General features: G+C 44.2%; 54 protein-coding genes and 1 riboswitch (2 of these 55 only partly in view). Of the genes, 6 read left to right on the top strand and 48 right to left on the bottom strand.

Annotated elements, in window-relative coordinates; translation table 11 throughout:
• The 5 genes from ACOSV2_RS14410 to htpX all read right to left on the bottom strand — a co-directional run.
• Positions 1–136: the beginning of an isochorismatase family protein gene (locus tag ACOSV2_RS14410; protein ID WP_428975702.1), read on the bottom strand. Its footprint begins 437 nt before the window's first position; the window shows 136 of its 573 coding nt (coding positions 1–136); its start codon is at positions 134–136; its stop codon lies off the left edge, out of view.
• A gap of 128 nt (positions 137–264) precedes the next feature.
• Positions 265–1,725, bottom strand: a complete 1,461-nt coding sequence (locus tag ACOSV2_RS14405) for a protein adenylyltransferase SelO (protein WP_428975701.1) — start codon at positions 1,723–1,725, stop codon at positions 265–267.
• Positions 1,726–1,927: 202 nt separating this feature from the next.
• Positions 1,928–3,292, bottom strand: a complete 1,365-nt coding sequence (rlmD, locus tag ACOSV2_RS14400; RefSeq protein WP_428975897.1) for a 23S rRNA (uracil(1939)-C(5))-methyltransferase RlmD — start codon at positions 3,290–3,292, stop codon at positions 1,928–1,930.
• Between the two features lie 195 nt (positions 3,293–3,487).
• Positions 3,488–4,654 carry an N-acetylmuramoyl-L-alanine amidase family protein gene (locus ACOSV2_RS14395; RefSeq protein ID WP_428975700.1) on the bottom strand — a complete coding sequence of 389 codons (1,167 nt, stop codon included), beginning with the start codon at positions 4,652–4,654 and terminating at the stop codon, positions 3,488–3,490.
• A 260-nt stretch (positions 4,655–4,914) separates the two neighbouring features.
• Positions 4,915–5,796: a protease HtpX gene (htpX, locus tag ACOSV2_RS14390; RefSeq protein WP_113970355.1), complete on the bottom strand. Its 882-nt coding sequence runs from the start codon at positions 5,794–5,796 to the stop codon at positions 4,915–4,917.
• Between the two features lie 155 nt (positions 5,797–5,951).
• Between htpX and ACOSV2_RS14385 the strand changes: the two genes are divergently transcribed.
• Positions 5,952–6,662 carry a DUF1836 domain-containing protein gene (locus ACOSV2_RS14385; RefSeq protein ID WP_428975699.1) on the top strand — a complete coding sequence of 237 codons (711 nt, stop codon included), beginning with the start codon at positions 5,952–5,954 and terminating at the stop codon, positions 6,660–6,662.
• 82 nt (positions 6,663–6,744) lie between these two features.
• Here ACOSV2_RS14385 and ACOSV2_RS14380 read toward each other — a convergent pair whose 3' ends face one another.
• The 7 genes from ACOSV2_RS14380 to ACOSV2_RS14350 form a co-directional block, all read right to left on the bottom strand.
• On the bottom strand, positions 6,745–7,005 hold the full coding sequence (locus tag ACOSV2_RS14380; RefSeq protein WP_428975698.1) for a hypothetical protein: 261 nt from the start codon (positions 7,003–7,005) through the stop codon (positions 6,745–6,747).
• Entirely contained in the window at positions 7,006–7,164 is a 159-nt protein-coding gene (locus ACOSV2_RS14375) for a hypothetical protein (protein WP_187443553.1), read from the bottom strand. It lies immediately after the preceding gene.
• A 219-nt stretch (positions 7,165–7,383) separates the two neighbouring features.
• Positions 7,384–11,109 (bottom strand): S8 family peptidase, encoded by a 3,726-nt coding sequence (locus ACOSV2_RS14370; protein ID WP_428975697.1) that lies wholly within the window; start codon positions 11,107–11,109, stop codon positions 7,384–7,386.
• Between the two features lie 757 nt (positions 11,110–11,866).
• Positions 11,867–13,153, bottom strand: a complete 1,287-nt coding sequence (lysA, locus tag ACOSV2_RS14365) for a diaminopimelate decarboxylase (RefSeq protein ID WP_428975696.1) — start codon at positions 13,151–13,153, stop codon at positions 11,867–11,869.
• Positions 13,154–13,265: 112 nt separating this feature from the next.
• A riboswitch (Lysine riboswitch) is annotated at positions 13,266–13,442 on the bottom strand.
• Between the two features lie 120 nt (positions 13,443–13,562).
• The gene (locus tag ACOSV2_RS14360; protein WP_428975695.1) at positions 13,563–14,963 is read right to left on the bottom strand and encodes a DUF4179 domain-containing protein; all 1,401 of its coding nucleotides are present in this window, start codon (positions 14,961–14,963) and stop codon (positions 13,563–13,565) included.
• The gene (locus ACOSV2_RS14355; protein ID WP_428975694.1) at positions 14,944–15,480 is read right to left on the bottom strand and encodes a sigma-70 family RNA polymerase sigma factor; all 537 of its coding nucleotides are present in this window, start codon (positions 15,478–15,480) and stop codon (positions 14,944–14,946) included. The genes ACOSV2_RS14360 and ACOSV2_RS14355 overlap by 20 nt, the downstream gene beginning before the upstream one ends.
• A 364-nt stretch (positions 15,481–15,844) precedes the next feature.
• A complete protein-coding gene (locus ACOSV2_RS14350; RefSeq protein ID WP_428975693.1) occupies positions 15,845–16,435 on the bottom strand; it encodes a helix-turn-helix domain-containing protein in 591 nt (196 codons plus the stop codon).
• A gap of 92 nt (positions 16,436–16,527) precedes the next feature.
• Here ACOSV2_RS14350 and ACOSV2_RS14345 point away from each other — a divergent pair, with 92 nt between their 5' ends.
• Positions 16,528–17,487 carry a DMT family transporter gene (locus ACOSV2_RS14345; protein WP_428975896.1) on the top strand — a complete coding sequence of 320 codons (960 nt, stop codon included), beginning with the start codon at positions 16,528–16,530 and terminating at the stop codon, positions 17,485–17,487.
• 38 nt (positions 17,488–17,525) lie between these two features.
• Here the strand turns inward: ACOSV2_RS14345 and ACOSV2_RS14340 are convergent, their stop codons facing one another.
• From ACOSV2_RS14340 to ACOSV2_RS14265, 16 genes are all read right to left on the bottom strand, one after another.
• Positions 17,526–18,176 carry a 2OG-Fe(II) oxygenase gene (locus ACOSV2_RS14340; RefSeq protein ID WP_428975895.1) on the bottom strand — a complete coding sequence of 217 codons (651 nt, stop codon included), beginning with the start codon at positions 18,174–18,176 and terminating at the stop codon, positions 17,526–17,528.
• A 343-nt stretch (positions 18,177–18,519) separates the two neighbouring features.
• A complete protein-coding gene (locus ACOSV2_RS14335; protein WP_428975692.1) occupies positions 18,520–19,659 on the bottom strand; it encodes a mannitol-1-phosphate 5-dehydrogenase in 1,140 nt (379 codons plus the stop codon).
• 5 nt (positions 19,660–19,664) lie between these two features.
• Positions 19,665–21,734, bottom strand: a complete 2,070-nt coding sequence (locus ACOSV2_RS14330) for a BglG family transcription antiterminator (RefSeq protein WP_428975691.1) — start codon at positions 21,732–21,734, stop codon at positions 19,665–19,667.
• An 85-nt stretch (positions 21,735–21,819) separates the two neighbouring features.
• Positions 21,820–23,727 (bottom strand): PTS mannitol transporter subunit IICBA, encoded by a 1,908-nt coding sequence (locus ACOSV2_RS14325; protein ID WP_428975690.1) that lies wholly within the window; start codon positions 23,725–23,727, stop codon positions 21,820–21,822.
• A 210-nt stretch (positions 23,728–23,937) separates the two neighbouring features.
• Positions 23,938–26,001: a DUF4179 domain-containing protein gene (locus ACOSV2_RS14320; RefSeq protein ID WP_428975689.1), complete on the bottom strand. Its 2,064-nt coding sequence runs from the start codon at positions 25,999–26,001 to the stop codon at positions 23,938–23,940.
• 291 nt (positions 26,002–26,292) lie between these two features.
• Entirely contained in the window at positions 26,293–26,754 is a 462-nt protein-coding gene (locus ACOSV2_RS14315; RefSeq protein ID WP_428975688.1) for a hypothetical protein, read from the bottom strand.
• Positions 26,751–27,551, bottom strand: coding sequence for a hypothetical protein (locus ACOSV2_RS14310; protein ID WP_428975687.1), 801 nt, complete (start codon positions 27,549–27,551; stop codon positions 26,751–26,753). Before ACOSV2_RS14310 ends, ACOSV2_RS14315 begins: the two co-directional genes overlap by 4 nt.
• 158 nt (positions 27,552–27,709) lie before the next feature.
• Positions 27,710–28,042: a hypothetical protein gene (locus tag ACOSV2_RS14305; RefSeq protein ID WP_113970345.1), complete on the bottom strand. Its 333-nt coding sequence runs from the start codon at positions 28,040–28,042 to the stop codon at positions 27,710–27,712.
• Between the two features lie 117 nt (positions 28,043–28,159).
• Positions 28,160–28,714: a hypothetical protein gene (locus ACOSV2_RS14300; RefSeq protein ID WP_428975686.1), complete on the bottom strand. Its 555-nt coding sequence runs from the start codon at positions 28,712–28,714 to the stop codon at positions 28,160–28,162.
• 160 nt (positions 28,715–28,874) lie between these two features.
• Positions 28,875–29,708 carry an STAS domain-containing protein gene (locus ACOSV2_RS14295; RefSeq protein WP_428975685.1) on the bottom strand — a complete coding sequence of 278 codons (834 nt, stop codon included), beginning with the start codon at positions 29,706–29,708 and terminating at the stop codon, positions 28,875–28,877.
• Between the two features lie 294 nt (positions 29,709–30,002).
• Complete coding sequence (locus ACOSV2_RS14290) at positions 30,003–30,449, bottom strand: hypothetical protein (RefSeq protein WP_428975684.1); 447 nt, start codon at positions 30,447–30,449, stop codon at positions 30,003–30,005.
• Between the two features lie 173 nt (positions 30,450–30,622).
• Positions 30,623–32,089: a sodium:solute symporter family protein gene (locus ACOSV2_RS14285; protein ID WP_428975683.1), complete on the bottom strand. Its 1,467-nt coding sequence runs from the start codon at positions 32,087–32,089 to the stop codon at positions 30,623–30,625.
• Positions 32,089–32,310, bottom strand: a complete 222-nt coding sequence (locus tag ACOSV2_RS14280) for a DUF3311 domain-containing protein (protein ID WP_428975682.1) — start codon at positions 32,308–32,310, stop codon at positions 32,089–32,091. The genes ACOSV2_RS14285 and ACOSV2_RS14280 overlap by 1 nt, the downstream gene beginning before the upstream one ends.
• Positions 32,307–33,917 (bottom strand): amidohydrolase, encoded by a 1,611-nt coding sequence (locus tag ACOSV2_RS14275; protein WP_428975681.1) that lies wholly within the window; start codon positions 33,915–33,917, stop codon positions 32,307–32,309. The genes ACOSV2_RS14280 and ACOSV2_RS14275 overlap by 4 nt, the downstream gene beginning before the upstream one ends.
• 53 nt (positions 33,918–33,970) lie before the next feature.
• Positions 33,971–35,260 (bottom strand): M20 family metallo-hydrolase, encoded by a 1,290-nt coding sequence (locus ACOSV2_RS14270; RefSeq protein WP_428975680.1) that lies wholly within the window; start codon positions 35,258–35,260, stop codon positions 33,971–33,973.
• Positions 35,261–35,804: 544 nt separating this feature from the next.
• Positions 35,805–36,653 (bottom strand): sulfite exporter TauE/SafE family protein, encoded by an 849-nt coding sequence (locus tag ACOSV2_RS14265; protein ID WP_428975679.1) that lies wholly within the window; start codon positions 36,651–36,653, stop codon positions 35,805–35,807.
• 103 nt (positions 36,654–36,756) lie between these two features.
• Between ACOSV2_RS14265 and ACOSV2_RS14260 the strand changes: the two genes are divergently transcribed.
• Entirely contained in the window at positions 36,757–37,596 is an 840-nt protein-coding gene (locus ACOSV2_RS14260; protein ID WP_428975678.1) for a LysR family transcriptional regulator, read from the top strand.
• 65 nt (positions 37,597–37,661) lie between these two features.
• Here ACOSV2_RS14260 and ACOSV2_RS14255 read toward each other — a convergent pair whose 3' ends face one another.
• From ACOSV2_RS14255 to ACOSV2_RS14170, 18 genes are all read right to left on the bottom strand, one after another.
• Positions 37,662–38,876 carry a dicarboxylate/amino acid:cation symporter gene (locus tag ACOSV2_RS14255; RefSeq protein ID WP_428975677.1) on the bottom strand — a complete coding sequence of 405 codons (1,215 nt, stop codon included), beginning with the start codon at positions 38,874–38,876 and terminating at the stop codon, positions 37,662–37,664.
• A gap of 354 nt (positions 38,877–39,230) precedes the next feature.
• Positions 39,231–41,156 carry a ribosomal protection-like ABC-F family protein gene (abc-f, locus tag ACOSV2_RS14250; protein WP_428975676.1) on the bottom strand — a complete coding sequence of 642 codons (1,926 nt, stop codon included), beginning with the start codon at positions 41,154–41,156 and terminating at the stop codon, positions 39,231–39,233.
• A 484-nt stretch (positions 41,157–41,640) separates the two neighbouring features.
• Positions 41,641–42,573, bottom strand: coding sequence for an NAD(P)H-binding protein (locus ACOSV2_RS14245; RefSeq protein ID WP_428975675.1), 933 nt, complete (start codon positions 42,571–42,573; stop codon positions 41,641–41,643).
• Positions 42,574–42,621: 48 nt separating this feature from the next.
• A complete protein-coding gene (locus tag ACOSV2_RS14240; protein WP_428975674.1) occupies positions 42,622–43,191 on the bottom strand; it encodes a TetR/AcrR family transcriptional regulator in 570 nt (189 codons plus the stop codon).
• Positions 43,192–43,319: 128 nt separating this feature from the next.
• Complete coding sequence (locus ACOSV2_RS14235; protein ID WP_428975673.1) at positions 43,320–44,099, bottom strand: SDR family oxidoreductase; 780 nt, start codon at positions 44,097–44,099, stop codon at positions 43,320–43,322.
• A 295-nt stretch (positions 44,100–44,394) separates the two neighbouring features.
• Positions 44,395–44,658, bottom strand: coding sequence for a hypothetical protein (locus tag ACOSV2_RS14230; protein WP_428975672.1), 264 nt, complete (start codon positions 44,656–44,658; stop codon positions 44,395–44,397).
• 125 nt (positions 44,659–44,783) lie between these two features.
• Entirely contained in the window at positions 44,784–44,969 is a 186-nt protein-coding gene (locus ACOSV2_RS14225; protein WP_428975671.1) for a hypothetical protein, read from the bottom strand.
• Between the two features lie 78 nt (positions 44,970–45,047).
• On the bottom strand, positions 45,048–45,488 hold the full coding sequence (locus ACOSV2_RS14220) for an NUDIX hydrolase (protein WP_428975670.1): 441 nt from the start codon (positions 45,486–45,488) through the stop codon (positions 45,048–45,050).
• Positions 45,489–45,664: 176 nt separating this feature from the next.
• Positions 45,665–46,255 (bottom strand): kinase, encoded by a 591-nt coding sequence (locus tag ACOSV2_RS14215; RefSeq protein WP_428975669.1) that lies wholly within the window; start codon positions 46,253–46,255, stop codon positions 45,665–45,667.
• Positions 46,256–46,575: 320 nt separating this feature from the next.
• A complete protein-coding gene (locus ACOSV2_RS14210) occupies positions 46,576–47,094 on the bottom strand; it encodes a hypothetical protein (RefSeq protein WP_428975668.1) in 519 nt (172 codons plus the stop codon).
• Positions 47,091–47,483, bottom strand: coding sequence for a nucleoside 2-deoxyribosyltransferase (locus ACOSV2_RS14205; RefSeq protein ID WP_428975667.1), 393 nt, complete (start codon positions 47,481–47,483; stop codon positions 47,091–47,093). The genes ACOSV2_RS14210 and ACOSV2_RS14205 overlap by 4 nt, the downstream gene beginning before the upstream one ends.
• A gap of 112 nt (positions 47,484–47,595) precedes the next feature.
• Positions 47,596–48,039: a cell wall hydrolase gene (locus tag ACOSV2_RS14200; protein ID WP_428975666.1), complete on the bottom strand. Its 444-nt coding sequence runs from the start codon at positions 48,037–48,039 to the stop codon at positions 47,596–47,598.
• A 110-nt stretch (positions 48,040–48,149) separates the two neighbouring features.
• Complete coding sequence (locus tag ACOSV2_RS14195) at positions 48,150–48,617, bottom strand: DinB family protein (RefSeq protein ID WP_428975894.1); 468 nt, start codon at positions 48,615–48,617, stop codon at positions 48,150–48,152.
• A 73-nt stretch (positions 48,618–48,690) separates the two neighbouring features.
• Entirely contained in the window at positions 48,691–48,927 is a 237-nt protein-coding gene (locus ACOSV2_RS14190; RefSeq protein WP_428975665.1) for a hypothetical protein, read from the bottom strand.
• Between the two features lie 12 nt (positions 48,928–48,939).
• On the bottom strand, positions 48,940–49,893 hold the full coding sequence (locus ACOSV2_RS14185) for a DUF2268 domain-containing protein (protein ID WP_428975664.1): 954 nt from the start codon (positions 49,891–49,893) through the stop codon (positions 48,940–48,942).
• A gap of 278 nt (positions 49,894–50,171) precedes the next feature.
• Positions 50,172–51,224 (bottom strand): site-2 protease family protein, encoded by a 1,053-nt coding sequence (locus ACOSV2_RS14180; protein ID WP_428975663.1) that lies wholly within the window; start codon positions 51,222–51,224, stop codon positions 50,172–50,174.
• Between the two features lie 64 nt (positions 51,225–51,288).
• A complete protein-coding gene (locus ACOSV2_RS14175) occupies positions 51,289–52,455 on the bottom strand; it encodes an ABC transporter permease (protein ID WP_428975662.1) in 1,167 nt (388 codons plus the stop codon).
• On the bottom strand, positions 52,436–53,188 hold the full coding sequence (locus ACOSV2_RS14170; protein WP_428975661.1) for an ATP-binding cassette domain-containing protein: 753 nt from the start codon (positions 53,186–53,188) through the stop codon (positions 52,436–52,438). Before ACOSV2_RS14170 ends, ACOSV2_RS14175 begins: the two co-directional genes overlap by 20 nt.
• A 166-nt stretch (positions 53,189–53,354) precedes the next feature.
• On the opposite strand from ACOSV2_RS14170, the gene ACOSV2_RS14165 reads away from it, so the two are divergent.
• Together ACOSV2_RS14165 and ACOSV2_RS14160 are read left to right on the top strand one after the other, a co-directional pair.
• Positions 53,355–54,053: a LytR/AlgR family response regulator transcription factor gene (locus ACOSV2_RS14165; protein ID WP_428975660.1), complete on the top strand. Its 699-nt coding sequence runs from the start codon at positions 53,355–53,357 to the stop codon at positions 54,051–54,053.
• 14 nt (positions 54,054–54,067) lie between these two features.
• On the top strand, positions 54,068–55,039 hold the full coding sequence (locus tag ACOSV2_RS14160) for a sensor histidine kinase (RefSeq protein WP_428975659.1): 972 nt from the start codon (positions 54,068–54,070) through the stop codon (positions 55,037–55,039).
• Between the two features lie 374 nt (positions 55,040–55,413).
• On the opposite strand, the gene ACOSV2_RS14155 is transcribed toward ACOSV2_RS14160, so the two are convergent.
• Positions 55,414–55,623: a hypothetical protein gene (locus ACOSV2_RS14155; protein ID WP_428975658.1), complete on the bottom strand. Its 210-nt coding sequence runs from the start codon at positions 55,621–55,623 to the stop codon at positions 55,414–55,416.
• A 142-nt stretch (positions 55,624–55,765) separates the two neighbouring features.
• Between ACOSV2_RS14155 and ACOSV2_RS14150 the strand changes: the two genes are divergently transcribed.
• On the top strand, positions 55,766–57,019 hold the full coding sequence (locus ACOSV2_RS14150) for an MFS transporter (RefSeq protein WP_428975657.1): 1,254 nt from the start codon (positions 55,766–55,768) through the stop codon (positions 57,017–57,019).
• Positions 57,020–57,055: 36 nt separating this feature from the next.
• On the opposite strand, the gene helD is transcribed toward ACOSV2_RS14150, so the two are convergent.
• A protein-coding gene (gene helD, locus ACOSV2_RS14145) for an RNA polymerase recycling motor HelD (RefSeq protein ID WP_428975656.1) crosses the window boundary here: on the bottom strand, positions 57,056–57,671 show its end. Its footprint extends 1,712 nt past the window's final position; only the last 616 of its 2,328 coding nucleotides appear in the window; its start codon lies off the right edge, out of view; the stop codon is at positions 57,056–57,058.

The following is a 57,671-nucleotide window of genomic DNA, read 5'->3' as shown; positions in this document are numbered from 1 at the left end:
CACCTGTTTCGGCTGCCTTCTGGATGACCCGATTGATGTTTTCAATCAGTCTCTCCTTTTGAAATACCGCTTGTTCCCCTTCATTTCCTTCGATTAATTCCTGCTGGGCATCAATCACGAGTAATGCTTGGTTCAATAGAAAAACTCCTTTATCTCCATTTTCTCCTCACCTATCTTTGAATAGTTTCGACTTATCATTGACAAAGTCCTCTTACACTCCAAAAAAGCAGGAAACCTTTTGGCTTCCTGCTTTGCGCTCATTCTTCATGTACCGCAATACGTTCGGTAAGGGCGATTGGATGGATCAGGTGGTGTCGCGTACTTGCACTGTTCTGTCAATAACTGATAAGGATTTTTAAGAACCTTAAGCAAACGCTCCATTACGCTGTAATCACCACTTTCCACTGCAGCTTCCAACGCTTCCTCCACACGGTGATTCCGGGGAATCACAGATGGACTACTTTTTCGCATTAACTGATGAGTTGCTTCTTTTGACTCTTCCTGCCTGTTAAGTCTCTCTACCCAGCGTTCTTTCCATTGAACAAATTCCGGGTTATTAAACAGATCGATTTGTTCTTCATTTGTTAATGCACGGAATGTATTGGTATAGTCGGCACGATTCTCTTTCATTAAACTTAAGAGATCTTTTGCAAGGGCTTCGTCCCCTTCTTCTTCGTTGAATATACCGAGTTTCCCTCTCATTCCGTCGAGCCAGTGAGCTTCATACAGCTTAGGAAATTCCATCACAGCATCCTGGGCAAGCTTCAACGACTCTTCCTGTTCATCATGAAGAATCGGCAACAGGCTTTCAGCAAACCGGGCAAGGTTCCAACCGGCAATTTGAGGCTGATTTCCATAGGCATAACGTCCTCCGGTATCAATGGAGCTGAATACCGTTGCCGGGTCATATGTATCCATAAAAGCACATGGACCATAATCAATGGTTTCTCCACTGATCGTCATATTATCCGTGTTCATCACGCCATGAATGAACCCGACCATTTGCCACTTGGCAATGAGAGCAGCCTGGCGCTTGATGACTTCTTCCAGCAGGTAAAGATAACGGTTCGGTGCATTCAAACCTTCCCGGTAGTGACGCTCCACAGCATAATCAGCCAGTGCGCGGAGATCTTCCACCGTTCCAAATTTAGAAGCAAACTGAAAAGTACCGACGCGAAGATGACTAGCCGCTACGCGGGTCAGGATCGCTCCCTGTTGTTCCGTTTCCCGGTAAATCGGCTCACCTGTAGTCACCACCGCCAAGCTTCGGGTAGTGGGAATCCCAAGTCCGTGCATGGCTTCACTGATGATGTGCTCCCTGAGCATCGGTCCAAGTCCCGCGCGACCGTCCCCTCCTCGGGAATACGGGGTTCTTCCTCCACCTTTGAGCTGAATATCAAAACGCTCACCTGATGGGGTGATCTGTTCACCGATCAGGACAGCACGACCGTCTCCCAGCATATTAAAATGGCCAAACTGATGCCCGGCATACGCTTGGGCAATCGGCTCAGCGCCCTCAGGTATGTCATTGCCGGAGAACAACGCTTCTCCTTTCTCTCCCTGCAATTCTTTGACACTGAGTCCGAGTGCTGCTGCGACAGATTCATTTAGAACGATCAGAGTCGGATCACTGACTGGATTCGGTTCCTGCTTTGTGAAAAATGCTTCGGGCAGGCGTGCATAACTATTTTCTATATTCCATCCTGTTTCGTTTCCCTTTGTCATGGTATCTCCTTCTTTTGGTTTTGGCTTATTTTCATTAAACAAAAAATCATAGAGAATTCTATGATTTACTTCGAGTCCAGTTCTATATATTATATTTTACACATGAAAGGGAATGTACACCACTATTACAAAAAAGTGCTTGATCCTTATAAGGATCAAGCACCATTTCCAGTGGGACAACGAACCTGTCCCTCCGTCACATTTATTTATTTAATGTCAAGGTCGCTACGCATTCAACATGCATCGTTTGAGGAAATAAGTCAACAGGTTGAACACCATCAAGGGTGTATCCGAATGGTTCCAGCTCCTTGATATCCGTCGCGAATGTATCGGGGTTACAGGATACATACACGATGCGTTCCGGCTTGGCACGTCCGATTCGTCTCATGACTTTTCCGCCTGCACCAGATCGAGGCGGATCAAGCATTAGTAGTTGTGGATGGCCAAAGCTCTCCAGCATTTGATCAATTCCTTTTCGAGCATCCTTAGCGAGGAATGTCGTGTTTGAGATGCCGTTATCTTCAGCATTGCGTTTCGCTGACTCGATCGAACTTTCGACGATTTCAATTCCGGCAAGTTCTCCGACTCTGCTTGCGAATGGCAGAGAAAATGTCCCTACTCCACAGAAAAGGTCGATCATTTTTTCTGTTTTCTTCGGTTGTCCCATTTCAATCGCTAAGTCAACGAGCTTTTGAGCTTGAGTCGGATTCGTCTGGAAGAAAGTATCAAACCAAAGACGGAAGCGATATCCATCCATTTCATCATAAATAAAGTCACGACCCGCTAAAAGATGAATCTCTTCTGCTTGCGTCCGATCCGCCCATGCCGTATTTTCAAGCCATAACAAGCTTTTGACTTGGGGGAATTTTTCACCTACGCGGGCAACTAAGTCGTCCACTGCCTCCTGATGATTTTCAGGCGCCTCCGTCGCAAACAGACCAAGCATCAGTTCACCCGTTACAAACGATTGACGGACCATTAAATGACGAAGTAACCCTTGGTGCTCGTCCTTGTTATACCCTTTTAATTCATGGTCCTTCACCCAATCGGCAACCTCCATCGTCGCTTCCACCATTTCTTCACTTGCGATCAAGCAGGTTTCAAGAGAAATGACCTTACGGAAATTCCCTTGCTCATGCAGTCCAAGGGCACCTTCAGGAGAAAAAGTAAACTCCATCTTATTGCGGTAACGCCAAGGATTATCCATCCCCATCGTATCCCGGACCAGGTCAGGATTAAAGCCTTGCCCTTCCAAGGCATGCTTCACATGATCCGTCTTCTGTTTTAACTGACCATCATAATCCCAATGCTGCCACACACATCCGCCACAGCGCTCAAAGTGCGGACAAGGTGCAGGGATTCTCTCAGAGTGGGCCTCGAGGATTTCATCCGGCATTGCCTTTCGTCTACGGCGATCAGGCTGATCCACCGTCACTTCCACCTTTTCCCCTGGCAGGGTCTGAGGGATCGTGAGTCTCAGCTTCTTGGGATTCCCAAGCTCATTCTCCCGCCAGACCACAGCCTGCCCTGAACCTTTTTGGTCCAAATCTTCTATTGTCACAACCATTGTTTCTGGTTTGATATTCGTCAATTTCTGGTCCTCCTTGAAAACTTCTGTCTAACTTTATACTTTATTAAAAAAAGTGGAGGAATGCAACAGGGATATAGGCTCCTCACCTCCCTGCAACACCAAAGGCAAATGAAGGTCCGTCCCCGAACGCGTTAACGCTCTAAAGGACGGACCTTATTATTGCGGACAGTGTTAATAGGCTTTGTAACGTCCGAATTCTCCGGTAATATAAGCTCTCCTGCCGTTGTAGATGACTTCCCAGTATCCCGAGCTGCTGTTGTTGCCTTTAAGGGATCCTGTGACGGGAATCGTCCTGCCCTTTGTTATGATTCCCAAGCCCTTTGATGTCAAAGGGTCAGGGCGATCCTGTATGATAGCAGCATTCTCCACCCCCACGATACTGATTTCCCCGATGGCGACCGGTCCCGATGAAGGCTGAGGTGATGATGATCCCCCGGAAGATTGACCGTTTCCTTCCACCTTCACAAATTTCAGGGCTGCTGTTACATAATACACATGTCCCCTTGAGTTTTTGACCTCATACATATAAGCACCTTCCACCTTAAGCTTCCGTATAATCTCCGGAAACCCATATCCGTACTTCAAAGTTCCGGCACGGTAGGTATCCCGGAAGGTCGGCTTACTGTAAAAATCCAGTCCTTCAGCACCTATATATTTGCTCTCCACCCGTTTTCCGATAACATCCTTGATTGTCCAAACTCCTTTGACATCCGGTTCAGGAGGGACCACAACGTTTCCTGCAGCCACGTAAGGAAGTCCGAAAAAATCACATATCCCGCGAGCCTGCTCCCTTGCCGATTCCCTTTGATATTCTTCATTGATCATGAGCAAGGCTTCTCTTTCATTATCCATAAACCCGTTTTCCACAAGCACCGCTGGCCCATTGAACTCCCTTGTCATATGAAGGTTCTGCTCAATGATCCCGCGATATACCTGCTTCGTACCCTGTTTCAAGTACTTCCCAATGCTTTCAGCGAGCCTTCTATCCTGGGCATCATTGAAAGAGATATGAAGGGAATGCCCTTCAGCATCTTTTCCCGGACCATCGAATTTTCCATCAAAAGCATTAAAGTGGTTGGAAACCAAGGCATTGGCTCTCTTAGAATTGGCTAGATCTGTACGTGACTTTAATGGTATATCTTCATCAGTCGGAGCGGTCAGTATAGTCCTGAACCCACATCTCTCCAATTCAACTTTCAAAAAAAATGTCACTTTCTCATTAAACTCATTTTCACCGATCTGTCTGCCAACCGACTGGATATAAGGTGTACGTTTTCCGGCTGTCCCGATCCCATGACCATCATCTAAAGCGATCAAAAAATCACTAGCTTTTACCATTTAATCTATCACCCCTTCTACTAGTTAAATATTCACAGCTTGTACAAATGGTCACGGCTGGATAAAAAAAGCTCCAATTCCTGACTGTAGAAGATAACTTGTGAATATTCATATGATCAAAGGGTAATTTTTTAGCAACCCATTTTTGTTTAGTCGATCCTTCCATATACAACAAAAAAGGTGCGCTGACTCCACTGATGGAATCAGGCACCTTTTTTCATTTACAACGAACGGGACATCTAAACTGTCCCCCGTTCCACTTACTTCGCTTCCAAACGACTGATCCGATCATCCAGATCAGGGTGAGTCGAGAAGATCGCTGACTTTCGTCTTCCATTGATTTTCAATGTAGAGATGGCTGTGTCATCTTCACCCTTCATACGACTCGAGTATGCTTTTAACATTTGCAGGGCATGAACCATCTTGTCCTTACCTGCAAGGTCCGCTCCACCACGGTCAGCGTGAAACTCACGGTGACGGGAGTATGCGAAGACGACTAAACTTCCCAATATTGAGAAAACGATTTGGAATACGATCACGGCAATGAAATGCACGATTGGTGCCATTTCTTCCCTTGCAAATCGTGACGCAATCCATGCGGCGATTCGTGCCAGGAAAACGACAAAGGTGTTGACCACACCTTGCAGTAAGGTCATCGTCACCATATCACCGTTCGCAACGTGGGCAACTTCATGGGCAATGACACCTTCAACCGCGTCATCATCCATCTCACGGAGTAATCCTGTCGAAACGGCAACCAATGAGCGTTTCTTAGAAGGACCTGTTGCAAAAGCATTCACTTCAGGAGAATGGTAGATTCCCACCTCGGGCATGTGCACTAAACCAGCCGCTCTTGATAAACGATGGACTTTCTCCACAACTGCCCGTTCCTCAGAAGACAAGGCTCCATTCGGATCCAACACTTGGACACCCATCATTCTCTTCGCCATCCAACGTGACATGGCCAATGAAATGAATGCTCCGGAAAAACCGATGATCGCACTGAATACTAATAATGCGCCGAAATCAATTCCGCCTGAGGCATTGATGTAGTTCCCTGCTCCGGTGACGGAAAAAATGATACTAATCGTCAATAATACTAAAACGTTCGTTAAAAGGAAATAAAATATACGTTTCCCCATCTTGTCTCCTCACTCTCATTTCAAGTTCATATGAACCTGTATCTGGAATTTATTATACGTCCTTTTCAGGAAAAATACAAGTAAAAGGTGAAATTGACGAGACCCCATCGAACCAGTAGTATAGAAGAAGATATTGTAAAAGAGACGGGGGAATCATGATGAAAACGTTTATACTGACACGTAAAAATATGGCGGACCTGCTGCTATCACTGAACAGCACAAACAGCAGGTCCCCGATCAAGGTGCTTCAGGATGCGTGGATGAATCTACATAAAGAAAACGACCTCCCTCCCATCATTCAAAAAATCCTCAAACCAGCAAAAGGAGAAACCGGTTTTTCTCTCAATGAAATCGTTTCCCTCGGAAATCACATCGAATTCACCAACTTCCCCCAGAGTACTGTCCAGAACTGGGTGAAGCGGGATGTGAAAGGGTTGATCGGTTCCCCGCAGCTGGGAAAAAAATATACCATCGAACAAGCGGCCATGCTATTCATCGTCGAAGACCTCAAAGCTACCTTGGATTTCGAATCCATCCGGAAGATCTTGACCCTGGTGTTCAACAACATAGAAGACCGTACGGATGACATCGTCAATCCCACAGATCTTTACCTTGCCTATGCGACGGTCTTTGACCAGATCCATCATCAAACCCTTCCTTCCATAAAGAAGGCGGATGGTTCAGTCAACGAGCATATCGATGGATTCATCAAGGAAGAATGCAAAACCATGTTATCGACCTTTGACGGGATCAAGGAAGAGAACCTCAACATTGTCCTGAATGTCCTGATCGTATCCGTACTGACAGTTCAGGCAGGGTTTTATCAGGCAGCTACGAAGAAATATGTGAAAGATGCATTATCTTAATATTATAGAGGGACGGACCTTCATTTTTGCAAATGAAGGTCCGTCCCTCTATTGAATCAGATAAAGAGAGTTCACTCTTCAGTCAGGATTTCTGCTCTGCTTTCTTCCAGTAAATAAAAAGCACATATAGCATTCCTAACAAAAGATATGTATTGAAAAAGGAAAACATTTGCTTAATGATCCATACTTCTATCCCATTCGTGATGATGAATAGGAATGTGGTAACACTGAAGTAGATGACCACGTAACTGATGACTCCTTTTACTCCTTGTCCAACCCTTTTCTGAATCCATGTTCCAATCCAAATGGGCAGGAAGAAAATGCTTTCCAATTCTCTGTTCATTTATTGCTCCTTCTTCTTGTACAGTATCATAACTCCGTAATCAAATATGGTCATTGAAAATTTAACATCTATTATTTCAATGGTCTGATCTTCCAAGAAGTTATTCACTTTTTTATTCAAACCTGATTCTGTCATGCTTCTAAAGGTAGTTATTTTCAAAGAGACACCTCCTGTTACGAATTACATCAAAATCTATCATTATACTATACGTTTATATGCTCAAAAAGTTTCAATGACTGTCCTGAGGGATCCTCTTTTCCAATGCATTTCCGCGCGTTCCTCTAAATCGATGTAGGCTGCTTTTACATTGACTATTCCTCTCCTATTGCGACATAAAAAAAGATGCCTCCACTATATCGAGGCATCTTTCCATCTTAATTATCTCAATCCATAAGCCTTAATAATTTCTTGCGTGATCTTGTTCCCTTCATCATCCCACGTACTCGCCTTCAATGAAACAGACGTCGCGTTCTTAGGATTCTGGATGGTGGCATTGAACGTATCGCCGTCCTGGTTCAGCTTCACTTTCTTCCAGGACTTCCCTTCATTGAAGGACACTTCTAAGGTCGCGCCTTTCACATTTCCATACCCGATCGCACCTTCCACCTTGCCGACTTCCAGTTCAAGGTTTGTTGGACGGTTCGCCAGTGCATCTCCATTCACATCTGTATCCACCTTATAGTCAAGGATCAGGAATGGAAGGTCTTCCATCCAGTTCTCAGTCGCTTCTGTCCAGAAGGTCCACTCTGTATGGGTCCTGGTGGAGGTGTTCCAGCGGTTTTCGTCCCGTTTGGCGTCTGTGACGAATCGGTATTGGGTACGTTCTTGTGGTAGAATATCCCAAACATTCAGTGCCTGACCTTTCCCTACTTTCAGTAACGTATCTCCTTTGTATAACTGAGAGGTCTGGTTTTCGAAAGATACATCCCATTCAGTCCCCCCTGTATTCCCTTTACCGGCGTCAGCCCATGCGGGGACATTGATTTGAAGGGAATTCCCCTGTCTTCTAGGAGGCCAGTAACCATCTCCGAGACTTGGACGGACTACAGGTGAGAACCAGTGTTCTGTCATTTTCTCCCCGCCATCATAGGACTTCAGCGGTTGTCGGATCTGCCATCCCTCGTCGAGTACATTTGCCTGATGATACCACCCTGTATCTTCTGTCGCCGATACATATTCGGTACGTGCGCTTGGCAACGATACTTTTTGCAGGAATCCTACTGCCCGCATTGTGTGCGGACGAAGGTCATAACGGAATTCCCCTCCATCCGTCTCAACAGGTGAATTGTAGTTTGTTTCGACTTTTGCCAGTTCCTTCCCTTTTGGTGCATAGGTCAGATCTTTCGGGATGGATCCTTCATGGACATCCATTAAATCATAGAGGTATGGAGAATCGACCGTTCCTTCCACCTTCAGCTTTACGTTTCCAGAGCGAACCGCTTTTACGAGCTTGTCCCCTTCGCTTTTACTGATTCCTGCAACGGCAACAGGATTATCCGTATAGTCAGGAGTCCCCGCATATACACTGAATTCTTTGTCTTCATTGTTCACAATAATCACAAGTTCCGCTCCTGCTTCGGCAGCATTCGTAGCTTGTTGGGACACACTCACTTCTGCATTTCGATCAACTACGACCGCTTTTCCTTTTGCCTTCAATCGTTCAAAGTCAGCTGTACTCCCTTTCCCTGCATACACAGCGGACAGATTATACTTTCCATCCAATAGGGTACTACCCGCAAATGGGATATCATCCAATTCTTTTCCTTTAAAATCAATTGACAACGTCGGTTTGGTCAAACGCCAGCGGGTCAGCTGCTCAAAATACCCACTCTTCACTTCTTTAGTCTGAACAGCATATAGCTTATCAATCCACACAGGCATCAGGTATAGACTTGTCATCGGCATTTCACCGATGGTTTGGTGGTATTCCAGACGCTTATAGTTCGCTTCCGCTTTCTTTGGAACGACCACTTTGATTTCCTTTGCTTTCCGTGCATCAAGTTCGACTGTTTTCGGTCCGTCAAGTTTCACTTCCGGATTACCGACCAGTGCTACACCTGCATGATCCGTCTCTGCATCCACATCCATGAGCGACATGGCAGAATATGTGCCAGGCGGCAATCGAAGCTCGAGCGTTCCATCTACGCCCACTACTTCAGGCTCCATTTTTTCACTGAACAGTACGACATAAGCCTGTCCTTTCGATCCGTCACGATCGGTTGCATTCAATGTAAGAGGATATCTTTCCCCTTCCTTGACCATCGCCATCGTCGTACGTACAAGTTCTGATCCGTCCTTTTTGGCTGTCAGGAATCCTTGGTAGCGTGACCCTGATTCTCCAAGTGTTGAATCGAGTGTTACATTCACGTCCACCGTTCCTCCTGCCGGAACCGTAACGGTTTGATCAGAGACCGTCAGCATGCCGCTTGGTGCCTCTTCTCCCTCCGCATTTGTAAAAGTTGATTCCAGTTCAAGAGTGATTTCTTCCTCGCTATCATTTGTATAGGTCACTACCTTTTCTACTGGAGCTGCTTGATCATGAGGCCATTTAAAGAACCCGAATGAGACCGAACCTGTTGCTCTAACCTGTGAATCCAGGGCGGCAGCTACGTCCACACGTCCTGTTCCGACATGATAAGGCTGGTAACCATCAAGCTTCTTTGTCGTATTCATCAGAGCTTGTTTCAATGTTGTTCCATCCCATTCAGGGTATTTTTCTGATAAAATGGCTGCTGCACCTGCAACATGAGGAGTCGCCATTGATGTACCATTTAAACTTTTGTAATCTCCGGTCCCACTGGAGTATTGGGAACGAGCCGCCACGATTCCCACACCTGGAGCTGAAAGATCCGGTTTAAGTCCCATATCCCCATAGCGCGGACCTTTGGAAGAGAAATACGCCAGTTCATCCGCTTTATCCACTGCCCCAACCGTCAAGGCTGAATCTGCTGCACCAGGGGAACCGATTGTACCTTCCCCGCCTCTGTTACCGGCAGCAATGACGAATAAAGTTCCATTCTCATCTGTCAATCGATTCACTGCTTCTGCCATTGGATCTGTCCCATCACTCGGCATATCGCTTCCAAGACTCATGTTGACAATTTTTGCATTCTCAGAAGCCCATTCCATTCCGTCAATGATCCAGGAATCCTGTCCGAATCCCTCATCACTTAAAACTTTCCCTACCAGTAAGCGGGCATCAGGTGCGACACCTTTATGTTTACCATCACCCGCACCTGTCCCAAGAACGGTAGAAGCAACATGGGTACCGTGACCGTTTACGTCCTTCACTTCTTCACCAGGTACGAAGCTTACAGCATCATCAATCTGCCCTGCTATATCCGGATGCTCCGAGTCGATTCCAGTATCAAGTACGGCAACCTTCACTCCCTCTCCTGTATACCCCTGCTCCCAAGCGGAATCCGCTTCAATTTGCGGCACACTTTGATCAAGGGCTGCTTCTACACGACCATCCAGCCAGATTTTATCGACGCCATATTCAAATTGGGGTACTTTTTCCGATTCAATATTTTCGCTTTGAACAGTGACGTCTTTCCAGAATGTTGCTGCCTGCTTCTTCTCTGCAGAAAGGGCCGCTCCATTAATACTTTCCAAGTCTCTCACTTTCTTGGATCCTTTTGGAGCAGGAACAGCTGGGAAAGTCTTAGCCTTGGTTTCTTTGTATTCTACGATGACAGGTACAGACGCTTGATTCTTGTCATCATACCCATACTCTATCAATTTCGTAATATTGAATAAGTCTTCATCCATTTTTCCTGCGGCCATATAAGGCATGACGGAGTTCGGGAATACGAATGTTTCGTCTTTGATGGTCATGACCCGGACACCTTCGCCATTCTTGTCAGCAGGCTCCACATTGATGATTTGTTTGCCATTTTGAAGGGTCGACACCTTTACCACATCACCAGTGATGAGGGTGATGGAATGTTCCCCTTCGATGGCTTCATTCTTATCAACATTAGACTCCTCGAGTTCCTTCCCCTTGGAAGAGATACCGAGTGCATCTACCTGGAACATCGAACCTGAAATCATCGTCGCAGCAATCGATCCAACCAGAAGTGGCTTCACGTTAAGTTTTTTCATGAACATTCTCCTATTCTATTCATTTCGTCAGTTGATTGATTCATATGAGTAGACTCTTGCTGAGGGAAAAATAAAGAAGGTATGTAGTCCTATAAAATGCAGATAAAGAAATAGACTACTAGGTTCAGATTCTGTCCGTGATCACCTACCTTTTACAAAGTCGCCTGCCTCTCCCTGGATGCAAACTTGTTTCTCTAGGAGTAATTTTGTATGTCTGTGGCTAATTAAATTGTAAGTCTCAGTACAGTCATTTCTCAATAGGGGTTATTTTCAGGGAATAGAGAACTATTCTCAAAGTGACCATTGATTTCCATTCAACTTATTTATGAAAAATGATATAAGAAGGTGCTGAGCCATTCTGACAATGTAACAAGCTAAGGGAGCATTTGAAGGGCATCATTCCATCGTATACGTTCGGTCTGTAAAAGTTTCAGCTCCATATTCGGTAAGCGATGAGTACAGTCCAATTAGCATATCTCAACCTGCCTAAAGTCCCGTGAAATGATATTGAAAAGGGTCGTATCCTGTTCCATTTTTGTAGTCAGAATAATAGAGGGAAAAAACATTTTGAGAGTTGGGTTCGGAATAGCGTTTATAAATAGATGAAAAAGAAGGCTGCATCTCATTAGACGCAAGCCTTCCCAATGTACGAAACCTTTACTTATCGACTGAAATCCTCTTTCACCTGCACAGGATTGTTTGAGTAATTTCTGTTATTTTCAATTTTATTTCAATCCGAAAGGAAAGCCCTCCCTATTTACCGGTCATTTCGAACTAAATCTGCATACGATTCACGTTCAATTACGACCCGTGATTCCCCATCTTTTACAAACACAACGGCCGGGCGGGGAATACGGTTATAGTTACTCGCCATGGAATACCCGTAAGCCCCTGTACTAAAGACAGCAAGGATATCACCGTAATTCGTCGGCGGCAGCATCAAATCCCAGATGAGCATGTCACCTGATTCGCAGCACTTGCCGGCGATGCTCACAAGCTCCGTGCATTCTTCTTGCGGACGGTTGGCCAGGACCGCATGGTATTTGGCCTGATACAAAGCGGGACGGATATTATCCGTCATCCCCCCGTCAATGGCTACATATGTGCGCACATCAGGAATGATTTTCTTTGAACCAACTTTATACAACGTAGTCCCCGCTTCTGCTACCATGCTTCTGCCCGGCTCCACCCATACTTCAGGGAGAGGATATTCATTCTCTGCAAAATAGGTCTTCACACTATCGGTAATAGATTTCACATAAGTTGGAATCGGCAAGGGCTGGTCTTCTTCCGTGTACCGGACACCAAATCCACCACCGATATTCAGCACCGGCATCGTTGCGCCTAAATCAATCCGGATCCGCTGCATGAAATCAGCCAATACCTGGATCGCCTGATCAAAGCCTTCCCGTTCAAAGATTTGGGATCCGATATGGGAATGGAGGCCGAGCAATGAGAAGTAAGGCTTTCTGATTGCAAGCTGAATCGCAGTGGCCGCCTGTCCATTGGAAATGCTGAATCCAAATTTCGAATCCTCCTGTCCCGTCGTGATGTACTCATGGGTATGGGCTTCCACGCCCGGTGTGACCCTGATCAGGATCTGAACCTCTTGCTCCCGCTCTTTTGCCAGGTCATGCAGCAGTTCAAGTTCGAGGAAACTATCGACGACAAAGCATCCAATTTCAGCTTCAAGAGCCATTAGCAGCTCCTCTTCGGACTTGTTGTTCCCGTGAAAATGGATGCGTGCTGCAGGGAAGCCTGCCTCCAATGCCGTATACAATTCCCCGCCTGAGACAACATCCAGGGATAGGTTTTCTTGTTCCGCCAGGCGCACCATTTCTTTACAAAGAAACGCTTTACTCGCATAAGCCACCTGGTACTGCAATCCGCTTTCTTTAAATGCATCCCGGAACAATTTCGCATTTCCGCGGATCATTCCTTCATCGTATACCATTAAAGGCGTCCCATAGGTTTCGACCAACTCACCCGTACTCATGCCACCGATTTCAAGATCCCCATTTACATTCACATCAACTGTACTCATATCCTAAACTCCTTTAGACTCTCTAAAAAACACAAAAAACCGTATGAAGCAGATGCTCATACGGTTTTTCATCAAAGTTCACGGAAACAAGATGAAGACAATGTATTAACATCTCTTCAATAGTGCTCCACAACTTTTGCATTGTGACAGTCCAACATTTCTTCAATGCTGGCCCAACAAAAAATAGAATTGGCTATTTTCTGCTTCGGCGATCTGCCTTTCCCAACTTATCTCAGAATCCATTATTCTCAAAGAAGGTACTCATCATCCTCGCGCCTCTATTATCAGAGAGTGACGTATTATTTTGTTTGAATTACTATACCATTCTCTTGAAAAGTTTGTCAATTGGTTTTTGAGAGAGAAATAGGCAAAATCCCCGGAAGATAGCCCGGGGATTTCGTGGATCATTTTATTTCAGATTGATTTCGAACGGTTTCATTTTGAGCGGCTCATCATTTCTGCTCAATGTCTCGAATGGAACAATTAGAGAGTAGTCCTCAAGGTTGGCATCCTGAGACAATGTAAAAGTGGATTGAAAACGGAGAGTACCCTTATCCACTGTTTTCGTTTTATCACTTCTGATCATATGATTCAACATCTCATTATAATCCAGTTCATTCTTGGCATTTCTTTTTATATCTTGTGATGGGATCACCTGAACGAATTGAGCGAAATTCTCTAAAATATCATGTTTGAATTGTTCTTCTTTAATGGCATCGATGGTGAAGTCCACTGTCACCTTCCCTTTTTCGTTTTGGATATCTTGTACCATTACCTGATAACCAAAACGTGAACTCTTCATCTGGAATGGAGGTGAATCCTTTAGTGTGATGATGCCGTCTTCATCTACTAGCTCCATATCAGCTTGGACCTTCAGCGAATGTGCCTTATCACTGAGTTTACTAGTGAACAGCTCCCTGACAGTCTTTTGATAATCACCGTCAACTTCTTTGATATTTAGTGTCTCTGCACTGGACTTTGATAACCGGTTCCCTAAGTCATCAAACACGACCAGATTTACCGTATCCTTCTCAGACTCCACCGAATATGTATACTCCAGTGTAGTGGTAGCTTTTCCTTTAGTGATGGATGTCACTTGCAGCTCAAATTTACCATCCTGCGAATCTGTCCTTATATCTGTATGGATCGTTTCAGATGGAATCCTCTCAACCGGTACATCAAAGGTCCAGGTACCGTTCACATCTGCCATATGGGTAAACGTTAACGGAAGGGTGAAGTTTTCCGGCGGTTCTTTCCCATCCCGATAAAATTCGATCGAGCCTATGAACTCATCCCCGTCTTTTTTAAGACCCGAACTTCCCGATCCCCATTGTTTCTGATCCTTCCCGTCGAAGAGGTGGTAGCTATAGCCACTCACCGGACGATTTCCTTCGTCCATATGTTCGATGGAAAGGTCATCACCCTTCGCCTTGAAGGTTACTCCGATAACGTTCCCGTCATAATATGTGCTTGTGATTGTCACATCGACGCCGCTTGAGGTGGCAGCCTGATTAACTTCCGTCACTTTATCGCTGAAATAGAGTTCTTTTCCGACATCAGAACCGACTTTTTCATAAATGCCACCCAGTACAGGCAACTTAGCCAGTGCATTGTTCACAGGTGAGAATAGGAAGCCCGATACGAGTACCATGGAGGCAGCAGCTGTGATAAAGGCGGCACTTATCTTGGCCGTTTTTTTCCGGACCTTTTGTTTTCTGCCTTCTTGGATCCCTATTGAAATCGCCTCAAAAACCTCTTCCTTTGGTACCTCGATACTGTTCATTTCTTCCTCAAACCATTTTTTGTCCATACTGATTCACTCCTTCCAACAGCTTTCTCAATTCCAATTTCGCACGGTGAAGATACGTCTTAACCGTCCCTTCAGGCGTATCCATTGTTTCTGAAATCATCTTGATTGACTGACCCTGAAAGTAAAATAAGATAATGACTGTTTGATAGTGCTGATTCAAGGATGCCATGGCCGTGATTAAATCGATCCGCCCCTCTACATCCGTTTCATCTGTAGTGAGGGCATTGGCGAGAAAATCATCCCCCGTCAGAACAAGCCTGCTTTGCTTTTTCAGATAACTGTATGCCGTATGTATCAGGATCTTGATCAGCCAGGTACTGAAGTACTCCGGATTCTTCAACCGGGATATCGACGTAAATGCCTTGCAAACCGTCTCCTGCATAACGTCCAAGGCATCTTCTTTATTTCTCACATACAGGAATGCAGTCCGGTACAGCTTCTCGCTTTCTGAGTGGATCAGCCTTTCAAATGCTTGTTCATTCCCTTTGATTGCTTTTTTCACGAGTTTCACATCCATTGATTAACCTCCTGTCATTCATTAGAGTCGGGTGGGGTGGGAAAAGTTTCAAGGGATTTTAATGGGGTGTCTTGCTATGTAGAGTAAGGTTGGTTACCATTTATTTCAAAAAGACGCATAAACTATGAGAAACGACGCAATTACTTTGAAATCGACGCAATAAATTTGATCATGACGCAATTCATCCCGAAAACGACGCAATCATGGACGATTTCGACGCAATTAAGTTGAATGGATGGGGTCAGCCGCCTCCAAGATTGAATGAAAAGAATCCAATAGCCAAAGAAAGTTTGAAAAAAACCTTTTTTATCTTCCATCGTAAGGTTTTTCACTTAAAAAAGAAGCTTATCCCTCTCGATAAGCTTCAATCTGCCCGTCCCGTATAAATCATCACAAAGTGGAGGACCGCTTCAATTGATTCCCTATTAATGTAACTATGGCCTTTATCCGCATGGAATTTGATCGAGTCATACTGACCGAGCTCGAATACGTCATCCTGCACCTTCACACGTACTTTTCCTTCCATAACAGTGACAAATTCAATCACCCCGGGCTGGTGGGCGTCGGCACGGTACTCACTGTCCGGTTTCAGGAAGGCCCTGTGAGTTTCCAATGAGCTGTAGCCAGAGGAAGTAAACATCGGCTCCAGGGTCAAGGACTCATTGGCACTGATCACTTTACTCCCTTCATTTTTCCGGGAGATCTGGACTTCTTGTTTTTCCACGAGAAGGGCCGAGATGGGGATCGCGAGTCCATTCGCGATTTTCCATATGATCGTCAAAGATGGATTCGCCTCTCCCCTTTCAATCTTGCCCAAAGTCAATGTGCTGACATCGGTCATAGCCGCAAGATCCTGGAGGTTGAGCCCACGCTCATGTCGTATATGTCTCAGTGTCATCCCGACGTGCCGAGCCAATTTTTCCGGGTCCTGCCAAGTCAAACCGTCATTACTCATAATCCTACCTCTTTCTATAGACAATGTATGTAAGTATATTATAATATATATTAAATAAACTATAGTATATGTATTGGAAAGGAGTGTTCATCATCAAAGAGCTTGCTCTCGGTGTCATTTCATCTATGTTCTTTGCCGTCACCTTTATTCTGAACCGGTCCATGGAGCTCGCTGGTGGAAGCTGGATGTGGAGTTCATCACTGCGATTCCTGTTCATGCTCCCTTTCCTTTTTCTTATTGTAGGTTTAAGGAAGAATATAAATCAAGTCTGGATTGAAATGAAGAAGAAACCACTCGAATGGCTAACGTGGAGCTTTGTCGGGTTTGTCCTCTTTTATGGTCCTATTACCTATGCGGCAGCATATGGGCCGGGCTGGCTTGTAGCGGGTACGTGGCAGTTTACCATCGTTGCAGGCATCTTACTCGCTCCTTTGTTTTATACTTCAGGACCGGTCAGACGCAGGCACTCCATTCAAAAAAGAGCTTTGGCCATATCCTCCATCATCTTAGTTGGCGTTCTCTTCATTCAACAGGAAAATGCCAGTGGATTGTCCTTTTCTGAAATGACCGTTGGGGTCTTACCTGTGATCATCGCAGCCTTTGCTTATCCACTTGGAAACCGGAAGATGATGGAGGTGTGCGGCGGAAAGCTTGATACCTTCCAACGTGTGCTCGGGATGACGATCGCAAGCACTCCTTTCTGGCTGATTGTTGGATGCTATGCGTTTTTCGAGGTTGGGGCACCCAGCACGCCGCAGGTGACACAATCCTTTATCGTCGCCATATGTTCAGGTGTGATTGCGACGTCCCTGTTCTTCATCGCGACGAATCAGGCGAGGCACAATCCCGGGAAGCTTGCCGCAGTGGAAGCGACCCAATCGACACAGATCCTGTTTGTCATCATAGGAGAAGCGGCGATCCTGTCCGTTCCATTTCCATCAGGTTTCGCCCTGACCGGTATCCTTCTGATCATCGCTGGAATGATCATCCACACCATAAACGTGAAAAAAATGAATACCGGAATCGTCAAAGCCGTTAAATCGGTCAGCTAAAAAAAGGAGGGGCATCCTGGATGCGCCTCCTTTTAGTTCTATTTAAAGACCTTTCTTCTCATCCACTGGGTCGCAGCCCATTTATCTCCGATGACAACCGGTGCTCCGCCATGCAACGTCAAATCGTTCAGCTCCTGGTTATCATAGAAATATTCGAAGTAGACCGCCATCCCCTTTTGGGGAGAGACAGAGAAATTCAATTTCGGAAAGTACGTTTCCCCGCCTTCCTCTACGTCATTCAAGTACATGACAAGGGTGCTGATTCTCGGATTCTTCACCGGCCGCGATGAGGCCGAGAAGAAATCAAAGTGGGCCTTGTATTCCTGACCCGGTTTATAGTTAAGGATTTGAAGACCTTCGCCGTGCTCGACAGGTATATTCATAATTTGTGAGATTCTCTTTTCCACTCTTGTCACAACGTCATGTTCGCCTTCTTGAAGGAAAACGCTGCTGCTCGTTCGAAGTTCATCGACGGTACGGGTATTTCCTATCTTCGAACGCTGCACCCGCTCCTTTGACAACTGGATGAGTTCATCACATTCTTCATGACTCAACACATTGCCAAGAACGACGATCAGCGGCTCCTCCACTTTCGCGATAATCTGAATATCACGGTCTTCCGTCTTGATCTTATTTCCTGTATGGTGAAAAATCGTTTGTTCCTTTACAACTATTTCAGTAGTATCCATTGTCAACTTTAATCAACCTCTTATCGTATTTTTAACATTCTGAATTTTTATGTTAGTGGAAGCATTCTTGTATTCTTCCAATCTGGAAAAACGATCGCAACAATAGGCATAACTGTGGATTTTATTCGGTTGTTTCCTCCTGCGTGTGTATTTTAATATATTTTACACCCGGGATGAGGGGAAATCTATCTTTTTTTTGATGAAAAATAAGGGATCTGATGGAATTGTGAGTGATGGCAGGAGTGGCGTGGATGCAGGAGCGTCACAGAAAAGACACGGATGGGGTTTATGCGTCAAACTCATAAAAAAAGACTGTCGAATCGAATTCGACAGCCCCTCAAATTTATTTCTTCAATCCTTCATACTGCACCAAAACTTCCTTCACAATCTCACTATCCTCATCCAGTCCGCTCACTTCTTTCAGCACATGAGCCGGACCGTGCTCCTTGATCATACCTTCAATTTCCATCGCTTGTTCATCCTCAGGATTGTCAAACAATAGCGCTGCGGCAATCGCCTTGGCAAGATAAGAATAAGAGAGCCTCGCTTTTTGAGCCTCGGTTGTCGGACGGATCAAACGGTCATCGGGACCAAGCTTCCTGATCGGTGCGCGTCCCACACGGGTCACATCATCGTTCAGGTAAGCATTTTTGAAGCGTTCGATGTTCTTATCAATATAAGCAAGATGCTCATTTTCATCAAGACCATATTGCTTCACAAGGTAAGCACCTGTTTCTTTCAACGTTTCCTTTACCTGTGCGGCGATAGTCTCATCTGCCAATGTTTGATCGATCGTTGATTTACCTTGAAGGTAACCCAGGTAAGCAATGACGGCATGCCCTGTGTTCACCGTGAACAGCTTACGCTCGATGAATGGAGCTAAGTCCTCTACAATCGTCATTCCTTCAACTGGAGGAATCGTTTCCTTCGTTTCCACCACCCACTCATAGTATGGTTCAACAAGGACATCCAATGAACTCTGATCCTGCATCGGAACAATGCGATCCACCGCTGAATTGAAGAAGAAAACTTTTCCCTCAAGCTTACTTACCGTTTCTTCATCAAGATTTTCTAAAATATGCTTTTTCAAAATATCGGTAGCACCGATCTGATTTTCACACGCAATTACATATAACGGCTCATCTGAAGACGTTACACGCTTGGCAATTCCTTTTGCAATCAGGGGAGCGATCCTCGGCAGGATGTTCGGTCCGATCGCCGTCGTCAGGTAAGTGGAACCTCCAATCGTCTCAATGACATCCCCTTCTTGATGGAGGTTGTTCAGACCGGAAACATTCTCGATCGCTTCCGTTTCCTTCGTTTCCGTTGCAAGCTTCACCTGGTATCGACCTTCTTCATTCAGCTTGTTGATCACCTGCTCGGCGATGTCCACAAAGGTCACTTGGTAACCTGATTGGGAAAACAATGCTCCGATGAACCCTCTGCCTATGTTTCCTGCTCCAAAATGTACGGTTTGTTTCAACATCATCATTCCTTTATCAAATTAGTTTGTAAGTAGTCCAGAAAGAGATCTTCTAATTTCTTCAGGATGATCGCTTCGTTCGTGGACGAATAAATCATCATGCTTATATGATCTTCGATTAAACTTGTACTGATCAGGCTGAGGATTTCCTGTTCCCGCCTGCTCAACTCTTCAGGGGCTAGCATGAGGAGCAGACTTCTCATCTCCATTTCCACGCCGTCCATTCCCATGATCCTGCACGGTTCATCCAGATGGGCCACCTGGAAGATCAGCTTCTTCACGCTATGGTCCCGGCAATGGAAGAGACCCATATTCGTTTTCGGAATCCCGAGTCCGCCCTTTTTCTCCCTTTCCATCAGCTGATGCATCACCACATGTGACTGTTTAAGAAGTTCGTCCCGTTCCGCTTGTTCCACCATTTCATTCAGGATCCTGAGATGACTTCCTGCCGATTGCTTCCGGTACACCCGGAAATTCGTAAGTAGGGCTTCCATGCTGGAATGGACATCCTTGATTTCCTTGAGGAGCATCCTGACTTCTGTTTTCTCACCCGATCGCGGCGCTGCCTTCAAGTATTTCTTTCTCGTCAGCTTTTCTACGTTATTCTGCAGATAGCTTTGGATGAATCCGATATCCTTTTCACTTAATAACGGGCTCACCAGGATATACTCCACTTCCGTAAAGGGAAGTCTGACCGTGGAAATGACGATATCGTAGTCATCAATGTTCGCCGTCTGAAAATCCTTGATCGACAGGATCTCCACCTTATTGATCATCGTCAGTTCCCGCTGGATGCGGCTGGCGAGCATCTTGGATGTCCCGATCCCTGTCGGACAGACGACCACGGCCTGCACGTTCACCTTCTCTTCATTCATCAGCATGGCCGATCCGAAATGAAGGACAATGAACGCCACCTCATCATCGGGAAAAGCAATATCCTTGAATTCTGTTTCAAGACTCTTTTTTACCGCTAAAAATAACACGGGATACTTCTTCTTGATTTCATCCGTCAATGGATTGAAAAGATCCAGCTCCTGCTGTAGGCGGAAGATGGACGGTCCCATATGGGCAAGCAGACCCTGGAATAGGGAAAAGTCATCAGACAGATCCACATGGAGGTCCGCTGATACATCCTTGATAACATTCTTGATGAGATGACCAAGGAGGATGCTGTCATAGTATACGACGTCGGGATCCTGAACTTTGGACCCTTTTAAAATGACCGTCAAAAATTGAACGTCCCTATTGGTCATCGGAATAGAAAGTGTATCTTTCAGCTCCCTGCCTATCGTGTCCATCAGCTGATATTCAGTAGAATCTTGATCCTCAGTTGGCTCAAATTTCTGTAATTCGAAGCCCTTTTCGGTTCGCTGTATCGTCAGGCAAGTATACACAATGAGACCGATATAGTCACTGTCCGTCAAGGTAATCTGCTCCTCGGCCAATTGGTGATTCACCACCAGGTCGACAGCGAGTAAATAGTCCGGCTTGAAATACCCCTGCACCGGTTCATCGAGGTGATTTCCCTTTTGCATCCCGTACAGAGTCTCAATGATGTCTTCATAAAAGTAGACGAGGAAGAAGCTTGCCAGGGCATGGCGCTTGTCGGCTTCATCTGCGGAAAGCTCCACCCCCACCCCTCGTTTCCTTGTCAGGGTGATGCCGTATTTTTGCAGCCAATCGGCGAGCTCATCCAAATACGAAGAAAGGGTTGTAACGCTGATCCCCAGCTGATTCGCCAATACCTGTTTTTTAAAGGACGGACCTTCATGAAGAAGGATGATCAGCAAATTCAGCTTCCTTTCTTCAGGTGTTTCATCGGTGGGATTCACTTCCGCCAGGTTCTGAATCAGGCGATAGATATGTTCATTCTTTCCATCGATGAACAGCCCTTCGTTAGCCGTCCTCTTCAGTTCCAGATGATATTCCTTTAACAAGCTTTCGATTGATTTCAAATTTCGCTGAACGGTTCTCCCGCTCACATTCAGGAACGCAGAAAGAGAGTACACGGTATGTTTCCCCGATGTTTTTACGATCAATTCGATGATGGATTTTTCCCTTGAGGTAATAAACATGCTTTCCCCTCTTTCCCTAAAATGAGCTTTTATTCATACAAATGAGAACAGAAAGGCAGGGATCCCGCCTTTCTGAATGATTGTTCTAGTTGCTGTTAATGATGTCTTTCAGTTCTTTGGCTGATTTGGCTTGAACCATCCGGTCAACGTTTTCCTGCTCGGAGCAGACAACGGCGATCCCTGAAAGGATTTCCAGATGTGTACCGTCCTTGCCGGCGATACCGAAGATCATCTTCGCCTTCTCACCGTTGAAGTCCACGCCGTTCGGAACTTGAACGACCGTGAAACCGGATTTGATGACGGCTTTCTTCGCATCTTCCGTACCGTGTGGAATGGCTACATTATTACCCATATAGGTAGATGTGATTCCTTCTCTGTCAATCATAGCATCAACATAGCTTTCTTCCACGTATCCTGCTTTGACGAGAGCTTCTCCTGCAAACCGGATTGCCTCTTCTTTAGTGGCAAATGACTGATTCATGAAGATATTTTCTTCAAGAAGTAGATCATCACCATGATCTGCATTCGGTTCAGCGTTAACCGCTTCTTTCTCTGCATCCTCCACAACCTCTGCCTGCTCATCCGTGATTCCATCTTGAAGACTCGCGATCAGCTTGTCGTATTCCGGACTGGATAGGAAATTATCAACAGAAATGTGATAGGCGTTCGGAAGCTTGTTTTTCGCTCGCGGCGTCAGTTCTTCCTGTGTGATGACGACTTGAGCGTCAGATGGCAGGTTGCTAATGGATGTGTTCGTCACGCTGACATCCAGATTTGCTGCCTTCACTTTCTTACGTAGAAGTGAAGCCCCCATGGCACTTGAGCCCATACCTGCATCACAGGCAAAGACGATTTTGTTTACATCTTCAGGCATTGTTCCTTGGTTCACTTGGCCTGCTACAGAGCTTTTCTTGCCTTTCATTTCCTGCATTTTCTTCGTTGCGCCTTCGATATCCTCATCTGTGGTCTTGCTTGATTTCAAGACGATGGCAGACACGATGAAGGAAACGGCTGCTGCCACAAAAACGGCTGCAAAGTTTGCGAGATACGCCATTCCTTCTGGAGGAGTAACCGCGGTAATCGCAAGAATACTTCCAGGTGATGCCGGTGATACCAATCCTCCACCTAATAAAACAAGGGTGAACACTCCGCTCATTCCACCAAGGATGACAGAAACGAACAGCATCGGTTTCATTAATACGTACGGGAAGTAAATCTCATGAATCCCACCGAAAAAGTGAATGATTCCTGCTCCAGATGCCGATTGCTTTGCTGTTCCTTTTCCAAAGAACATGAACGCCAGCAGAATTCCAAGACCCGGTCCCGGATTTGCTTCTAATAGGAATAGAATCGATTTACCACCCTGTTGAACCTGCTCCAGTCCAATCGGTGACAATACACCGTGGTTGATGGCATTATTTAAGAATAGAATCTTTGCAGGTTCGATCAGGATACTTGTTAATGGAAGCAGTCCTGCTGCCACAAGCCAGTCAACACCTGAGACCAGTAGATTCGTGAAGGCATCCACGGCAGGTCCTACACCAAGGAATGCCAGGATTGCAAGGATTCCACCAAGAATACCTGCGGAGAAGTTATTGACGAGCATTTCAAATCCTGCTCTGATTCTCCCTTCGATCATCTGGTCAAACTTCTTGATGACGTAAGCACCCAATGGCCCCATGACCATGGCACCCAGGAACATCGGTGTATCCGGTGCCCCGACAATGACACCCATTGTCGCGATTGCACCCACGACCCCACCGCGCTGGTCGTGTACGAGCTTACCTCCTGTATACCCGATTAAGAGCGGTAACAGGTACGTAACCATCGGCCCTACCAGATTGGCAAGGCTTTCATTTGGAAAGAACCCAGTTGGTATGAACAACGCTGTAATTAAACCCCAAGCGATAAATGCGCCAATATTCGGCAGAACCATTGAACTGAGGAAGTTACCAAACTTTTGTACCGCGACTTTCATATTTGATTGAGCCACTTCTCTCATCCTTTCATGATTGAATAATAATTTCTCATGTATTCATCATAGGCTCCCGATGGTGACGGTTTCAACAACCATGAAAACTAACTTTGTCACCCTTCTCACGACAAACCTATTGTTTCTCATGTAGGGGAAGTTATTCTCACTGAAGAGGGACGGACCTTCTGCTGGTTTTTAGCGCAGGAGGTCCGTCCCTCTTCTATATTTTTAGTCCAACTTTACCTTCACCCGGTCATCTACATATTTCGTTGTACTGTAACCCTCGATTTCAAGCTTGGTCAAGTTTACATCTTCACTTGACGAGTCGTTATAAAATTCAATGGTTTGTTCCGTTTCGAAGTAGCGGGGTTGATCTAATTTATCATACTCATATACATCAATTTCATGGATCTTGCCGTTTTTGTCCATCAATACCCCATTGCCGTCACTAACTCCAATTGATGTATTTTCATTCATTAAATAATCGCTGGAGAACCCATAGTGCACTCTTTCATAGGCACGATCCTTCGATACATCATGTGTAAGAATCACCTTCGCAGGATTTCCGACCTGGATTTTATCAATGGAGATAGTATTCCCTTGATACACAAATGCCTTGGGCAGGTCCTGGAGATTATCGAGTGGGATGGTTTTCCGATCGTCTACAGATAAATGGATGGAATCAAAATGAATGTTCACCTCTTGTGGATCTTCAAAAAATAACGTGTCAAACCTTGACGTAAAGGCACTCCATCCCTCCTGGTCAAAGGATTCCACGTACATATTGCCTCCAAAGAGGTCTGCCTTCACCCTCTCCTTATCCGATTCAATGGAATCAAATGTAATGACATCAATCCGTTTGTCCCCGCCTTGATTCTGAAAGCTGTACTGGAGGAGCGTCGTGGTCGGCGCGATCGTAAGCTTATCCAGGCGGACCGGAATTCCGTCAATGTCGATTTCCTTATCCAGCTTATGCACCCTGGATGACTGCTTAGTAAACGGAATATCAAAGCTCCAATCCCCTTCGGCAAATCTCAACTCCCCACTGAAATACTCTTCTTTTTGAGGGTCCTGATCTAATTGCATGAGCCTTGCCACATTCAATTTAATGGTTCCGCTGTCCACTGAAACCGGCAGGAGACTCATGGTACCTTTATACACATTTTTCTCTTCATTTTGTATTTCGTCCTGATCGACGGGAGGAGAATAGTACATATGTTGCACATCACGCCTCATGACGTCGTATTCATTATCGATATGGACGCCTTCATGAGCATTCATCATATAGAGATTGTCTTTCTTGGTATCCTCAACTTCATAAAAGACAAGGGTCTGTACATCATCGGCGACGACACTCTTGATGGTGATCTTCACCCCATTGCTTTCCGACTCGAGATTCAACCTTTCCCCCAGGTCATGCTGGAGAATGGCACGCAATTGTTCATCCTCTTCCGTCCATGCATAGTAGAGACTAGAGAATCCACCTGTTACGAATCCGATCGATACGACCATCGCGAAAACACCTGCGATGGAAAGCCAGATCGATTTCCGTTTCTTTTTCTTCCTCTGCCTGTGCGCTTCTCTTTCCTCTACATTACTCTTGATCCTCTCTAGCAATCCAGCAGGGACCTCCAAGGCATCTGTCATTCCTGTCAAGGTCAGCACCACTTCCTGAAAAGAAGCCAAATCCTCCTGACACCCCTGACAATGGTAAATATGCATCTCAAACTCTACCTTTTCAGGCCGATCCATCGTTCTTCCCAGGTAATCAAGATAATGCTTATGATATTCCGGACAACCTTCGAAAGAACCGTACCCCAACTCTTCCTTAAGCTTTCTTACGCCTGAAAATACACAGGATTTAACCTTCTCAACTGATACTTCAAGAATCCGTCCAACTTCCTCAAAAGAGCATTCGTTGAAATACGTTAATGCAGTCGCCTCTTTCTCCTGATCTTCTAATTGATGGAAGGCATGAAAGAGCGTTTGATCAGACTTCTGACCCTCTGAATCCCGGAAACTCTTATCTTTAGAGAGAGACCGGCCATTATGTATAAATCGAGAAATAGCCCACGAGTCAAATGAGGTATTTTTTTTAAAACGGTGCAATTCATTATGTATGCTTATAATCGAACGATAAAATATGTCTTCGATGTCTTCTTGCTTACTTACATAAATCCGACCCAGCGCATAGAACGACTGTTTGCGCTGAAGAAACCACTCCATGACCATTTCCAAGTCCTTTTCCCTCACCCTGCTGATCAACAAGGGTGCTGTTTGCGATGTGTTCATCTATGTATTCCCCTCCTCCGAAACCGAAATATTCCAAAAATATAATATATGATATTATTTTACCATATTTAGGGTGTATTAGGGATCCTATGTGAGGACGTAGAAAAAGGTCTGAACCCTTCCCATACAGAAATTGAGATTCAGACCTTTCAACTTGAGTCGATTATATCCGATCGATTCCACCAAGCTGTTCATGTATATCCAGCTCGATCGTCTCTTTTACTGAGACACAAGTGGTTATGCAGTTTAGAGGTGATAGACTGTCCCTTTGCAGTCGGTATGCTGCCCCTACTATTCTCTATACTTCCCTACTCCCAGGGCATAATGTTCCCAAAGAATACCTTCTACCATATCACCCTGATTTTCTTCGCATGCGATTATCAAGATCACTTCAGAGGATTTTCCTTTTAACGATTTCCTTCTCGGTTTCAACACCACTTCTGTCAGTATCCGAATCATGAATCCTATCATAAAACCCGCCGCTGCACCGATCAGCCCCCAGTAAATGGGACCCCACGCCAGATCAAAACCGATACTCGCCCCAATGACAGAGAAGGCTGTTGCAAGAGCCATGCCGATATCAATGAGAGACGTTCCATCCGACCGATGAATGGAATCAAATACTTTTCGCTTTTCCGTACGCTTATCCAACGGCATCGCAAATATATCTTCTTTCTTTATCCCTTGTTCCACCATCATGGTAATGGCCATTTCTAAATACGCATTATGTTCAAACGTTGAGAATATCTTCATTCGATTATCACTTCGCTTTTTTTACTTTTCATAGGTTGAAAAGTGGGTGATTGATAATTTTTCTTAAGAAACGCCCGCTGTTCCTTTTCAAACAGCTTATTATTCTCCACCGTATTCATATAGGAATCAAAAATAGAAAAACCATATAGTGAAGGGAAAAATAAGAGCCATTCAGGATTGATGACACTGGTTGCCTCCTTTATTTCTCCTAAGAATAATAGAGAAATGGCCTCAAGGCCGTGTGAATAGTAGAAAAAGACAACAATCCAAATGATTACGAAAAATGCTGTTACAATCCTATGGACATATAATTGTCCGAGACCAGGGATAAATAAGGACCACAATACGGACATAACCGGATTTCGTTTATCCAAATAATTAATTTCAAGTGCTCCTATGCTGAATGAATTAAAAGGGTGGGCTTCCCGGTCGGCTAATATGTAAACCTTATTCATGTCAACCGTGGTCCTATAACTGTCCCAAATCCCAAAAATATAAACAGGAATATAAATCAAAAGCCATCTCGTATCTAAAATCTCCTTCGCCATCTCGATCTCGCCTTGAAACGAATAAATCATGGCCAGATTGACATTCGCTTGCAGATTCACAATGACTTCCCATATGAAGAGGACAAAACCACGCAAATATTTCGATAATAGCAAATGGCCAAATCCGGGAAAAGCTGCACTCCACCATGCGATGATATACGGATTCCGCAAGTGGATCTGGGTGGTACCAAGAATACTGACATGCGCCGTGTAGCGCCTTGCCGTATTGTCGCTTGTATGATTGTCCATGAGGAGGTCACCTTTACTAAAAATGATATGTATTTGTTAGTGTGCCTCTCTGGAAAATATTTATTCTTTACTGATATCATGCCTGAGTGTCAGTATCGCATCTAGCTATTAAAGCAAAAAAAGGCCTGAATCTCAATAGATCCAGACCTTTCGCATATCTATAAACGATCGATTTCACCAAGCTGCTCGTGCATGTCCAGCTCGATCATCTTTTTTGCCTTAGAGAAGGTAAACACTTCATTAGAGACCCAATGATTATATAACTTAGAAAGTGCGTTCCTGTGGTATACCGTACCTTTGACCTCTGTGAAGAAATAGATGATCAACAGGTTGACCACGTCTCCCGGAAGGGCTTTTTTCCGCTCGATCCCCTTTAACGACAAAATATCCAATCCCCTTAATTGGTCTCCGATCACCGATTCTGCCATATGAAATGGATCTGACGTCCGGCATAATGTCACTAATTCTGGATTAATTTCTTCAAATTTCAAGTGAATTCCCCTTTTACATAGAAAGTGAACGTAAAACGTAACACTTCAACCTTCATTAGATTGTAGGATACTATGTATTATAACAAAAAGACGGGACATTCATAACTCTCAGTATGTTTAATTTTTACTTAACCAAAATTCCATAATTTTTTCAGTAGTAGAAGGATAGACCAGACGTTTCACTTGCCCTTCCATAAGGTAGCATTCCGTGATCCACTCAGGGAGCGAACCATGCTCTTTTTTCCAAAGCCGCGTTCGTTCCAATGCATCCTCTACGCTCATTTTCACCCATGTATCATTGATCATATTATCATCATCTGTCCCTTCTTCAACCAACGGATGAACGAAGCGATGAATGTAGGGAATTCCGCCGCCGAGATGGCTCTTATTTCTCACCCATATCACACCCTCTCTGGGGAGAAAACCTATATGACGAGCTTCAGTAGCCACCTGAGTGAACTCCTCCAAATAACAAAAACATCCGGACCATTGCCGATCAGTGGATCGCGGCAGGATCATTTCGGACGTATAAATCGATTTACCTGTATGAAAAAGATTGTCGATCTCCCGATTTATAAAAATTGGCTCTCTTCTTTTATAGATAGATTCGGATCGCGGTGGACCGCAGGTAAATCCATTTCGGTTGAATCGGATCATTTTGACTAATTGCATGTTGCCCCTCCTTCTATCGTGAATTTCACAAGGGCATCCCATACCAAATTCACTCTATAATGGGGGTAATTCCCTATATAGTTTAGTTTTAAACAAGTAGTTTCATAAAATAAAAAGAAAAGAGCGATTACAAAGTAACCGCTCGTTGAATGACTTCTTTCTACCGTTGCTGACTCAATGCTCGTTCAAGAGTTGAAGTGACAGAAATATTTTCAAATGATATACCAAGTTGTATGGCTGTTTGGGCAATTTCCGGACGAATGCCTGATATCGAACTCTTCACACCAATCAAGTTCAAACTTTCCATTATCTGGAACAATTGATGAGCAACCATCGTATCCACCATGATGACACCTGATAAATCTATGAACAAATGCTCAACATTTTTTCCGACGCATTCGGCCAGTGTATTCTCGAGGATATACCTCGCCCTTCCTGTATCGATATCACCGACAAGTGGGAGCACCCCTGTCTTCTTATCAATTAAAATGACCGGTGAACTTAACTCCCTGATCATCTCCTGCTGAGCCTTCAGGCGTCTCTGTGCATATTCGTAATTTTCTTCAGCAAACTTTGAAATGACCAGACTAAAAGTTTTAATGATCAATTCTCTGAATGATTCGATTCTCTCAGGTGGAAACTCACTGCCATGCTGGCGGTTAAATTCTTTCAAAATCTCCAGATATTGTTCCTGGGTTCTGAAGAATTCCCTCAGTATAAAGTGTGTTGGGGTTTGTAAGTGTTCTTCATCTTTTGCAATTTCCTCGATCCATTGGGCGAAATTACAGAGTGCATCCTGTCCTATATCCTTAAAAAGGACACAAAAGCGTTCGTGAAATTCGTGATTTTGACGCTTCAACGTTTCAATCACCTTAGGATCTGTTGAAGAATACACTCCTGATGAATCACTTTTATCCAACGACTCATACCACTTCTCCGTGAGTTGCCATGTACGCTCGCTCATAAATTCATAGAACTTTTCCGATACCTGCATATTCGACCTTCTTTCTATAAGACGAGATAATGTAATCAGTTCATAACCAATGACCCTGACTGGCAAGAGGATAGAAACTCTGCCCCTACTAACTCATTGGTCTATACCCGAAATGACTTATTCATATGCTTATAAAAATAATGTACTATGTCCATGCAAAAATAGAAAGAAAAAGTTGAACAAATAGTGTACAGAAGTTGTTTCATTTACTGAATTTCATCCTCAAAAAAAGAGGAGGTTCTCTGCATAAAAGAACCTCCCTCTCTTTTAGTATGATGTCAATACACAGCTAACCTACGAACCCTGAGATCTATTTCGGACTATCCGTTGAAAAAACCACTGCAGCAAAAAGAATGCCAGCAAATAAACGGGGATGGAATACCAGATTTTCCATTCTAAATGCTTCATATAACCGTTAATACTAAGTAATAATTCTATCAAGAACGAGAAAATAGTCCAGATTATTACATAAAGCAAATGCTTTTCTTGTTTCATGAAATTTAAGAATAAAAGGGCAATGAGCGATGGAGCAAATGCCACCAGTGCAAAATCTGAAAATTCCACACTTTTGGTCGGACCAAAATCCACATAATCCAACATTAATCCTACCAAAACATGTGCAACCGCAGCAAAATATCCGACGAATGGAAACATGATGAGATTTTCCCTGACGGTTAACCTCTTTGGCATTATAAAGAGAGCCACTACTAAAAGAAGAATGAGACCCCACACTAACATCAAGCTGAAACAACCCCTTTATCAACAAAAAGAATTCACATATACTTATCTTGCTAAAATCTCAAAAAATTATGTATTGTGTGGAGAACCTCATTAGACTCTTATTTATAAATACAGGGACGGACCTCTAGAGGTCCGTCCCTGTTGGACAAGCTACCTGTCCCCATGCCCCATTATTATCCGATATTGCGATACTCTTCAGCAATGCCGATACTTTTTTGCTGGGTGAAAGCACTGACCACGATGACGATGACGAGGTTGCAGATCAATCCAAGAATACCTGCATGGATTTCAAAAGGTGTGGTCTCTGCGACGAGCTGGTAATAGTAGTTCACGAATGTTCCGACGATGAGTCCCGTGATAACAGCCGGTCCCGTCACTCTCTTCGAATAGAGGGCTCCGTATACGCCGGGCGCGAATTGGACGATGGAACCATAGGCTCCGAGCAATAAGGCGATAAGCCCCTGACCCCCGAATACGGTGATAAAGTAAGCAAGTCCTCCGACCACAAAGACACCGATTCTCATCAGAAGCAATGTAGTTTTATCAGAAAGGTCCGGCTTTACATTCTTAATGACGCCGTCCGTAAATTCCAGTGAAGCACTGTGGGTTATGGCATCTGCCGTGGACATGGCTGCAGCTAAAGCTCCTGCACCCACAAGTCCGTATACCCAACCGGGAAGGCTAAGGACAGTGGTGATCAGGTAAGGAAGAATTTCATCAGGTGCTCCAATGTCAGCTGGATTGACTATATTCACTGCAGAAAAACCAACAAATAATAGCGGGATAAGGAACAGGGCAAAAATCGGATACACCAATACGGTCTTCTTAATCGTTCGTGCATTGGAGGCATATGACTTTGAAAATAGGTGTGGCCACATTAAGAATCCTATGAGAGAGACGAGAATCGTGGTTGTATAAGCTGTCCCTGACATAGCGGCTCCTTCATTCCCGATTTCAAAAAAGGCAGGGTTGTCCTGGACGAGGTTTGTAAACATCCCACCCACGCTGTCGTGAAGCTTATTAACAATCGCAAGGCCAACTACCCACGAGATGACGATCATTAAGATCCCCTGGAACACGTCAGACCAAGCCGCTGCCCGTAATCCACCAGTTGCAACATAGACGACTACGATTCCATACGCCAGCAGGGCTCCGAGCCAAAGAGGAATACGTCCTTCAGTCATGATATTGAAGATGTAGGCCATCCCTTTCATCTGCGTGGCTAGGTATTGAATGGAAGCGAGTAACGCAATGACCCCGATTAAGATGGGCAGCGTCTTACCTCCGTATCGTTTTTTCATAAAGCCGGAAACCGTGTAGATATTGAATTTACGGCCGATCTTCCCGATTTTCGGACCGATGATGTACCACGGGAGGATCGCAAAAGCGGTATAAGTTAATATATAAAGTGCTGGTGCTCCTTTGGAATATGCCCACCCCGGAGCGCCGAGAAATGAAAAGGCACTGAACACAGCCCCTCCCATCAGGAACCACATCACAACCAAGCCTAGGCCTCCGCCTGCTACGGTAAACTCATCTAAAGAATTTTTATCGTGACCTCTTCCTGCCATCACACCAACAACTAATGCAATCACAAGATAGCCGATCATCATGATCATTGCAATCTGCCAATCTGCCATTACTTGACCTCCTCTTCATCTTTGTCAGGATCGATTTGATAGAGTACAAGAACGATTAAAAAGGTTATGATTATCCATAAAATCACCCAGAATACCGAAAACGGCATCCCCATGATGATTGGAGTTGCCCTGTTTCCGATTGAAAACAAGGGGAAAATTAATAGAAGAAACGGTAAAATCAGAGACAAGCAATAAATTTTCGTAAACGCGCTTTTACTCATAAGACACCCTCCTTTTTTGCTGCATATTCCACTTTCCCATTTATAATCGTTAACTCTACTTTTAACTCTCGTAATCTTTCAGCTTCGCAGTGTAAAATCGAATCATTTAACACAACCAGATCAGCAAGCTTCCCGGCTTCAATGCTGCCTTTTATGGGTTCTTCAAAGCTCGCATATGCACCGTTCCATGTATAGGCCTTAATCGCTTCCTCTATGGTGATTCGTTGTCGGTCCCCTATCACTTCACCGGATTTACTCCTGCGAGTGACAGCTGAGTATATCCCGTGGAGCGGATCCACGGCGGTGATCGGGCTGTCTGATCCGATGGCAAAAGGAATCTGTGCTTCTGAAAAGCTCCTTAAGGGGAACATGACGTCGACCCTCTCTCCATAATCATTCACGTACCCGTCGCCAAATTCATAAATGAAGGCTGGATTTGGTATCGGAACAATATCCAGCTCTTTTATCTGGCGAATGAGGTCCGATGGCGTCATGCCGGAATGTTCAATGCGGTGACGATGGTTTTCACGGGGGTGTAGGTCAAGAGCATGTCGAATGGCTTCAATCATCATTTCAACCGCTTTGTCCCCAATGGCATGTGCGGTGATTTGCCACCCCGCTTCATGCGCTTTTCCGAGGGACCCGTTTAATTCATGCTGGTTCAAATATAAAATGCCTGAGTCATTTGGATTGCTCGTGTAGGCCTCCCTCGTCTTGGCTGTAGGACCACTGCTGCTTCCATCAATGAACACTTTGGCAGGCCCGATTTTCATCCACTCATCCCCAAGGCCTGTCCCGATTCCGCTTTCCAGGCCTTTCTCCACCATATCTACAGAATCATGCAGCGAGCCGTATAGTGCGTATACCCTCTGCTTAACCCTCTTTGCTCTTACTGCTTTTTGAAGGAACCGAATATGTTCAGGTCCATATCCCCCGGCATCATGGACACTCGTAATTCCTTTATTTAAATAATCCTGGGAAGCGAGGGCCAATCCCTGCTCCACTTCCTCTTCAGAATAATTGGCTGTAAGAAACATGTTCATATGTGCGGCTTCTAACAGCAGTCCGGTTAATTCGCCGTTTTCACGGCCGTATTTCCCTCCATTCGGGTCTTCTGTTTCAGGATGAACACCCGCAAGCTCCAGCGCTTTCGTATTCACGCACGATATGTGCCCGCATGTCCGAACCACAATAATCGGGTGTTCGGTGGAAACCTGATCTAGATCCCACCGTGTTATATGCCTTCCCTCTTTAAGGGTGTTTTGGTTATAACCCCAGCCCCGTACCCATTCCCCCTTTGGAGTCAATCGTGCTTTCTCCTTCAACTTTCTAAGGAGTTCTTTTATACTCCCTGCCTCCTTGCCATTCACCCCTAGCTTATTGGTTCCATAAAGTTCGAGGTGGGCATGGGCGTCAATAAAGCCGGGCAGGAGACTTCTTCCCTCCAGGTTCACAATCTTCGTTCCTTCACCTGCATATGGTAGAATTTCTTCATTCGTGCCGACTGCAATTATTTTATTATCCTGAATGGCAACCGCCTCTTTCACGGAAAATTCAGAATTCACAGTAACCACTTCTCCGTTTATGAAGAGCATCGTCGCTCTCAAACGATCACCTCCCAAACGGGACAGAGGGACAGGTCCCTCGTCCCTATATTCTCTTACTTTTTATGAACAGCAGTCGAGCCGTCTTTTGGGGCTAGGTGCCTGTCCCCATGTCCCTGACAAACCCGCACTGCCGTCGAATAAAGAAGCTCCACCCCTTTTTCGATATCATCCATCTCGGCATACTCCAGTGGATTGTGGCTGATACCTTTTTCACAGCGAACGAAGATCATTCCGTAATCGCTGATATAGGACATGAATAAGGCATCATGGAAAGGGCCGCTCATTAACGTCGGTGAATTCAGTCCAAGCTTTTCATCTTCCTCTTTCATTATGTCCTTGATCCAGTCTGCACAATATCTCGGCTCGCTCCGGGTATCTTCCTTGATATCGTATTTAAGGTTGCAACCGATTGCTGTCTCTTCGATGATTTGATAGAGTTTTTCCTCTAGTTTCGTGCGCGCTTCCACGTCTATATCACGAAGGTCTACGGTGAACTCCACCTTTTCGGCAATGATGTTTCTTGAGTTCGGGAACACCTGCATACTGCCTACCGTTCCAACTGTGGTTTCGGTTCCTTCACTTTTAACCAGATCATCGAATTTCCGGATGATCTCCGAAGCACCCACAAGGGCATCCTGCCTCATCGTCATCGGCACCGATCCCGCATGACCAGCGAATCCTTCGAGAGTAACGGTCAGCCAGATCGGACCAGAGATGCCCGATACAATTCCGACTGGTTTTCCCTTTTCCTCAAGGACCGGCCCCTGTTCAATATGTAACTCCAGAAACGCTGCGATATCACCTCTTTGGTATACAGGACTAGCCGTTACATCCGGCTCGACCCCGAATTCCTTCAACGCCTCTCTTCTCGTCACACCCTGCTTGTCTTTCCGGTCCAGTTCGCCTTCCTCAAGCATCCCGGCTAGAGCCCGGACTCCAAATACTCCTTTGTTAAACCGGCAGCCCTCTTCATCGGAAAAACAAATCACTTCAATGGCCCGGTCCGGGACGATTCCATTGTCCTTCATACTATGAACGACTTCGATTGCTCCCAATGCCCCGGCAGTTCCGTCAAATCTCCCGCCATATGGCTGAGAATCAATATGGGAGCCCAGCATAAGAATCGGCTTATCCTTATCGGCACCTTCTATTCTTCCAATCAAATTCCCGAAGCCGTCAATCTTTGTCGTTAAACCCGCCTCTTCCATCCAGCCTTTCACCACTTCCACTGCCTGGCGATCCTCCTTGGAATGGGCCAAGCGGCAAACGCCTGTCTCTCCGATTTTCCCGATTTCTGCTAACTCCTCTAGATGACGCTTTAATCTTTTTCGGTTGATTGACATAGAATCATCCTTTATTTCATTTTTTATTTGCTTAATTTAAGTTTATTTTGAAAAGACTTGTTTATCATTAGACACGATGTCTATAAAAGAACTTGCGATTTGTACAGAATGACAAATAGAATGAAATTTCAGAAAAATAATCAGAGACTTCTATTCCCAGAATACCGACACTCTCCCCCTTTCGACTTCCATCCCCTTATTTAGACTAGTTTCTAGTACATTTCCGCTTAATCCTGCCTGACTTTTGAAAATGAAGCGATTGACTCAGTGGTTTTCACAAAAACAGCTACCCATTTGAATACAAGTTCCCTGTCCAGCTGTCAATTACTTGCGATGGAGAACATAATCCGGCCGTTTTTCACGAAAATCCAACCAAAATCCTGATAAACCCAGCCAATTTACATAAATTGCAAAACACATCTTTAACCACACAAAAAAATAGAGAGGCCACTCGCAATGCGAATGACCTCTCTACTTCGATATGCATCTGGTCGTCAAACCTACAAACATCCTTCAACCAACCGACTTTCAGCTTTCAACCAGATCACTGATTCACTGCTCTCTTAGTTCGCTGCTGTGAATAAATCAGCATTCCTAAGAAAACGAGCACGGATGCCAAGATCAGTCCGAGTGAGACAGAGGAAATGGATAACATCTTGAAAATCACACTGACCGCCACCACCATGTACAAAACAGCCAACATCTTTTTTACAGACACACCTTTAAATCGTTTCAGCTGAATTGAGCCGATTGGGGTTCCGATCAAAGCTCCGATGATCAACATGATTCCATGACGAAAATCGAGTGCTTCCCCCGAATACAAGTATGAGCCGATTCCCGATAACACGATGATGGATGCTGCCGATATGCTGGTTCCGATCGCTTTCCTGAGATCAAGCTTCAGCCATTTCGAGAGGAGCGGGGTCATGACAAATCCACCGCTGACTCCCATAAGAGACGAGATGACACCAGTGAAAAGACCGATCAAGGGAGCCACAGATACTCCCTTTGCTTTTGCTTCCTTTTGTCGTTTGCTTAAAAACTGATAAGAAAACCAGCTTAATATTCCAATATAGACAATGGAGATGACCGTAGAAGCCCCATTGATTGAATCGAGCCACTTCACAAATGGCACGGTGATGACTGACCCGATCACTCCGAATACCCCAAGGACAACCGCTAATTTCCCATTTACATTTTTTAACCGAATGTGTGACACTGTCCCCGTCACAGTCGACCCCAATGTCAGCATTAAGGAAAGAACGATTGCCTGACTCGGTTCATAGCCAAGCACAAGTAAGGTTGGTGTGAGAACAATTCCGCCACCTATGCCAAAAAAACCGGAAATGATGCCGATGACTGCTCCGCCTATGATAAATAAAAACCATTCCATCTTGTTGATCACTTCCTTCGTCTAACATTATACCTTCCCTTAAGCTATAATAGAAATGAATAAAGATAATATAGGTGATTACTATTTGTAATGGAGGGTCTCTATGCAACTGGAATGGATTCGTACTTTTGTCACTCTCGCCCAGCTTCAGCATTTTACAAAAACAAGTGAATTCCTGAATCTGTCTCAACCGACCGTCAGTGTCCACATAAAGAAATTGGAGCTATCCTTAGGAATTGAACTCATCTACCGCTCTTCTGCCAATCAGGCTTTTCAATTAACACCTGCGGGGATTCAAGTGTTTGAACAAGGAAAGAAGATGTTGGAACTGTGGAGGACGATGGAACAGGTCACACAGAAGACTGAGGAAATCCTCTTAAGGATCGGGGCCACTCACACCGTCAGTGACGTACTTCTTCCCGACTTTGTCAAAAAAATCAAGATCCTCTATCCACACGTCCGCCTTCAGCTGATGACCCACAATCATGAAACCATTGTAGAGGCACTGAATCACAAAGATCTCGACCTTGCCCTTGTGGAAGGAACAAGGGGACTGGAGCCCTTTCAACTGGAAGTGATCAGCCATGACGAACTGCGTTTCTTCGCCAGCAGCCGCATGAACATTCATTCTTCTCCCCTCATCCTCAGGGAAATCGGATCAGGGACGAGAGAATATGCCGATGATTTTCTGAGATCCGAACGAATCGTGCCGACAGAAATCCTTGAAGCTAGCAGTCATTACTTAATCAAGCAACTCGCAGTAAGGGGTCTCGGCATCGCATTTCTATCAAGCTCCTTGGTCAAAGAAGAAGTGCTTCAAGGTATGCTCGTCCCGATTGACCCTTATGTCATCAACCGGCCATTTTATTCGGTGTACCCTGAAAATGGAGAGGCGGGATCAATGGTTAGGAAGTTGGTAGAGTTGATTGGGAGTCCATCATAAGCAGATAGGGACGGACCTCTTGCTTTCCACTGAAAGCAAGAGGTCCGTCCCTATTCATTTAGGTTTTATATAGTTATAGAGTCCACTTTCTTTTCTTCAAGTTCATCGACAACCGCAGCCCCTACGATATCACCGGTCACGTTGGAAGCCGTTCCCCCCATCCCAATGATGGCATCGACACCAGCAATGAGTGCGACAATCTCCAATGGTAAACCGAACATTGTTAAGACGGCTGATAAAGTGACGAGACCGGCAGCCGGGACTCCTGAGGTTCCAATGGAAAGAAGTGTCCCTACCAGAACAATCATCAGTAGATCCGTGACAGAAAGCTGTAAGTTTGTCACGTTTGCCGCAAATACGATGGATACACCCATCCTTAAGGCTCCACCGTCTGAATTGAAGATGGCCCCTAATGGAAGGGCGAAATTCGCCGTCTTCTCAGAGACCCCTGCTTTCTTGGCTGATTGAATGGCAACCGGCAAGGACGCAATGCTGCTGGAGGTAAAAAAGGCCGTACTATAAGCTTCTTTCGTTTGTTTAAAGAAGTGAAGTACCGGTTGACCCGACCACTTTAAGAAACCTGCATAGACCACTACCCAAAGGAGGATGATCCCTGCATAAAAGACACCTACCAATTTGGCAAGAGATTGCATCGTCTCCCATCCCTGCTGACCAAAAGTGGCTGCGCTTATGGCAAACACACCGATCGGCGCGTAAGCCAGGACCCCTTTTAAAAGGATGTAGAACATTTCATTGAACGCAGCAAATACCTTATCAAGAAGGCTCCCGTATTCCTTCATTTTACTATCTGGAGAAAACTTCATCCACGAAATCGCAATCCCCATAATCACTGCAAGAAACATGATCGCGAGCGTGTCTCCCCCTGCGAAAGCCTGAAACAGATTATCAGGGATGATTTGAAGTAAAACATCCGAGAAATGTGGTGTTTTCGGTTCTTTCACCTGAGCGTCAGGCAAAGATAAATTTATCCCCGGATTGAACCAAAAGGCCAATCCAAGACCAATGAACACCGCCGCAGCCGTCGTGGCCGTATAATAGAGAATCAGCTTCCATCCCATCCTCCCGAGCTGTGTGACACTCATCTTGTTGACAGCCTGCACCACCGTAAGGAATATTACCGGGATAGCAATCAGACTAAGAAGATGGATGAGCACGGTACCGAATGGCTTCAGGACCTCGGCATCTTCTTTCAAAACCAGGCCGGCCATGATCCCAAGGAGGAAACCGACAGACATCTTCAAAACAAATGGTACTTTCATATATCGCTTCCATATGTAATTCATATTCATCTACGCCTTTACATGTTTTTTTCAGACACTCATTATATCACTTATTCATGGAGAGGGACGGACCTTTTGCAAATGAAGCGAATTACATAGGCGTTTTCGCAAATCAGATACTTTCTTGAAGACAAGTTCCCTGTCCTGCTGTCAATTACTTGCCATGAAGAAGATAATCCTGCCGTTATTGAAAAAAATCCATCCAATTTATATAAATTGTTAATTTCATCAATAAGATCCACACAAAAATAAAGAGGCCACTTGCTAAACCTCATAGGAAAAGAAGGAAGACCTCAGCTTCCACTCGAAGCAAAGGTCCGTCCCTCAAAAATATCACTCACTAGATCGAAGCCACAGTTCCATCTCAGCATCCAATTCTTTAACGACATCCAGCTTTCTGCGATACAGTTGATTCAGCTCATCGTATTCAATATGACCCGTCTCCATGGTTAGATCAATTTCTCTTATCATGTTTTCCAGTCTTTCAATTCTTTTTAAAACTTTGGCCTGTATTATTTCCTCATTGATACTACCAGGTTTTTGTACTGGTTTCTCACCACTTACATCAATCGACTCTCTCCTCTCCTTCAGGCTCTGTTTCTTCTCTCTTTCACGCTTATACTCATCGTAATTCCCATGATAGCTCCTCAGGGAATAATCCTCTACAGCAATGATCCTCTCTGCCATCCGGTTGATAAAATAGCGATCGTGGGAAATGAAGAAAATCGTACCCTCGAAGTCTTCGAGGGCTTCTTCAAGGGTTTCGATTGAATCAATATCCAGATGATTTGTCGGCTCATCGAGTATCAGTAAATTGATATCCTGAAATAACAGCATGGCAAGCTTTAACCTGATTCTTTCCCCACCTGAGAGATGCTTTACTTTCTTGAATACACTGCCTTTGTAAAACATAAATTTCGCCAGGTATTCCCGGGCCTTTCCTTCAAGTATGGAGATATTCTCCCGGAAGCAGTCCAGAACCGTGACTTCCTCATTATTAAAAGCAATAATTTGTGGTAAATAGGCCGCCTTTACATTCGCACCGAATTTTAACTCACCTTCATCCTGCCGCTCTTCCCCAACAAGCATTTTTAAGAAAGTGGTTTTCCCGCTTCCATTCGGACCCAGCATGCCTACTCTTTCACCAAAATGAATCATGGCATCAGTGTTGTCAAAAATCATTTTATCCCCATAGCGTTTAGAAAGTCCCGCCGCCTTGATGGTTTCATTTCCAGATCTCTCTGCAGCTCTCACATCAAACCTCATATTCCTTCTTTCAAAAACTGGCTTATCAATGTGATCCACCTTATCCAGCTTCTTTTGAATGCTTGCAGCTCTTTTAAAGAACTTGGTATTGTCAGCCCGGATCGCCCAGTCACGCAGATTCAACACGGTCTTTTCCATGCGATTGATCTTCTTTTGCTGTTCTCTGAAATGCTCGAATTGAATGCGCATATTCTCTTCTTTTTGATGGATGAAGGAAGAATAATTGCCTTTATACGAAATCGACCTCTTATCCTCGATTTCCATGATCTTTGTCACGACGTTATCCAGAAAATAGCGGTCATGGGATACAATGATAACCATTCCCTTGTAGCTCTTCAGATAGCCCTCCAGCCATTCAATCGATTCCATATCAAGATGGTTCGTCGGCTCATCCAATAGAAGGATATCGGGTCGATGAATCAACAGCTTCCCAAGGACAACGGTTGTCTTCTCCCCACCGCTCAATAAATCAAAGTCCCTTTTTAAAAAACTCTCTGAAAGCTTTAGTCCCGTGCACACCTTGCTTACTTTCTCGTCCCTTTCATATCCACCCTTCACTTCAAATAATTGAGTCAGATCGCTGTATTTATTCAGGGCTTTCTCTAGCTCCATTCCCTGCAATACCCTCATCTGCTCTTCCAACTCACGCATTTCCTGCTCAATTCCGTCCACCTCCTCAAAGGCCAAATTGAGCACATCGATGACTTTCAACCCTTTCGGATAAGCAGGAGACTGTTCCAGATAGGCAGTGGTCGCTCCCCTTGACATATGAATGAGGCCTTCGTCATATCCATAACTCGATGTCTGAGGGTAACCAGGATAGTAATTCATCGGCTCGATGCCTGCAATCAGCTTCAAAATGGTGCTCTTCCCGCTTCCATTTGTCCCGACGATTCCAACCTTATCCCCCTCATACACTTCCAGTGATACATCCTCCACGACCAGCGTCGCTTCCATATATTTTTTTATCCCATTCAATTTTAGTTCCAACATACGCGTTCCTTCTTTCATCCATATTTGACGTTACACTTTTTATGGATGGCGATAAGAAAGACCTTCACTTCTATTGTTTTGTGAAATAAAAAAGACCGTAAGAAGAGGCTCTCTTCTTACGGTCCAGTATCATCAATGTATAATTATTTTCATAAAGTGCCTAAGCAGCAGGCGCATGCCTAAAAAGCATTCCACTGCCAAATAGGATCCAGACAGGACTGGATTCTTTATGAATGATAATCATCCCGATATCAGTAAAGTAAGTTACCTTCTAATTGCCCTGATTCCATAAAGAGCATAACAAATAGACCTATCTCCGTAGGCACTTTCACGCTCATTACAAAATCCGTATTAATTTAAAAATAAATTAATTAATTAGCAATTAGTTGGTTCCATAAACTTACTTTCCCTCCCCCAAAATTTTCTTTATTATCTCACTTTTTCATAATTTTGTAAATAGGCAGAGCAGTGGCCCCAGGTCCCATTACCCTCTCATAAATGCAATGGTTTCTGCTATCCCCTGTTCATAGGATGTGTGCTGCCGCTTGCCCAACAATCCATCCACCTTTTCTCCAGAGAGAATGGTAGGTTCCGAGTTAATATACTGCATCTCCAAAGCCTCACGCATTCCCTTCCCTGCAAAAAGGGAGAATACGGCAAACATCGTTTTTGAAATGGAGTAAAGCCCCTTTTCTTCTCCCAGCTGCCTTTTTAGGATCTGCTCTACTTCGTTCCCGGTTATCGGTGCGACGGCAGGTATATTCCAATTTTGGCCGTATGCTTCATCATGACTGGCCAAGTCAACCATCGCTTTCGCTCCATCCGTGGTATACATGAACTCACGTACAACATTCTTCGGACCGACAAATCCCGCTTTTTTCTTTTTCAAAAGCTGTTCTAATGTGAAGTGGATGTAGGTGTTGGTGGCATTCGGACCATAAAAATCCGGAAAATGGCAGATAAGCGCCGGAACAGAAGATTGCTTGATCAGCTGATCCATTTCTAAGCGCAGTTTGCCTTTTCGTGTATGAGGGTGTTTTTCTCTATCTTCGGTCAGCTTTTCACCCCCGCTTCGTCCGTAGGCATAGATATTGTCTACAACGGCCAACCTGGCGTTGTTTTGTTCCGCTGCAAGGATGATGTTCCCTGTAATCGTACTTAATTTATGTTTCCACTCTTCATAAGGCAGGTTCATAGCATGAAAGATGATGTCACTGCCCTTTGCGGCATGAATAAGCTGGTCTTTATTTTCTGCGTCCCCAGGCTTGATTTTGACAGTTTCCATACCTCCGAATAACCTGGTCAATTTCTCTTTTCCTCTTGCAAATGCAACGACCTCGACACCCCTGCTGATCAATTCCATTACAAGGGCATACCCCATTCCTCCAGAAGCACCTACCACCATTGCCTTTTCCATTAAAAGTCCCCCTTTAATTAACCACCGGTCAAATACATCTAAAAAATTTTATCCTATTGATTTCAGGATAAAATTCACGTGCAATTGTGCAAGGTTCTCAACTTCCGCGTAAGTTTCATCACAACGGCAGTAATGACTGACAAACCCGTGTAGTGCCAGGAATATAGACCACGTCTGCTGGATCGTGATTTCTCTGTTGCTTAGCTGGATAAGCACTTGCGCGAATTTCTCATAGGATTCGTTCGGTCCTTTGTTCACGTAGCTTTTGACTTCCTCATCCGCAAGCAGGAACATCATTTCATACTGGCTTTTATGACTCAGGCCGAATCGAATGAAGGCGAGAAGAATCCCCCTCAATTTCCCTTCGTTGTCCATATCCTGATCCATCACATCATCCAACCACTGATCCAACAGCTTAAAATCAGTTTCAATCATGGCATAGAACAATTCTGCTTTATTTTTGAAATGGTAGTAGATGGAGCCGTGACTGTACCCAAGCTCTGACGCAATCTGCCTCATGGACACCTGCTGATAGCCCTTCTTTTGAAAAAGCTCCCGTGCCGCTGCCATCACCATTTCCTTCGTTAGCTCCTGTGCTACTGCTTTTCTCGGTGACATACATTACTCATCCTTTTTATTGACCAGTGTTTAATTAAATAGTACTCCGTTCATGATGTTGATGTCAAGGGATTTTTTACCAAAAAGAGGGACGGACCTCCGCTTAGCTGGAGGTCCGTCCCTCTTAATTATTTACCCAAAAAACCACCCTCTGATTTGATCAGCTGCCCGGTGATCCATCCGGAGTCATCGCTGGCTAAAAATCGGATTAATTTCGCTGCATCCTCGGGTTCACCTATACGTCCCATTGGAAACATCGGAAGTAAGTGTTCCCTTATCTCTTCATTGATCCACCCGGAATCGGTCGGACCGGGGTCAACTGAATTGACGGTGATGCCGATCTGCGCGAGGCCAACGGATAATGGCTCCGTGATAGCGATCAACATTCCCTTTGATGCGATATAGGCCAGGTTATTGGGATCCGGGCCCTTTGAAACCATGTTGATGATCCGCCCGTCTTTTCTTTCAGGAAAGGCTTTTTCGTATCGTTTCGCAAACTCCATGGTCAGCATGAGGGTCCCGCTGTTGTTCACTTGATAATGTTTATCCATAATATCTTTATTCAATGTCCGGAAATTGGCCGGTGATTCGAATGTGGCATTGTTTACTAGTATGCTTGGTGTTCCCAGAGTTTCCTCCACCCGATCCACTATTCGACGCGGCGATCCGCCTTCGCTCAGATCAACTTCCATATGAAAGGCACGTACGCCCATTTGTTTTAATTCTTCACATAAGGTTTCCGGAAACTCATTCTCTACTCCATTTCCACTCGCCTCATCAAACGTGGTCCAATGAGTAAAAAAGAGATCGGCCCCTGCGCTCGCAAGTGTTCGGCAAATCGCTGCCCCTATTCCTTTTGAGCGGCTTGCCCCTGTCACGATTGCCACTTTTCCTTTTAGATTGGTCATTTCATATTTCCTCCTATTTTTAAAGGAAACTAAAAGGTGTCACTAAGAGATGTATCTATCCCGGCACAAAAAAAAGCGGATACAAAGGTATCCACTCCGGGTGTCGGGTATTCAATCACACCAGGCGCTCCTTGTATATGATCGTTAAACAGACACACTTCTCCCGTCAGAATGATAGGTTCATAGTCTATTGATCTCGTTCATCATAACAAAGTTGTCCACATGTCTGATTGAAGTCCCCTTTCGTCTACATCTCTCACTTAGAAGTATAATGGAATTTTTTTCAATCGACAATCTATGGTTTTCGAAAAAGTTTCCTTTGTTTCATATAATCGATCGCCTTGGTCTTATTCTTCTGCACAGAGACATACTCAGCTTCCTTTTTATCTCGATAAAAGGAATGAAATCGTTCCTCAGAAAGATTACCATCCGCAATGGCTTTCTTGACGGCACAGTCCGCTTCTTGAACATGTGCACAGTTAGAGAACTTACAACCCTTTGATAGTTCTGTGATATCATCATAACCTACCAACTCGAGGTCTTTCCTATTAGAAGACAATGTGCAACTTCCTTCCTCTCATTTAATGAATTTGACACTACGCTCCAAGCTTTCACCATCATAAATCCATCTTCGCAAACTGACAGAAGAAAAAAGCTCAGAAAAGACTTTCTGAGCTCTTCAAATCAATGTCCCGTACCGCCACCGGAATCACGACCGCCTCCCATCGTGTAATTCCGATCTTCACCCGGTTTAGCATCAGGATGGATTCCCTGCACATGCCGGTCATTCCCTCTCTTCTTACGCCTGATATCAATGAGTAACGCGAATAATAACGTGCCTGTAATCAAGATCACAAACCACCACATCATTCATCACCCCTTATACAGAGTATGAAGGCACATTGAATTTATCTCTTTTCGATATCAATTGGATGGTGCTTCCCCGCATCAAAAATCGATATAAAACGGGTGTTTCGTTTCATCCAAACAGTATTCGATTCTCTCCCTGAAGTTCTTCCAATTGACCATATCCAAGGCCTCCTCAACCGGAAAGAACGCGACTTCAAGACTTTCTGATGAAGTTGTCGGTTTCCCTCCGACCGGCCTGGCTAAAAACAGTGTGTTACAGATCGAACGGCTCACATTCTGAAACACCCCGCAAAATTTGACTATTTCAATATCGATCCCACTTTCTTCCTTCGTTTCCCGGATAGCCGCTTCCTTCAGTGACTCGCCTTCTTCCACTTGTCCTCCCGGCATTTCCCATCCTCTTCGGGGTCCTTTGATTAACAGGATTTCTCCTTTTTCATTCTGTACGATGGTTGCTGCTGAGATGATGTGTTTGGGTGGTGAATAAATGGTTTGTGTAGGTTGATTATTTGGAACCAAGAATCTTCTCCTCCTCTTTCTTATTACTACCAATTATTCCAAAAAATAATAAAGACCTCAATCGTTGTTTTTATAAAAACTGGAAAATCATGATACTGGTTCCCGGTTTTATTTTCATCAGGTACGAGGGACAGCTTTTCATGATAGGTAAGCTTGGTTAAGCTATCCAAACATTATCAAGTCTCCAAAACAATATCAGCACTTTCCCATGGATGAAAGGTATTCATATAATAATCTTCCGCCTTCCAATATCTCTTTTCAAACTTATCCCGGTTCTGTCTAGCAATCTCTGCTTCCCGCATAAATCTCTTTTCCCGGGGACAATCCAAAAAGATGAGATGGTCATAAAAGTCCGCCCATTCCTTCCTTTGGAGAAAGACACCTTCCACGATGATGAGACCCGACTCAGGAAGCGTAATCGTTCTACAGTCGCGGGTATCCGTATCTTGATCATAAAACGGAAGGTTGATTTCCTTGTCCAGCTTCAGCTTGCTAAAAAAGTTTTCTCTTAACCAACGAACGTCCCATTGCAGGTGAAAATATTCATGCCACTCTTCAAATCCAGTATGATATCTTTGGTTGCGTTCAACGATGTGGTCATCGATATGGAAGATATGGTGATCGATCTTTTCTTTCTTCAGGATTCCCCTCAGTTGTTCCACGAATGTTGTTTTTCCGGAACGGCTTAGGCCGTCTATTCCTAAAATGGTTCTGTCATTAGATTGAATGGTAGCCAGGAGTTCCTTTATATCAAATTGGATTTTCATAATGTTCTCCCTGTTCTTTATAGAATCGGTCGCTATGCACTGTGGCATCAATTGCCTATATTTCTTCGTTCTCTCATAAAAACCCCAAGTTTCATGCAGAAATGGCCTCTTTTTTTAAAAATAGCGGACTTAAAGGGATATATGAGTGTGTAGAAAGAAGTATGGAGTTCGTTTAAGTACAGTTATGATCCGGTTTGAGCCACATTTGATCCGGAATCAGGTTTTATGAACCGGTTTTCAATGTTTATGGTCCACTTTTTTAATATTTGAACATCTTGTCGAATATTCTAAATTCAGAATTAAGGTCCGTCCCTCTATCATTATAAGCTGTCTTCATATATCACCGTACGATCCTGATTATAGATCGATAGGTGAAGCTCGCTCTGAATGGTGAGATTTCTTTTACTTTTATCATAAAATAAGATTAATCCACGTTTACCTTCTAATGGTTGAGTGACCGTTGTGCCGTCATGAAACTTAACCTCGACTTCCTTTGCTTCGTCGAGGAGGCGCTCGTCGTTTATGATCACATGTGCATGGGGCATTCCGGTACTGCTCAATCCGAGGTTCACTTTTTGTTCGTCGTTTCCACTCCAACCGACATAGTCTTCTATCAACTTATCATTCTCATTGTTGGAAAGATAATAGATCCCATTCTGGAGTAGTAGGACGGTAGAGTCCTTTGTCTCTTCAATGGTTAAGGGATCGATGTTATGTTCGCTGATAAAGTCATCCACTTCCTGCCGGGAAGGAGAAGTATAGTTGGTGTGTGCTTCTTGATTGGAACACCCGATGAGGAGATATCCCACTAGTAAAAAGGTTATGAGTATTCTTTTCATAGAACGTTTCCTGCAGTCACATAGTCTATTAATCCCTGGACGGTTCCAGTACATACTTCAACCTCTGGCAAATGATAGAATGTCGTTGTCTGAGCAAAGTCACTTACTTCGTCATGAGGGGAATATAAGATGACTCGTTTATTGAGGCCAAGAGCTATCCCTAGTTCAACATGACTCCCTTTTCCCCCCGGTAACAACACGAGGATGACATCGGATTCGATGATGGCCTGTTTTTCCTTTTCACCAATCTTTTTCAGCTCCTCAACAGTCGAAGCCCTGCTATTCTGAGTCCAGTCATATGTATGGATATACCCTTTCCTTTTCAATCGTTCACTGACGTCACGTACTTGCTTAATGTTATGAAAGCTTGATGCAACATAAAAGTTCATGAGAGGCTCCTTTCTTATTGAAATCACAACCTTATTTTACCATAATATCTCAATTAAAAAAGGGAAACACCCGCTAACCAGGAGGCTCCCTATACATTCACCAGATGGAAAATTAACCACCAATATAAACACTTTCACAAGATCCGGCTGCCGGCTCATAATAACAATGATTTTTAAATTGACCGGAAAAAGGTTGATCATACCAGGTTGGAGGACATGGAGCATAGGGATTGAAATACCAAAGAGCATATTTAGCCGGGTGCTGAGCCCAATAATCCAAATTCTTTTTGGCTAATTTTTTTTCAACCGACCTCGCCCTGTTATAAAAGAGATTCCCTTTTTGAACAGCTTCAAAGGAATAATTTCCTCCCTGCACCTGAAAAATGACCTGTCGAATACTTCTCACTTTTTTAAAGTCTAAACAATCCGCTTTCGCACGATTCACGATGACGTTTCCGACATATAACATCCCTTGTTTTCCTTCACCCTCGGCTTCCGCTCGCATCATCCTTGCCATCAAAGCAACATCTGCATCTGTGTATTTGACTCTTGGCATTTTTTTCACCTCAGAAATATTTTATGAAAAAAGCCCACATTGATGTCATTATTTATAAATTTGGAGAGGTTAGTTTTTAAGTACGACAGAACTGCTTGACTGCCTTCTCACTATTCAAACATTAAAATCCCTGGGTCCTTGCCACAATGCACCAGCATAGTATGTAGTTGTCCCCTATGGTGATACACATGAGCCACTATTTGTAAAAGCCATTCATATCTTGTGTACGTCACTCCCCAATGGGAAGTTGTTTCCGTGAGAAGAGCTTTTTCTGATAAGTTCATATAGTTAGAACAAAGTGATTCGAAATGTTCCAGTAATCCTTCCCGTATCGATGTTAGGTTTTGATACGAAACCGACAAATAAAAAACTTCCATATCCTCTTGAGAAGCTTCATTGGAAATGCGCCAATCCGCTTCACAAATAAGCGCAATATGCTCTAAAAGTTCTCCGACGGAATGCTTGCCAGGGTCAGGTCTTTCATGCAGGTCTTTCTCTTCCAATTGGTCAATCATTTTCACCAGTGTTTCGATACAAACCTGAATTTGATGTAATGCTGATTTACAATAGGGATTCATCTTAACCTCCTCCAAGGTAAGTTGTTCAGGAAGGCTGCTAGCCGTCTCGTCCCTTGTTAAGGGCGCCTGACACTCACCTCTTTTTCCGTTCATTTCCCCTTTTAAAATTACCTGTTATCTTTGCCATGATCAGTTGGACGGCTTTGTCAGTTTCTGCCGCGTTCACATTCTTAATAAACTTTTCCGCTTCCTTCCCTTTTAAAATTTTCACACGTTTCCCCTCATATTCGATAAAAACAGATTGATCTTTATTGATCCGATACTGAAAAGGAGCCTCATCTAAACGGTTTCTTTTGTCGGTATTGTCCATGTTCATCCTCCATTAGTTAATTTCCGTATAATCACTTCCAGCAATGATTTCCTGCTCATGCATGCTTGTCCACTTCCCAACCGATACTTCAGGATGATTCTTTATATAGCTCTGAACGATTTCAAATCCGATTTTATAGTTGGCCCATTGTGGAATTCCTTTTGAAGGATTACCGCTTCTTAGACCTAAGTAAAGTCTTGGATCACTTGAATCTGCGAGTTCCATTAACTCTTTCACTACTTTTTCTTTTGTTTCTGTATTCATCGGTTCTTTCCAGGGGACTTCGATCTGTGGGTAGAGGATACTTGCAAACACATCTGCTTTCCCTTCCATCACAACCGCACCCAATATAGTATGCATCATGCCATCATTGCTCTCTCCCTCAATGGCATGGTTATATTCGTGGGCAACCGTATACTTCAATATGTCTTTATCGAATGATGCCGAAAGCTTCAACACAATCACATCCTCCGCCAGGACGACCCCTTCGACACCACCCATCTCTTCCACAGTGAGCGTATCTTCAGGATTTGCCGGTAAGACAATAATTTTCTTATTTTCTCCCGGAAGCTGCTCTGCCGAATTGATTAAGGATTCTTTGATGATCTGATCGGTGGAATCTTTATCCTGGGTCAATGCAACGATCGATTCCTCTAACTTGTCCAATTCATACGTGCCCTCAAAAGGATAAGCTAAGCTGAAACCTTCAATATCGGACAGCTCTTTGAATGGTTCAAAAACCTTTTCAATGTACACCGTCTCATTACTGCTTCCAGATTTCTCCCGGACGCTGTTTATGTATTCCTTCATTTCATCATACATGTAGAAAATCTCGAACTCCTGTTTATCTTGTGAGAATGTAATCGGAGATTCCTGTTCCTTCAGATGCACCGGTTGATCATTTGAACAGCTTATGAATAACAAAGATATCAAAGGAATGAGCAGTGTCTTTCCTAATGGTTTCATTCTTCTATCTCCTTTCAGATTAAAAATGAGCATATCCATCATAAATAAGGGATAAAATTCCATTTCATTATTTCTATACGTATATTTTTGGGAAAAGTTTCATTCTTCCATTAAAAAAGCATGAACCTGATAGGAACATGCTTTTAATAAACATAGAATATTATTCTCTTTTTTATTAATGCGTTTCGGTGACAGTATGAATGTAATGTATTCGAACTCAAATATAATAATAGGAATTCTTATCGAATGATCACTATCGAGGTTCATCCTTTTGATCCTTAACCAGTCATCTTCGCTTCGACCAAGTTGGATAGTGTTTTCTCAGCTTGATAGAATCCGTATAGTGGCTGATTGTTTAATATGATTTCATTTACTTTTTTTAAATAGATTCTCGCTCTTTTATGATCATTCTGCAGATGGGCAATGATCGCTTTGCCTCTGTAGTAAGAGACAGGTTCGATGTTGGAAAGTGAGTTCTGAAGGCGAGTGATTTCTTTGATGTTGGCTTCACCGTTTAAAAAGCAAGATAATTGCTTCATATGAGTGAGAAATGCCATTTGGAATTTATTGTTTTTCGTTATGGGAATCTGAACATACGGAACCATTGCTTCTTCAGCGGATGGAAAACCATGTTGCTCAATTTCAAAGTAGTAGTTCATCAAGAAAAATTGCACATTCTCCTCAACTGCTTCCTTTTGTTTTGCTTCTTGTATAAAGTCCCGGTTCCATTCAAGAGGTTGCTTTCTACTGAGCATCTCTCTCATGATAACTAATTCGTCCATTAGCTTCCCTGCTTCCTCATTCTTTTTGATTAATGTGAGGAGAATATAGCCGTCGGTTCGCATACTTGATTTCAGGGGCACAATGGTTGCGGCAAATATACAGGCATTCATGATGGCAAGATAGAAGAAAAACTCGTAGGATGTCCAATCAAATAATAGATAAAAGATGATTCCTGCTATGAATGATAGAATCGGTCCACCTGCTGCAAAGGCTGCCCATTTTGGAATAAGGGCTTCTTTTTTCACAAGGGGCGGCACCATCATGGCCACTCCGCCAAAGAAAAACCAACGCTTATTTTCTCTTAATTGTATACCACTTTTCGTTTGTTCGAATTGAATCGCCCCCAATGCTAAAAAACCAAATTCAAATCCGTTCCACCTCCCTGCCATCACATGACCGAGTTCATGCAGACCAACTGAAAGCAGCCATGCCAGGAAAAGACCTCCGATCACGGCAGTCATTTCCCTCGTTGGCTCGTACCAAACCCCAATTAATAAAAGGAATAACCCAAGAAGAGATAACCATTTTGGTGTAAAGAAAGACTTCATTTTTATAACTCCCAACTCATTGTTTTATAAAAGCAATCACCATAGTGATTGCTCATCCATATTATTAGTTCATCACCCATTTATCCTTCAAGAACAGGATTCTGCCAGTCACAAATATGACTAGCATCAAGATAAGATTGCTTCCGAACGTCAGGAAGAGATGCTGATAATCGATCACACCCATGAACAGTTCTTTAAATTGGCTGAACAGGTTCAGGACCGGAATGGCAAAGTGTTGGAAAGATAGTTCATTCAGTCCGACATTCGTGATGATCATACCGGGAAAGGCTGCGAGCATCATGATCGGTGCGCTGTAGCTTTGTGCTTCCTTGACGGTTTTCCCTATAATGCTGGTGATCATTTGAAGGGATGCAACGAACACCGCATACACGATGGTGAGAAGCAAGGAAAGGATGATGATTAAATACACATTATCTCCAAAGGATACAGCTGCTTTAAGATTTTCTGTAAAGAGACTGATTTCAATCGCCAGCACGATCAGCGTTACGATACCCGTGACCACACCCACTGTTGCAATGGTCAGCCACTTTGCCATCAGAAGTGTGGAGCGTTTGACCGGAGTCATGAGTAAGGCCTCCATCGTCTTCTTCTCTTTTTCACCGGCAAACAAATCGGCTGCAGAAGGACCCGTTCCCACCCCTATAGAAATGGCCAGTATCAACGGAACAAGGAAGGCCAGTAGGAACATGCTTGTGTCATCGTCTGACATCTCCTGTTGAGTGATGTTGAATGGCTCAATAAGGGAAAGGTCCGTCCCTTGAGCTTCGAGTCTCTCTGCTGTCACTTGTTTCTCATAAGCGCTCAATGCAGTGGTGACAATATTCATAAGGTTGCTGGATTTCTGGCTTAAGGAGTCACCAATGATGGTCACACCTGCTTCTTTTCCTTGTTCAATGTTACGCATGAAATTAGGACTTACAATCATGGCGGCAAGGGCCTCCCCTTCTTCAAGGGACTTCTCAGGATCAGCAGTTTTCACAATATCAATCGTTTCATATCCTGAAAATAGATCTGTCACTTCTTTACTAACAGACGATTCGACGGCAAGGGTGTACGTTTTCCCTTCGTCACCGGAAAACATATTTTCATAGAATAATACGAGTCCACTCATCATGAAGATGGGCAATAGGACCGTCAGTAACAGGGTTCTTCTGTCGCGGAAGCTGTCCTTCAATTCTTTCAAATAAATATTAAGAAGCAAAGTGTTCATCCCCTCTCACCAACTTGCTCATAAAGATATAGTTCATATCCCGACTCTCTTCTGTATGATAGAGGTGTTCGATGTCGCCGTGATACACCAATTCCCCTTTATGCATCATCGCTACCTTGTCGCATAGCAAGGACACTTCCTCCATGATATGGCTGGAGAAGACAATCGTTTTCCCTTCGCGTTTCAACTGATGGACGAGCTGCCGAAAGACGTTGGAAGACGTGATGTCCAACCCTGTCGTTGGTTCATCGAACAGTATGATATCAGGATTGTGGATCAACGTTCTCGCGATGGCAACCTTCTGACGCATACCTTTCGAGAAACCTGAAACTTTCCGGTCGAGGTAATCCCTCATCCCGAACATCCTCGCCAAATCATCGATGCGCACCTTCGTTTCATGCTTGCTTAAACCATATAACAGAGCAAAATATTGAAGGTTTTCCCTGGCGGTCAATCGGTCATAGAGTCCTGTTTCCCCTCCGAATAATACACCGATTCTCGTTTTTATTTCATTTGGGTGTTTAATCGTATCGTATCCTGCTACTTCCACAGATCCTTCAGTAGGAGTCAGTAGCGTCGCGATTGTTCGGAGCAGGGTTGTTTTTCCAGCTCCATTCTCCCCTAGAAGGCCAACGACCTCACCCTTCCCCACTGAAAAAGAGACATGCTTAAGCGCTGTGACATACTTCTTTTTGTCCTTGAACTGTTTCGTGACTTCGTGTATCTGTATCACTTTCTCTCACCTCATCCATTTATTATCTTAGGTCCATCATACAAACAAATAAGGAAACAATCTCCACTTATGTCGTGAAAAGTCCATTTCATGTCGTGAAAATGCCAAATTCTTCATTAAAAATGGTAAAATAAAGGGGACTTCAGAAGATGCGAGGCGAGAAGAAATGAAAATCGGTCTAGTAGATGATCGGATGATAGATTTAGATAAATTGAATGGCATCATTTCCCGCATACAGAATGTGGAGATTGTCTTTTCCACCACTTTGGCAGAAGAAGCCTATGATCAGATCAAGAAAGAAACGATTGACGTGTTGATAGCCGATATCGAGATGCCTCATTTGTCAGGTTATGAACTGGCGGATATCATTCATTCCCATGCCCTGGATATTTCCGTGATATTCGTAACAGGAAACAGTGGCTATGCCGTCCATGCCTTTGAATTGAATGTACATGACTACATCATGAAGCCCTATACAAATGACCGCTTGTTGAAATCAATAGAGCGACTGATGGAAAAGTCAAGGTCCGCTGAATTGACAGGAAGACTCTATTTAAAACAAAAGAATGATATCCATATTGTGCAGAAGAAGGACATTGTCTTTATTGAAAGATCCGGGCGATCGACTACGATCTACACCAAGGATGAAGAAATCAAAACCTATCTAACGTTGAATGAACTCGAGGGCGAATTACGCGAGCGGGACTTCATCCGATCTCATCGATCCTTCATCATCAATATTCACTACGTCAAGAACTTCTCTCTCTATGCGAAAAACTCATATGTGATTACATTTGAAGGACTCGACAAGCAAGCCATGATTACAAAGGAAAAGGTCGATTTCCTGCAAAAATATTACTTTTAAAAGGTGGAAACGCTGTGAACTTTTATTGGGTTACACTCATCCTGCTCGGATTCGTGCATCTGCATGCACTTCTATTGAATCTGCCTTGGGACGTCCCTTTCTATATAACATTTCTAGTAGTCTCACTCACTCTGTATATACTTTCTAGAAAAATACGGATCTCTTTCTTTAAACCTGGTCTGAAGTGGAACGTTGCCCTTTTTCTCATACAGCTCCTCCTATTGCTCCCTTACCTTGTGATGAAGACTTCCTGGTTTTACGGAGTATTTCTGGTGGTATTTATTGGCCTGGAATGTATAAGGGGAGAAGTGTTAAATCGAATGGCACAGCTCTATAAAGAAAACGGCCAATTTGAAGAAGAGCGTGCCCAGCTCACGGAGACCTTCCGCATCGTTCGCAGTGAACGACATGATTTTCTCAAGCATGTTTCCTCCATCCACTATATGCTTGAAAACCGGCACCATGAAGAGGCCACAGCCTACCTTGATGATTTGGTAGATGGGTATGAAGAGACGAATCTTTCCATTAAGGGTGAACGAGGAAGTATAGCAGGCATCCTACATCAAATGTACAGCCAGGGAAAGGCTTCGGGGTTGACGATGATTTACGATGTGGACATGCCCCTATCCACTCTGCCCATTCCGGATAAAAAGTTGGTGACACTACTTGGAAATCTGCTATCCAATAGCATCGATGCATCCATTGAATGGCAGAATCACTATGGTAAATCCGCCACCGTCACCCTTCAGTTCTACAAACGAAGCGGGCTGTATGTGCTGATCTGTCAAAATCCGAGCCTTCCGATTCCGATCCACATTCTGGATAAGCTTTATCAGAGTTATGGCCACACGACAAAAGGGGAGAAACACGAAGGGCTCGGTACCCAGGTCATTCAGGACACGGTCGGCGATCACCAAGGATTACTGGACTTTGTATACCGAGATGAAGAATTTACGGTGAAGATTAAATTTCCGGCAATCCATTAGAATTTTCATTTGAACAGTTAAGTCGAATATTTTTGTTACATGCAAAGGTCCGTCCCTCAGATGCATGCCAGTGTGTTCCATAAAGTTTTACCAATATAATAAACGGGAAAAGAGAAGCTATGATCAATCACCTGAGAGGAGGAATTCCCATCTTTGGAGATTCTGGAGTTGCGTTGTTTGTCATCATACCGATGGCCATTATCTTGGTCCTGATTGTAGCTACGATCCTCTTTTTCAAAAGAAAATCAGAGAAGGATAAGAATTTTTAAGGTTTCTATGGTCAGGACGGGGGCATTGGAATTCATAAATAAAGGGCTGGCCGAAAGTCATTAATGTGACTTTTTGGCCAGCCTCTTATTAGTTCCTGAATAGTATTAGACGGAACTTGCTTTTTGATCGTTTATTTTTTTCTGCGCCAGCCAAGTACGTATCATGCTAGGAACGCCCGCTGCCATACTGACCATAAAGCTCCACATGACATAGCGCCAATCCTCTGTGAAAGTTGCCACCCCGATGAAAAATATCAGTTGACCAACTAGTGCAAACCAGGAAGCAATCCATGCCAGTTTCATATTTTCTTTCACCCATTCTCCTCCTTCCCATTAAAAATCCAAGTATACGATTCTTCCCTTCCAATTATTTCAAAAAACTCCCGCTATCTCAACTTTTATAAAAAACTTCAGCTTACTCTCACTGAACTATATATAATGAGATTAGGTGATTAATATGAAACGTATTCATTACAGTTGGATTATTTTAACCATCGCTTTCTTTTCGATTATCGTGGCAGGCATTGTCCGATCTTCATCCGGAGTGTTTATTGAACCGTTTGAGAGCGAATTTGGATGGGACAGATCCATCATTTCCCTTGCGTTTGCTGTGGGCCTGTTTTTGTATGGAATATCCGGCCCCTTTATGGCAGCGCTTATTGAAGTACTGGGTTTAAAGAAAATGATGATCGGATCCATGGCTACTTTATTGTTGGGAACTCTTCTCACGTTAGTCATGAATCAACCATGGCAGCTTATTCTCATCTGGGGCATCATCATCGGATTGGGCTCCTCTCTTTTTCTAACGGTGCTCAGTCCTTACGTGGCCAATCGCTGGTTCGTGAAACGGAGAGGACTTGCAGTCGGAATCTTAACAGCAAGTACCGCAACGGGTCAGTTGATCCTCCTTCCGGTTTTAGCCATCATCATTGAACGATATTCATGGAGAGGGGCCATCAGCCTCATCATCATTCTAAGCATCATCATGTTATTCATAATCTCCTTCTTTATGAAAAGCTCCCCTAAAGATATCGGAATCGAGCCCTATGGAAAGGGTGACGGTATTCAAGTCAATGAGGAAAAGCCCAGGAATAATCCGATTGTGATTGCGTTCAATGGATTATTCCTCGCGGTTAAAGCAAAGGAATTCTGGTTACTGGCGGGAAGCTTCTTTATATGCGGACTGTCCACCAGCGGCTTGATTGGGACCCATTTTGTCTCCTATTGTTTAAGCTATGGCATTCCATTGGTGACGGCTGCATCCTTACTGTCTTTCATGGGGATATTCGACCTTGTCGGCACCACATTATCCGGCTGGCTTTCTGACCGCTTCGATAATCGCTGGCTGTTGTTTTGGTATTATGCCTTAAGAGGAGGTTCTTTGGTCTTACTTCCCTTTGCTTTGTCTGAAGGGTCTGTTACTTTGCTCATCATCTTCTCTGTGTTCTATGGATTGGACTGGATTGCGACCGTACCTCCTACCATCAACATCTCGAGGCAAATCTTCGGGGTCGCCAAAAGCGGGATCATTTATGGGTGGATCTTTGCCGCACATCAGGCCGGCGCAGCCGTTGCGGCGTTTGGCGGCGGGATCATATTCAATCTATTCAACTCCTATACTTGGGCATTTTTCCTCGCCGGAGTATTCTGTGTGCTGGCCAGTTTGTTTGTCGTGTTGATCAAGAAGGAGGGACGGACCTTGTACTCCTGATTTGAAGTGCAAGGTCCGTCCCTTTGTGTTAACAATTTAAGACGGTTCGCTATTATAGAGGTCCACTTCTATATGTTCAAAAAATGGACTCGGTTCGCCTACGCAGAATAGCTGCAGCTCGTGCATAGCCCTTGTGCAGGCTGTGTAGAACAAGCGGCTGAGGCTTTCGTCACCATAGGATTGGGCGGATGCGTCATAAAGGATGACGGCGTCAAATTCGATTCCTTTTGCCAGGTATGCCGGGATGACGATCACGCCCTGTTCGTATTCAAGGGAAGCGCTTTTCATGAGCTTGATGTCTTCTACACCGCTTAAAGAGGCGTATGCGGCTTCACTTTCTTTTGCAGATTTACAAATGACGGCTATGGAATGGTAGTCCCGGTCCTGCCATTCTTGTATTTTCGCTGCAATTCGCCCGTGAAGTTCATCGTGATCAGCGACCTGGGTGAGCACCGGTTTTACACCATCCCGGTCAAATGGGGATATCTGGTCGCCGCCAGGTACAAGCCTGCGTGTGAACTCGATGATCGGCTTGGTGGACCGGTAGCTTTGAGTCAAGTTGATCATGTTGGTCTCATCCTGTCCATAGAGTCCGGTCAGTGTGCTGAAATCCACGTGCTTACGGGCATGGGCAAAGATCGCCTGATTAAAG

The organism is Rossellomorea sp. DUT-2, from assembly GCF_052665285.1.
Note: the sequence above shows the minus strand (reverse complement) of the source record. Positions and strands in the feature narration are given on the sequence as shown.

Bases quoted from the DNA above. Each gene is read 5' to 3' on its own strand.
- ACOSV2_RS14150 (WP_428975657.1), top strand. From the start codon at position 55,766: ATGAAACGTATTCATTACAGTTGGATTATTTTAACCATCGCTTTCTTT.
- ACOSV2_RS14395 (WP_428975700.1), bottom strand. From the start codon at position 4,654: ATGGTAAAAGCTAGTGATTTTTTGATCGCTTTAGATGATGGTCATGGG.
- ACOSV2_RS14260 (WP_428975678.1), top strand. From the start codon at position 36,757: ATGCAACTGGAATGGATTCGTACTTTTGTCACTCTCGCCCAGCTTCAG.
- ACOSV2_RS14265 (WP_428975679.1), bottom strand. From the start codon at position 36,653: ATGGAATGGTTTTTATTTATCATAGGCGGAGCAGTCATCGGCATCATT.
- htpX (WP_113970355.1), bottom strand. From the start codon at position 5,796: ATGGGGAAACGTATATTTTATTTCCTTTTAACGAACGTTTTAGTATTA.
- ACOSV2_RS14295 (WP_428975685.1), bottom strand. From the start codon at position 29,708: ATGCAGGTATCGGAAAAGTTCTATGAATTTATGAGCGAGCGTACATGG.
- ACOSV2_RS14185 (WP_428975664.1), bottom strand. From the start codon at position 49,893: ATGAAACCATTAGGAAAGACACTGCTCATTCCTTTGATATCTTTGTTA.
- ACOSV2_RS14165 (WP_428975660.1), top strand. From the start codon at position 53,355: ATGAAAATCGGTCTAGTAGATGATCGGATGATAGATTTAGATAAATTG.
- ACOSV2_RS14355 (WP_428975694.1), bottom strand. From the start codon at position 15,480: ATGGATGTGAAACTCGTGAAAAAAGCAATCAAAGGGAATGAACAAGCA.
- ACOSV2_RS14385 (WP_428975699.1), top strand. From the start codon at position 5,952: ATGATGAAAACGTTTATACTGACACGTAAAAATATGGCGGACCTGCTG.
- ACOSV2_RS14285 (WP_428975683.1), bottom strand. From the start codon at position 32,089: ATGGCAGATTGGCAGATTGCAATGATCATGATGATCGGCTATCTTGTG.
- ACOSV2_RS14235 (WP_428975673.1), bottom strand. From the start codon at position 44,099: ATGACCAATCTAAAAGGAAAAGTGGCAATCGTGACAGGGGCAAGCCGC.
- ACOSV2_RS14315 (WP_428975688.1), bottom strand. From the start codon at position 26,754: ATGAAGATATTCTCAACGTTTGAACATAATGCGTATTTAGAAATGGCC.
- ACOSV2_RS14380 (WP_428975698.1), bottom strand. From the start codon at position 7,005: ATGAACAGAGAATTGGAAAGCATTTTCTTCCTGCCCATTTGGATTGGA.
- ACOSV2_RS14210 (WP_428975668.1), bottom strand. From the start codon at position 47,094: ATGAAAAGAATACTCATAACCTTTTTACTAGTGGGATATCTCCTCATC.
- ACOSV2_RS14215 (WP_428975669.1), bottom strand. From the start codon at position 46,255: ATGAAAATCCAATTTGATATAAAGGAACTCCTGGCTACCATTCAATCT.
- abc-f (WP_428975676.1), bottom strand. From the start codon at position 41,156: ATGTTGGAACTAAAATTGAATGGGATAAAAAAATATATGGAAGCGACG.
- ACOSV2_RS14360 (WP_428975695.1), bottom strand. From the start codon at position 14,963: ATGGACAAAAAATGGTTTGAGGAAGAAATGAACAGTATCGAGGTACCA.
- ACOSV2_RS14300 (WP_428975686.1), bottom strand. From the start codon at position 28,714: ATGCAATTAGTCAAAATGATCCGATTCAACCGAAATGGATTTACCTGC.
- ACOSV2_RS14205 (WP_428975667.1), bottom strand. From the start codon at position 47,483: ATGAACTTTTATGTTGCATCAAGCTTTCATAACATTAAGCAAGTACGT.
- lysA (WP_428975696.1), bottom strand. From the start codon at position 13,153: ATGAGTACAGTTGATGTGAATGTAAATGGGGATCTTGAAATCGGTGGC.
- ACOSV2_RS14280 (WP_428975682.1), bottom strand. From the start codon at position 32,310: ATGAGTAAAAGCGCGTTTACGAAAATTTATTGCTTGTCTCTGATTTTA.
- ACOSV2_RS14240 (WP_428975674.1), bottom strand. From the start codon at position 43,191: ATGTCACCGAGAAAAGCAGTAGCACAGGAGCTAACGAAGGAAATGGTG.
- ACOSV2_RS14195 (WP_428975894.1), bottom strand. From the start codon at position 48,617: ATGAATCCCTATTGTAAATCAGCATTACATCAAATTCAGGTTTGTATC.
- ACOSV2_RS14180 (WP_428975663.1), bottom strand. From the start codon at position 51,224: ATGAAGTCTTTCTTTACACCAAAATGGTTATCTCTTCTTGGGTTATTC.
- ACOSV2_RS14225 (WP_428975671.1), bottom strand. From the start codon at position 44,969: ATGATGTGGTGGTTTGTGATCTTGATTACAGGCACGTTATTATTCGCG.
- ACOSV2_RS14370 (WP_428975697.1), bottom strand. From the start codon at position 11,109: ATGAAAAAACTTAACGTGAAGCCACTTCTGGTTGGATCGATTGCTGCG.
- ACOSV2_RS14350 (WP_428975693.1), bottom strand. From the start codon at position 16,435: ATGAGTAATGACGGTTTGACTTGGCAGGACCCGGAAAAATTGGCTCGG.
- ACOSV2_RS14245 (WP_428975675.1), bottom strand. From the start codon at position 42,573: ATGGAAAAGGCAATGGTGGTAGGTGCTTCTGGAGGAATGGGGTATGCC.
- ACOSV2_RS14270 (WP_428975680.1), bottom strand. From the start codon at position 35,260: ATGTCAATCAACCGAAAAAGATTAAAGCGTCATCTAGAGGAGTTAGCA.
- ACOSV2_RS14340 (WP_428975895.1), bottom strand. From the start codon at position 18,176: ATGGATACTACTGAAATAGTTGTAAAGGAACAAACGATTTTTCACCAT.
- ACOSV2_RS14320 (WP_428975689.1), bottom strand. From the start codon at position 26,001: ATGAACACATCGCAAACAGCACCCTTGTTGATCAGCAGGGTGAGGGAA.
- rlmD (WP_428975897.1), bottom strand. From the start codon at position 3,292: ATGGTTGTGACAATAGAAGATTTGGACCAAAAAGGTTCAGGGCAGGCT.
- ACOSV2_RS14310 (WP_428975687.1), bottom strand. From the start codon at position 27,551: ATGGACAATCATACAAGCGACAATACGGCAAGGCGCTACACGGCGCAT.
- ACOSV2_RS14190 (WP_428975665.1), bottom strand. From the start codon at position 48,927: ATGGACAATACCGACAAAAGAAACCGTTTAGATGAGGCTCCTTTTCAG.
- ACOSV2_RS14175 (WP_428975662.1), bottom strand. From the start codon at position 52,455: ATGAACACTTTGCTTCTTAATATTTATTTGAAAGAATTGAAGGACAGC.
- ACOSV2_RS14255 (WP_428975677.1), bottom strand. From the start codon at position 38,876: ATGAAAGTACCATTTGTTTTGAAGATGTCTGTCGGTTTCCTCCTTGGG.
- ACOSV2_RS14330 (WP_428975691.1), bottom strand. From the start codon at position 21,734: ATGTTTATTACCTCAAGGGAAAAATCCATCATCGAATTGATCGTAAAA.
- ACOSV2_RS14405 (WP_428975701.1), bottom strand. From the start codon at position 1,725: ATGACAAAGGGAAACGAAACAGGATGGAATATAGAAAATAGTTATGCA.
- ACOSV2_RS14200 (WP_428975666.1), bottom strand. From the start codon at position 48,039: ATGCCAAGAGTCAAATACACAGATGCAGATGTTGCTTTGATGGCAAGG.